The sequence below is a fragment of the Nocardioides flavescens genome (assembly GCF_009823805.1).
In the GTDB taxonomy this organism is placed as follows: domain Bacteria; phylum Actinomycetota; class Actinomycetes; order Propionibacteriales; family Nocardioidaceae; genus Nocardioides; species Nocardioides flavescens.
The window spans coordinates 115343-172416 of record NZ_WUEK01000012.1; the positions used below are offsets into that span (position 1 = coordinate 115343).

At 72.2% G+C, this 57074-nt stretch carries 52 protein-coding genes (2 of these 52 running past the window's edge); 28 read left to right on the forward strand and 24 right to left on the reverse strand.

Annotated features, from left to right (window positions below; genetic code table 11):
* Together GRQ65_RS17835 and GRQ65_RS17840 are read right to left on the reverse strand one after the other, a co-directional pair.
* Window positions 1-461: the start of an MATE family efflux transporter gene (locus GRQ65_RS17835; RefSeq protein WP_202388328.1), read on the reverse strand. 877 nt of this gene lie to the left of the window's left edge; only the first 461 of its 1338 coding nucleotides appear in the window; the start codon lies at window positions 459-461; the stop codon falls past the left edge of the window.
* Window positions 458-805 carry a hypothetical protein gene (locus GRQ65_RS17840; RefSeq protein ID WP_337191842.1) on the reverse strand — a complete coding sequence of 116 codons (348 nt, stop codon included), beginning with the start codon at window positions 803-805 and terminating at the stop codon, window positions 458-460. Before GRQ65_RS17840 ends, GRQ65_RS17835 begins: the two co-directional genes overlap by 4 nt.
* A 42-nt stretch (window positions 806-847) precedes the next feature.
* On the opposite strand from GRQ65_RS17840, the gene GRQ65_RS17845 reads away from it, so the two are divergent.
* Genes GRQ65_RS17845 through GRQ65_RS17855 form a run of 3 tightly spaced genes read left to right on the forward strand, consistent with a single transcriptional unit; the run spans window position 848 to window position 3022 of the window.
* Window positions 848-1870 (forward strand): SDR family NAD(P)-dependent oxidoreductase, encoded by a 1023-nt coding sequence (locus GRQ65_RS17845; RefSeq protein WP_337191843.1) that lies wholly within the window; start codon window positions 848-850, stop codon window positions 1868-1870.
* Window positions 1867-2475, forward strand: a complete 609-nt coding sequence (locus tag GRQ65_RS17850; protein WP_337191844.1) for a nitroreductase family protein — start codon at window positions 1867-1869, stop codon at window positions 2473-2475. Before GRQ65_RS17845 ends, GRQ65_RS17850 begins: the two co-directional genes overlap by 4 nt.
* Before the next feature lie 4 nt (window positions 2476-2479).
* The gene (locus GRQ65_RS17855; protein WP_160879345.1) at window positions 2480-3022 is read left to right on the forward strand and encodes an ACT domain-containing protein; all 543 of its coding nucleotides are present in this window, start codon (window positions 2480-2482) and stop codon (window positions 3020-3022) included.
* Window positions 3023-3030: 8 nt separating this feature from the next.
* Here the strand turns inward: GRQ65_RS17855 and GRQ65_RS17860 are convergent, their stop codons facing one another.
* Genes GRQ65_RS17860 through GRQ65_RS17870 form a run of 3 tightly spaced genes read right to left on the reverse strand, consistent with a single transcriptional unit; the run spans window position 3031 to window position 4606 of the window.
* Window positions 3031-3300, reverse strand: coding sequence for a hypothetical protein (locus GRQ65_RS17860; protein ID WP_160879346.1), 270 nt, complete (start codon window positions 3298-3300; stop codon window positions 3031-3033).
* Window positions 3297-3734 carry an SCO6045 C-terminal-like domain-containing protein gene (locus tag GRQ65_RS17865; RefSeq protein WP_160879347.1) on the reverse strand — a complete coding sequence of 146 codons (438 nt, stop codon included), beginning with the start codon at window positions 3732-3734 and terminating at the stop codon, window positions 3297-3299. The genes GRQ65_RS17860 and GRQ65_RS17865 overlap by 4 nt, the downstream gene beginning before the upstream one ends.
* The gene (locus tag GRQ65_RS17870; RefSeq protein ID WP_237448458.1) at window positions 3731-4606 is read right to left on the reverse strand and encodes an MbnB/TglH/ChrH family RiPP precursor modification enzyme; all 876 of its coding nucleotides are present in this window, start codon (window positions 4604-4606) and stop codon (window positions 3731-3733) included. The genes GRQ65_RS17865 and GRQ65_RS17870 overlap by 4 nt, the downstream gene beginning before the upstream one ends.
* A gap of 67 nt (window positions 4607-4673) precedes the next feature.
* Here GRQ65_RS17870 and GRQ65_RS17875 point away from each other — a divergent pair, with 67 nt between their 5' ends.
* The 3 genes from GRQ65_RS17875 (at window position 4674) to GRQ65_RS17885 (ending at window position 7167) form a co-directional block, all read left to right on the forward strand.
* Window positions 4674-5171: a glutathione peroxidase gene (locus GRQ65_RS17875; RefSeq protein WP_160879349.1), complete on the forward strand. Its 498-nt coding sequence runs from the start codon at window positions 4674-4676 to the stop codon at window positions 5169-5171.
* The gene (locus GRQ65_RS17880) at window positions 5171-5689 is read left to right on the forward strand and encodes an SRPBCC family protein (RefSeq protein ID WP_160879350.1); all 519 of its coding nucleotides are present in this window, start codon (window positions 5171-5173) and stop codon (window positions 5687-5689) included. The genes GRQ65_RS17875 and GRQ65_RS17880 overlap by 1 nt, the downstream gene beginning before the upstream one ends.
* A gap of 74 nt (window positions 5690-5763) precedes the next feature.
* Complete coding sequence (locus GRQ65_RS17885) at window positions 5764-7167, forward strand: NAD-dependent malic enzyme (RefSeq protein ID WP_337191846.1); 1404 nt, start codon at window positions 5764-5766, stop codon at window positions 7165-7167.
* An 83-nt stretch (window positions 7168-7250) separates the two neighbouring features.
* On the opposite strand, the gene GRQ65_RS17890 is transcribed toward GRQ65_RS17885, so the two are convergent.
* A complete protein-coding gene (locus GRQ65_RS17890; protein ID WP_160879351.1) occupies window positions 7251-9266 on the reverse strand; it encodes an MMPL family transporter in 2016 nt (671 codons plus the stop codon).
* A 92-nt stretch (window positions 9267-9358) separates the two neighbouring features.
* Between GRQ65_RS17890 and GRQ65_RS17895 the strand changes: the two genes are divergently transcribed.
* Entirely contained in the window at window positions 9359-9871 is a 513-nt protein-coding gene (locus tag GRQ65_RS17895; RefSeq protein WP_202388330.1) for a MarR family winged helix-turn-helix transcriptional regulator, read from the forward strand.
* Here the strand turns inward: GRQ65_RS17895 and GRQ65_RS17900 are convergent.
* Together GRQ65_RS17900 and ppgK are read right to left on the reverse strand one after the other, a co-directional pair.
* Window positions 9862-10611, reverse strand: coding sequence for a hypothetical protein (locus GRQ65_RS17900; protein ID WP_160879353.1), 750 nt, complete (start codon window positions 10609-10611; stop codon window positions 9862-9864). The two genes, GRQ65_RS17895 and GRQ65_RS17900, sit on opposite strands and share 10 nt — an antisense overlap.
* A 104-nt stretch (window positions 10612-10715) precedes the next feature.
* On the reverse strand, window positions 10716-11477 hold the full coding sequence (gene ppgK, locus GRQ65_RS17905) for a polyphosphate--glucose phosphotransferase (protein WP_337191847.1): 762 nt from the start codon (window positions 11475-11477) through the stop codon (window positions 10716-10718).
* 66 nt (window positions 11478-11543) lie between these two features.
* Between ppgK and GRQ65_RS17910 the strand changes: the two genes are divergently transcribed.
* Both GRQ65_RS17910 and GRQ65_RS17915 read left to right on the forward strand, forming a co-directional pair.
* The gene (locus tag GRQ65_RS17910; RefSeq protein ID WP_160879355.1) at window positions 11544-12530 is read left to right on the forward strand and encodes an ATP-binding cassette domain-containing protein; all 987 of its coding nucleotides are present in this window, start codon (window positions 11544-11546) and stop codon (window positions 12528-12530) included.
* Window positions 12527-13291 (forward strand): ABC transporter permease, encoded by a 765-nt coding sequence (locus GRQ65_RS17915; protein ID WP_160879356.1) that lies wholly within the window; start codon window positions 12527-12529, stop codon window positions 13289-13291. Before GRQ65_RS17910 ends, GRQ65_RS17915 begins: the two co-directional genes overlap by 4 nt.
* 6 nt (window positions 13292-13297) lie before the next feature.
* On the opposite strand, the gene GRQ65_RS17920 is transcribed toward GRQ65_RS17915, so the two are convergent.
* Together GRQ65_RS17920 and GRQ65_RS17925 are read right to left on the reverse strand one after the other, a co-directional pair.
* A complete protein-coding gene (locus GRQ65_RS17920) occupies window positions 13298-15697 on the reverse strand; it encodes a tetratricopeptide repeat protein (protein WP_160879357.1) in 2400 nt (799 codons plus the stop codon).
* Entirely contained in the window at window positions 15694-16821 is a 1128-nt protein-coding gene (locus tag GRQ65_RS17925) for a hypothetical protein (protein ID WP_237448459.1), read from the reverse strand. The genes GRQ65_RS17920 and GRQ65_RS17925 overlap by 4 nt, the downstream gene beginning before the upstream one ends.
* 106 nt (window positions 16822-16927) lie before the next feature.
* Here GRQ65_RS17925 and GRQ65_RS17930 point away from each other — a divergent pair, with 106 nt between their 5' ends.
* From GRQ65_RS17930 to GRQ65_RS17945, 4 genes are all read left to right on the forward strand, one after another.
* Window positions 16928-18553 (forward strand): ABC transporter transmembrane domain-containing protein, encoded by a 1626-nt coding sequence (locus GRQ65_RS17930; protein ID WP_160879359.1) that lies wholly within the window; start codon window positions 16928-16930, stop codon window positions 18551-18553.
* On the forward strand, window positions 18550-20277 hold the full coding sequence (locus GRQ65_RS17935; RefSeq protein WP_160879360.1) for an ABC transporter transmembrane domain-containing protein: 1728 nt from the start codon (window positions 18550-18552) through the stop codon (window positions 20275-20277). The genes GRQ65_RS17930 and GRQ65_RS17935 overlap by 4 nt, the downstream gene beginning before the upstream one ends.
* 79 nt (window positions 20278-20356) lie before the next feature.
* Window positions 20357-21748, forward strand: a complete 1392-nt coding sequence (locus tag GRQ65_RS17940) for a fatty acid desaturase (protein ID WP_160879361.1) — start codon at window positions 20357-20359, stop codon at window positions 21746-21748.
* Between the two features lie 35 nt (window positions 21749-21783).
* On the forward strand, window positions 21784-22359 hold the full coding sequence (locus tag GRQ65_RS17945) for a TetR/AcrR family transcriptional regulator (protein ID WP_337191848.1): 576 nt from the start codon (window positions 21784-21786) through the stop codon (window positions 22357-22359).
* On the opposite strand, the gene GRQ65_RS17950 is transcribed toward GRQ65_RS17945, so the two are convergent.
* From GRQ65_RS17950 to GRQ65_RS17960, 3 genes are read right to left on the reverse strand one after another with little or no spacing between them, the layout of a single operon-like run.
* A complete protein-coding gene (locus GRQ65_RS17950) occupies window positions 22349-23518 on the reverse strand; it encodes an alcohol dehydrogenase catalytic domain-containing protein (RefSeq protein WP_160879362.1) in 1170 nt (389 codons plus the stop codon). The two genes, GRQ65_RS17945 and GRQ65_RS17950, sit on opposite strands and share 11 nt — an antisense overlap.
* On the reverse strand, window positions 23515-23967 hold the full coding sequence (locus GRQ65_RS17955) for a hypothetical protein (RefSeq protein WP_202388300.1): 453 nt from the start codon (window positions 23965-23967) through the stop codon (window positions 23515-23517). Before GRQ65_RS17955 ends, GRQ65_RS17950 begins: the two co-directional genes overlap by 4 nt.
* 43 nt (window positions 23968-24010) lie before the next feature.
* Window positions 24011-25165, reverse strand: coding sequence for a glutathione-independent formaldehyde dehydrogenase (locus GRQ65_RS17960; protein ID WP_160879364.1), 1155 nt, complete (start codon window positions 25163-25165; stop codon window positions 24011-24013).
* A 204-nt stretch (window positions 25166-25369) separates the two neighbouring features.
* On the opposite strand from GRQ65_RS17960, the gene GRQ65_RS17965 reads away from it, so the two are divergent.
* Window positions 25370-26221 carry a LuxR C-terminal-related transcriptional regulator gene (locus tag GRQ65_RS17965; protein WP_160879365.1) on the forward strand — a complete coding sequence of 284 codons (852 nt, stop codon included), beginning with the start codon at window positions 25370-25372 and terminating at the stop codon, window positions 26219-26221.
* A gap of 4 nt (window positions 26222-26225) precedes the next feature.
* On the opposite strand, the gene GRQ65_RS17970 is transcribed toward GRQ65_RS17965, so the two are convergent.
* Window positions 26226-27203: a hypothetical protein gene (locus GRQ65_RS17970; protein ID WP_202388301.1), complete on the reverse strand. Its 978-nt coding sequence runs from the start codon at window positions 27201-27203 to the stop codon at window positions 26226-26228.
* A 70-nt stretch (window positions 27204-27273) separates the two neighbouring features.
* Here GRQ65_RS17970 and GRQ65_RS17975 point away from each other — a divergent pair, with 70 nt between their 5' ends.
* Window positions 27274-28980 carry a DEAD/DEAH box helicase gene (locus GRQ65_RS17975; protein ID WP_337191849.1) on the forward strand — a complete coding sequence of 569 codons (1707 nt, stop codon included), beginning with the start codon at window positions 27274-27276 and terminating at the stop codon, window positions 28978-28980.
* 16 nt (window positions 28981-28996) lie between these two features.
* On the opposite strand, the gene GRQ65_RS17980 is transcribed toward GRQ65_RS17975, so the two are convergent.
* Window positions 28997-29356 (reverse strand): YciI family protein, encoded by a 360-nt coding sequence (locus GRQ65_RS17980; protein WP_160879366.1) that lies wholly within the window; start codon window positions 29354-29356, stop codon window positions 28997-28999.
* A gap of 94 nt (window positions 29357-29450) precedes the next feature.
* Here GRQ65_RS17980 and GRQ65_RS17985 point away from each other — a divergent pair, with 94 nt between their 5' ends.
* A complete protein-coding gene (locus GRQ65_RS17985) occupies window positions 29451-29939 on the forward strand; it encodes a deaminase (RefSeq protein ID WP_202388302.1) in 489 nt (162 codons plus the stop codon).
* 970 nt (window positions 29940-30909) lie between these two features.
* On the opposite strand, the gene GRQ65_RS17990 is transcribed toward GRQ65_RS17985, so the two are convergent.
* The 3 genes from GRQ65_RS17990 to GRQ65_RS18000 all read right to left on the reverse strand — a co-directional run bounded on the left by GRQ65_RS17990 (window position 30910) and on the right by GRQ65_RS18000 (window position 33297).
* Window positions 30910-31623 (reverse strand): HNH endonuclease signature motif containing protein, encoded by a 714-nt coding sequence (locus GRQ65_RS17990; RefSeq protein ID WP_160879368.1) that lies wholly within the window; start codon window positions 31621-31623, stop codon window positions 30910-30912.
* On the reverse strand, window positions 31599-32249 hold the full coding sequence (locus GRQ65_RS17995) for a hypothetical protein (protein ID WP_160879369.1): 651 nt from the start codon (window positions 32247-32249) through the stop codon (window positions 31599-31601). Before GRQ65_RS17995 ends, GRQ65_RS17990 begins: the two co-directional genes overlap by 25 nt.
* Window positions 32250-32415: 166 nt before the next feature.
* A complete protein-coding gene (locus GRQ65_RS18000; protein ID WP_337191850.1) occupies window positions 32416-33297 on the reverse strand; it encodes a GTP-binding protein LepA in 882 nt (293 codons plus the stop codon).
* Window positions 33298-33365: 68 nt separating this feature from the next.
* On the opposite strand from GRQ65_RS18000, the gene GRQ65_RS18005 reads away from it, so the two are divergent.
* Together GRQ65_RS18005 and GRQ65_RS18010 are read left to right on the forward strand one after the other, a co-directional pair.
* Complete coding sequence (locus GRQ65_RS18005) at window positions 33366-34736, forward strand: MFS transporter (protein WP_237448460.1); 1371 nt, start codon at window positions 33366-33368, stop codon at window positions 34734-34736.
* Window positions 34737-34776: 40 nt separating this feature from the next.
* Window positions 34777-35622 (forward strand): methylenetetrahydrofolate reductase, encoded by an 846-nt coding sequence (locus GRQ65_RS18010; protein ID WP_160879371.1) that lies wholly within the window; start codon window positions 34777-34779, stop codon window positions 35620-35622.
* Between the two features lie 32 nt (window positions 35623-35654).
* Here the strand turns inward: GRQ65_RS18010 and GRQ65_RS18015 are convergent, their stop codons facing one another.
* Window positions 35655-36263, reverse strand: coding sequence for a hypothetical protein (locus GRQ65_RS18015; RefSeq protein ID WP_160879372.1), 609 nt, complete (start codon window positions 36261-36263; stop codon window positions 35655-35657).
* A gap of 209 nt (window positions 36264-36472) precedes the next feature.
* Here GRQ65_RS18015 and GRQ65_RS18020 point away from each other — a divergent pair, with 209 nt between their 5' ends.
* The gene (locus GRQ65_RS18020; protein WP_160879373.1) at window positions 36473-39265 is read left to right on the forward strand and encodes an Ig domain-containing protein; all 2793 of its coding nucleotides are present in this window, start codon (window positions 36473-36475) and stop codon (window positions 39263-39265) included.
* Between the two features lie 103 nt (window positions 39266-39368).
* Here the strand turns inward: GRQ65_RS18020 and GRQ65_RS18025 are convergent, their stop codons facing one another.
* From GRQ65_RS18025 to GRQ65_RS18045, 5 genes are all read right to left on the reverse strand, one after another.
* Window positions 39369-39872, reverse strand: a complete 504-nt coding sequence (locus GRQ65_RS18025; protein WP_202388303.1) for a DUF1638 domain-containing protein — start codon at window positions 39870-39872, stop codon at window positions 39369-39371.
* A gap of 103 nt (window positions 39873-39975) precedes the next feature.
* Complete coding sequence (locus GRQ65_RS18030; RefSeq protein ID WP_160879411.1) at window positions 39976-41967, reverse strand: ASKHA domain-containing protein; 1992 nt, start codon at window positions 41965-41967, stop codon at window positions 39976-39978.
* Window positions 41964-42851, reverse strand: coding sequence for a dihydropteroate synthase (locus GRQ65_RS18035; RefSeq protein ID WP_160879375.1), 888 nt, complete (start codon window positions 42849-42851; stop codon window positions 41964-41966). Before GRQ65_RS18035 ends, GRQ65_RS18030 begins: the two co-directional genes overlap by 4 nt.
* The gene (locus GRQ65_RS18040) at window positions 42848-43516 is read right to left on the reverse strand and encodes a corrinoid protein (RefSeq protein ID WP_160879376.1); all 669 of its coding nucleotides are present in this window, start codon (window positions 43514-43516) and stop codon (window positions 42848-42850) included. The genes GRQ65_RS18035 and GRQ65_RS18040 overlap by 4 nt, the downstream gene beginning before the upstream one ends.
* Window positions 43513-44313: an IclR family transcriptional regulator domain-containing protein gene (locus GRQ65_RS18045; protein WP_160879377.1), complete on the reverse strand. Its 801-nt coding sequence runs from the start codon at window positions 44311-44313 to the stop codon at window positions 43513-43515. Before GRQ65_RS18045 ends, GRQ65_RS18040 begins: the two co-directional genes overlap by 4 nt.
* A gap of 97 nt (window positions 44314-44410) precedes the next feature.
* Here GRQ65_RS18045 and GRQ65_RS18050 point away from each other — a divergent pair, with 97 nt between their 5' ends.
* From GRQ65_RS18050 to GRQ65_RS18090, 9 genes are all read left to right on the forward strand, one after another.
* Window positions 44411-45850, forward strand: coding sequence for a trimethylamine methyltransferase family protein (locus GRQ65_RS18050; RefSeq protein WP_160879378.1), 1440 nt, complete (start codon window positions 44411-44413; stop codon window positions 45848-45850).
* Complete coding sequence (gene purU / locus GRQ65_RS18055; RefSeq protein ID WP_160879379.1) at window positions 45850-46737, forward strand: formyltetrahydrofolate deformylase; 888 nt, start codon at window positions 45850-45852, stop codon at window positions 46735-46737. Before GRQ65_RS18050 ends, purU begins: the two co-directional genes overlap by 1 nt.
* A gap of 32 nt (window positions 46738-46769) precedes the next feature.
* Window positions 46770-48221 carry an SGNH/GDSL hydrolase family protein gene (locus tag GRQ65_RS18060; RefSeq protein ID WP_160879380.1) on the forward strand — a complete coding sequence of 484 codons (1452 nt, stop codon included), beginning with the start codon at window positions 46770-46772 and terminating at the stop codon, window positions 48219-48221.
* Between the two features lie 205 nt (window positions 48222-48426).
* The gene (locus tag GRQ65_RS18065) at window positions 48427-49806 is read left to right on the forward strand and encodes a cytochrome P450 (protein ID WP_160879381.1); all 1380 of its coding nucleotides are present in this window, start codon (window positions 48427-48429) and stop codon (window positions 49804-49806) included.
* A 168-nt stretch (window positions 49807-49974) separates the two neighbouring features.
* On the forward strand, window positions 49975-51456 hold the full coding sequence (locus GRQ65_RS18070) for an aldehyde dehydrogenase family protein (RefSeq protein ID WP_160879382.1): 1482 nt from the start codon (window positions 49975-49977) through the stop codon (window positions 51454-51456).
* Window positions 51453-53153: a choline dehydrogenase gene (gene betA / locus GRQ65_RS18075; protein ID WP_160879383.1), complete on the forward strand. Its 1701-nt coding sequence runs from the start codon at window positions 51453-51455 to the stop codon at window positions 53151-53153. The genes GRQ65_RS18070 and betA overlap by 4 nt, the downstream gene beginning before the upstream one ends.
* Window positions 53153-54229 carry a quaternary amine ABC transporter ATP-binding protein gene (locus GRQ65_RS18080; RefSeq protein WP_160879384.1) on the forward strand — a complete coding sequence of 359 codons (1077 nt, stop codon included), beginning with the start codon at window positions 53153-53155 and terminating at the stop codon, window positions 54227-54229. The genes betA and GRQ65_RS18080 overlap by 1 nt, the downstream gene beginning before the upstream one ends.
* Entirely contained in the window at window positions 54226-56283 is a 2058-nt protein-coding gene (locus GRQ65_RS18085; protein ID WP_337191851.1) for an ABC transporter permease, read from the forward strand. The genes GRQ65_RS18080 and GRQ65_RS18085 overlap by 4 nt, the downstream gene beginning before the upstream one ends.
* A 38-nt stretch (window positions 56284-56321) precedes the next feature.
* Window positions 56322-57074 carry the 5' portion of an ABC transporter substrate-binding protein gene (locus GRQ65_RS18090; protein WP_160879385.1) on the forward strand. The gene runs 237 nt beyond the window's last position, so 753 of the gene's 990 nt are visible here — the first part of the coding sequence; the start codon lies at window positions 56322-56324; its stop codon lies off the right edge, out of view.

Consider the following 57074-nt stretch of genomic DNA (forward strand, 5'->3'; position numbering starts at 1 on the left):
AGGCCCCGCAGCACCCCGGTGCTGGCCATGACGACGAGCAGCGGGACGGTGCCGAGCACGGAGATGCGCAGGTAGGTCGTCGCGAGGTCGCCGACCTCCGCGCCGACCCCGAACAGCCCGACGAGCCAGCCGCTCAGCACCACCCCGGCGACGGTCGCGACGAGGCCGATGAGCACGGCCAGCCAGACCCCGTCGACGCCCTGGGCGAGCGCCCCGCGGGTGTCACCGGCCCCGATGCGCCGCGCGACGCTCGCCGTCGTGCCGTAGGCGAGGAACACGCACAGCCCGACCACGGTCTGCATGACGACCGCCGCGATGCCCTGGGCGGCGAGCTCGGGCGTGCCGAGGTGACCGACCACCGCCGCGTCGGAGAGCAGGAAGACCGGCTCGGCGACCAGCGCCAGGAACGCCGGGACACCGAGCCGCCGGATCTCCCGGTCGTGCTCGGTCCAGCGGATCAGCGGACGACCAGCGCGACGCCCACGACGCCCGGGAGCAGGCCGAGCAGCAGCCACGGCGAGAGGACCCGCTGACGGTGGATGACCAGCCCGACGGCGACCGCGATGACGCCGAACGCCGCCGCGATCGCGCAGAGGCCGATCTGGGAGACCCGGTCGTCGGGGGCGAGGAAGTAGGCCGCCACGACGAGGCCGACCGAGAGGTGCAGGATCGTGGTGACCGCGAGCACCGAGACGACCCAGCGCTGCACCCGGCTGAGCTGCGCGTCGTTGACGGGCCGGACCGGGTTGGCCGGGTCCATCAGGTGCCGGCGGCGAGGGGCCGGACGACTCGGGGTGTCCTCCACGCCCCCCAGTCTCCTCCTCGCCGAGCGGGTACCGAAAAGCCCGTGGACGTGATCTCTGCCCGCTCGCGCGTCGGCTCCGTCGTCGACACGCTCCTCGACCGCACCGTGGTGCTCGGCTTCGGCAGCACCGGTGCGGCCGTCCGTCGCCGCCTCGGCGGACCGGTCTGGCCGGCTGACCCGGCCCCCGACGCGCTGGTCGGCGAGCGCGTCCTGGTGACCGGGGCGACCTCCGGCATCGGCGAGGCGATGGGCCGCTCGTTCGCCGACCTCGGGGCGTCGGTGCACCTCCTCGGCCGCAACACCGACAAGCTGGCCGGGGTCGCTGCCGAGCTGCGCCGGGCCGTGCCGAACGCCGAGGTCGTCGAGGAGGTCTGCGACGTCGGCGACCTCGACGCGGTGACGGCGTGGGCCGACGACTTCGCCGCGCGGGTGCCGGCCCTGCACGGGCTCGTCCACAACGCCGGCACGATGACCGCCGAGCGCGAGGAGAGCGCCCAGGGCCACGAGCTGAGCCTGGCCGTGCACGTGCTGGGTCCGCACCTGATGACCTCGCGGTTGCGCGAGCGGCTGGTCGCCGGACCGGCCTCGGTGGTCTGGGTCAGCTCCGGCGGCATGCTCGGCGCGGGTCTGGCGAGCGACCCCGACGCGATCGAGTCCCGCCGCGGCGCGTTCAATGGCGTCCAGGCCTACGCCCGCACCAAGCGGATGCAGGTCGTGCTCGCCGACGCGTGGGCGCACGAGCTCGACGCCACGGGCGTGCGCGTCGAGAGCATGCACCCGGGCTGGGCCGCCACCCCCGGCGTCACCAGCCACCTCCCGGCGTTCGCCCGCATCACCGGACCGGTGCTCCGCGACGCGCGCGAGGGCGCCGACACGGCGGTCTGGCTGGTGGCCACCCGACCCGAGTCGCACAGCCCGCACTTCTGGCACGACCGGGCCCAGCGCACGACGACGCTCGGTTGGCAGCGACCCGAGGACCCCGACGCCGTACGCCGGCTGCTGACCTACGTCACCGGCGCCACCGGCACCGCGCCGTTCCGCGCGCTGGCAGGCTCGACAGCGTGAGCGACCCCATCGATCCCTCCCAGGCACGGTTGGCCGAGCCGATGCGCTCGCGCTGGAGCCCGAGCGTCTTCGACGCGAGCCACGAGCTCGACGACGGCGAGCTCGCGCTGCTGCTCGAGGCCGCCCGGTGGGCGCCGACCTGCGGCAACGCCCAGCCCGCGCAGTTCCTGGTCTGCCGGCGCGGGGACGAGGCGCACCAGGTGCTGGTGCGCCACCTCTCGCGCGGCAACACCGGCTGGGTGCCGCGCGCGTCGGCGGTGCTGCTGGTCGGTGCGCAGATCGCCCCCGACGAGAGCGGCGAGGGTGGCTACAAGCCGTTCCACGCCGACTACGACACCGGCCAGGCCGTCGCGCACCTGACGCTGCAGGCCGTCGCCAGCGGGTTGGTCTCCCACCAGTTCGCGGGCTTCGACCACGACGCCGTCGCCGCCGAGCTCGGCGTGCCCGACCACGTGCGGCTGCTCGCCGGCATCGCGGTGGGCGTGCCCGGCGATCCCGCCGAGGTGTCCGAGCGCGACGCCGAGCGCGAGTCGAAGCCACGCCGGCGCCGACCGCTCGAGCGCACGGCGTACGCCGGCCGCTGGGGCCGGCCCTGGCTAGCCTGACCCCGTGACCACCCTGGTGCTGACCGTCATCGGCGACGACCGACCGGGGCTGGTCTCGGCCCTGTCCGCCCCCATCACCGCGGCGGGCGGCAGCTGGGAGCGCAGCCAGATGGCGCGCCTCGGCGGCAAGTTCGCCGGCATCCTGCTGGTGACGGTGGCCGCCGACCGCGCCGACGCCCTGGCCGCCGAGCTCACCGCCCTCGGCGACGAGCACGGTCTGCAGGTCGTGCTCGAGGGCGCGGGTGCGGCCGAGCAGCCCGAGGAGCCTGAGGAGCCCCAGGAGCAAGGAGCCCCGGTGCGGTTCGGGCTCGAGCTGCTCGGCGACGACCGCCCCGGCATCGTCGCCGAGATCTCCGCCGCGCTCGCCGAGCACGGCGTGAGCATCGAGGAGCTGACCACGGGGGTCCGCGACGCCCCGATGGCCGGCGGCACGATGTTCGAGGCGCGCGCGACGCTCGCCGCTCCGGGCGACGTCGACACCGACGCCCTGCGCAGCCGGCTCGAGGAGCTCGGCGACGAGCTGATGGTCGAGATCAGCCTCGGCTGACCGCTCAGCTAGTTCCCGCCGCCGCAGCCGCCGCCCCCGCAGGACGAGCCGCACGACGAGCCGCACGACGACCCACCGCCCGAGTCGTGGTGACCGCCGCCGTGGTGGGCGCCGGAGTCGGAGCCGCCGGCGAACCAGCCCGCCGAGCCGCCGTCCGACCCACCGCTCCAGCGGGACCGGCGCCGGGCCGGCGTGCGGGTGGCCTGGATGATGCCGAGGAAGAGCAGGATCCCGGTCACCGGGATCGCGATGGCGATGAGGGCGGTGGCGACGTTCATGTCGGACTCCTGTCGGTGGTGGGTTCGCGACGTCGACGCTGGGTGAGGCGCAGGACGGAGTCGCGCAGCCTCACCAGGAGGACGCGCCGGCCGTCGATCCGGATCCACGCCACCCGGCGGGCGCCGTCGTGGACCTCGAGCAGGCGCAGCCCGTCGGGGTCGGTGCGGGCCAGCGAGGCGGCGAAGCCGCGCACGTCGTCGTGGGCGCAGCCCTCGGCCGGGTGCGCTGCGGCCCAGGCGTGGAACCGGTCGCGCCAGCCCGGCAGCTGCGCGAGCTCGGGGGCGACGTGGAGGGCCGCGGCGCTGCGCCGGCGGTGCAGGACCCGCGTCGTCGCGGCGCTGCCGACCGGGTCGAAGCCCGCCGGCACCCGCCCGGCCAGCAGGTCGTCGAGCACCTCGCGCTGACGCCGGGCCAGCGTCTCGCGGGCGGTCACGTCGGCACCCGTCCGGTCGCGCTCGCCAGGGCACCCTCGACCCGGTCGAGCTCGGGACCGACGGTGGCGGGGGAGACGTCGGAGTCGCGCTCGAGCATCACCCCGGGCAGCGGCAGCCGCGCCTCGCCGTACGCCGCGACGAGGGTGGTGAGCAGCGCCAGCACCGGGTCGGGGACGGGGTGGGCGTGGGTGTCGAGGTAGAGCCCGTCCTCCCAGGTGCCGCCGGCGACGTGGACGTAGGAGACCGCCTCGAGCGGGAAGCGGCGCAGCTCGGCGAGCGGGTCGGTGCCGCGGGCGGTCGCGCTGGCGAACAGGTTGGCGACGTCGAGCACCAGTCCGCACCCGGTGCGCTCCACGAGCCCGGTGAGGAACGCCGGCTCGTCGAGCTCGTCCTCGGGCCAGGAGACGAGCGCGGCGACGTTCTCGAGGGCCAGTGGGACCGGCAGCTGGGCCTGCGCCTCGCGCACGTTGTCGACGAGCACGGCCAGCGCGTCACGGGTGCGCGGCGGCGGCAGCAGGTGACCCGCCTCGAGCACGTCGCCGTGGAGTGCGTCGGCGCTCCCGGCCGCCCGCACGAACGCCGCGTGCTCGCTCACCAGCGGGCTGCCCACCGTCCCGGCGACGGCGGCCAGCCGGGCGAGACGTCCGGCGTCGGGGCGCTCGGCGCCGGCGAGCCCGAGCGTGACGCCGTGCGTCACGACCGGCAGCCCGGCGTCGTGCAGGGCGACGACGGCGGCGGGGGGTGCGGTCGGCTCGACGTTCTCGGCGACGACCTCGACGAAGCCGAGCCGACCCGCCCGGGCCCGGTCGGCGAGCAGGCCGGCGACCGGGGTGCGCCACCCCGCGCCGACGCCGGCCACGGCCCTGCTCATGCAGGCAGTGTGCGCCTGCGAGGCCCTGATCACACCCCCGTACCCCCGGACCGGGTACTGCCGTTGCATGTCCGTGACCGAGCCCAGCACTCTCGCCGACTTCCACGCCACCTCGCTCGACGGCCGCGACGTCGACCTCGCCGACTACGCGGGCCGGGTCGTGCTCGTCGTCAACACCGCCTCCCAGTGCGGCTTCACCCCGCAGCTCGAGGGCCTGCAGACGCTGCAGGAGCAGTACGCCGACCAGGGGTTCACGGTGCTCGGCTTCCCGTGCGACCAGTTCGGTCACCAGGAGCCGGGCACCGCCGACGAGATCGGCGCGTTCTGCCAGAAGAACTACGGCGTCGAGTTCCCGATGTTCGCCAAGATCGAGGTCAACGGCGACCACGCGCACCCGCTCTACGACTGGCTGCGATCGCAGAAGGGCGGCCTGCTCGGCAGCAAGATCAAGTGGAACTTCACCAAGTTCCTGATCGGCAGGGACGGGCGGGTCCTCGACCGCTACAGCCCGACGACGAAGCCGGAGAAGATCGCCGGCGACATCGAGAAGGCCCTGCGCGCCTGATGGCGTCGTTCACCGCGGGCAAGCACGCCGAGGCGGTCGTGCGTGCCTCGCAGCAGGAGATCTGGGACGTGCTGCGCGACCCCGACCTGATGGCGCGCTTCACGCCGTTCCTGCAGTCGATCACGGAGACCCGCTCCGGTGAGGGTGGCGGTGAGACCGTCCACTGGGTCTGGCAGATGACCGGACTGGACGTCCCGGGGATCGACCTCAAGCCGCGCTTCACCGAGAAGATGGTCTTCGCCGAGCCCGACCGGATCGACTTCACCCACGACCCGCCCACCGACGCGGGCGCGAAGGCGGAGAAGGCGAGCGTCGAGGGGTGGTACGAGCTCAGCCCGGCCGACGACGTGGAGCCCGGCGCGACCAACCTGGTCATCGACCTGCAGATCACCGTCGACCTGCCCGTGCCCAAGGTGGCCGGCGGGGTCGTGCGCACCGCGATGGCGCGGGTCGTCGACCAGATGGGCGACCGGTTCTCCGCCAACCTGCTGAAGCACCTCGGCACCACGCAGGTCTGAAGCCAGGTCCGACCACAACGACCACAAGGTCTCATTACTTGCCCGTAACGCGGGCGACCCAGGACAGTGGTGCGGTGGCCGTCACTGCGTCGTCGTACTCGATCACCATGCGCCTGCACACGGCGCCCGACCACGGGGTCGTGGGCCAGGTCGCGACCGCGATCTCATCGGCCGGAGGCGTCGTCACGGCGATCGACGTCGTGGACTCGATGGCCGAGCGCCTCGTCCTCGACGTCACCTGCTCGGCCGGGGACGCCGACCACGCCAAGCAGCTCGAGACGGCGGTCGACGCGCTCGACGGCGTCGAGGTCTACAAGGTCAGCGACCGGACGTTCCTGCTGCACATCGGCGGCAAGATCGAGGTCTCCTCGAAGGTGCCGCTGCGCAACCGCGACGACCTGTCGATGGCCTACACCCCCGGCGTCGGGCGGGTCAGCATGGCGCTGGCCGAGAACCCCGACGACGTGCGCCGCCTGACCGTCAAGGGCAACAGCGTCGCCGTCGTGACCGACGGCTCGGCGGTGCTCGGTCTCGGCAACATCGGCCCCGGTGCCGCGATGCCGGTGATGGAGGGCAAGGCGGCCCTGTTCAAGCGGTTCGCCGACATCGACGCCTGGCCGATCTGCCTGGCCAGCCAGGACACCGACGAGATCGTCAAGGCCGTCGAGATGATCGCGCCGGGCTTCGGCGGCATCAACCTCGAGGACATCGCCGCCCCGCGCTGCTTCGAGATCGAGCGCCGGCTGCGCGAGTCGCTCGACATCCCCGTCTTCCACGACGACCAGCACGGCACCGCCATCGTGGTGCTCGCCGCCCTGACCAACGCGCTGCGCGTGGTGCAGAAGGACCTCACCTCGGCCCGCGTCGTCGTCTCCGGCGCCGGCGCCGCCGGCACCGCCATCGTGACGCTGCTGCTGGCCGCGGGGCTGAGCGACGTCGTGGTCGTCGACCGCGAGGGCGCGCTGTGCGAGGGCGACGACAGCCTCTCGCCCGCCCACACCACGCTCGCCTCGCAGACCAACCCCCGCAAGGTCACCGGCGGTCTCCAGGACGTCCTGGTCGGCGCCGACGTCTTCATCGGCGTCAGCGCCCCCGGCATCCTCAAGCCCGAGTGGATCGGCGACATGGCCGAGAAGCCCGTCGTCTTCGCCCTGGCCAACCCCGACCCCGAGGTCGACCCCGGCGAGGCCGAGAAGTACGCCGCCGTCGTCGCCTCGGGCCGCTCGGACTACCCCAACCAGATCAACAACGTGCTGGCCTTCCCCGGCGTCTTCCGCGGTCTGCTCGACGCCCGCGCCCACGAGATCACCATCGACATGCTCCTGCGGGCCGCGACGGCGATCGCGCTGGTCGTCAAGGACGAGGAGCTGAACCCCAACTTCATCATCCCGACGGTGTTCAACATGGACGTCCCGAAGGCCGTGGCCGCCGCCATCCGCGGCACCAACCCGGCCCCCACGGGCAGCGCCGCCGACTGACCTCTCGTCGGGTGGTTTCGAGACACGACTTCGTCGTTCCTCAACCACCGGTGTCGGCCAGCTCCGGTGGTTGAGGAGGCCGGCTACGGCCGTCTCGAAACCACCCGCCGCGGCCACCAGAAGCGGTCGCCCAGCTCCAGCGCGAGCGCCGGCACGACGACGGTGCGCACGAGCAGGGTGTCGAGCAGCACCCCGATGCAGATCACCGTGCCGATCTGGGCGAGCACCACGAGCGGCAGCACGCCGAGCACGAGGAACACCGCCGCGAGCAGGATGCCGGCGCTGGTGATGACGCCACCGGTGGCGGCCAGCGCGCGCAGCATGCCCTCGCGGGTGCCGTGCTCGGCGGCCTCCTCCTTGGCCCTCGTGACCAGGAAGATGTTGTAGTCGACGCCCAGCGCGACCAGGAACAGGAACGCGAACAGCGGCACCTGGCTGTCGATGGCCCCGAAGCCCAGCACGCCGGTGAAGATCCACCACGCCACGCCCAGGGCGGCGGCGTACGTCGCCACGACGGTCGCGACGAGGAGCAGCGGCGCGACGACCGAGCGCAGCAGCACCCCGAGGCCGATCAGCACCAGGCCGAGGATGAGCGGCAGGATCAGCCGCAGGTCGCGTCCGGCCGCCTCCTCGCCGTCGACGGTCTGGGCCTCGGTGCCGGTGACGTGGGTGCCGGGCAGGTCGGCGACGGCGTCGCGGATGCGCTCGACGGTGGTGGTGTTCTCGGCCGAGCCGGACGCGCCGTCCAGCACGACCTGGACGGTGCTGACCCCGCCGCCCGACTCGCCGGGGCGGGCCGAGGCGACACCCGGCAGGTCTCCGACGGCTGCGAGGACCGCGGCCGGGTCGCCCGTCGTGACCACCTGCGTCGGGTCCGAGGTGCCCGCCGGGAACGACTCGCCGAGCCGCTGCGCGGCGGTGATCGCCTGCGGCTCGTCGAGGAACTGCTCGGACTGGTCGAGCCCGAGGTCGACGCGGAACAGCCCGGCGGCCATCGCGACCAGGACGAGCGCGCCGGCGACGACGACGGCGCCGGGGCGGCGGGCGACGCGGGTGCCGATGCGGTGCCAGACGGTGTCGGTCTCGACGATCGGGGTCTGCCCCACGCGGGGAACGCGCGGCCAGAACACCCACCGTCCGCACGCGACCAGGGCCGACGGGAGCACCAGCAGCACCGCGGCCGCGGCGACGACGACGCCGATGGCGCAGGCGAGGCCGAGCCCGCGGGTCGTCGGCGTCAGGGAGAGCAGCAGCGTGAGCAGACCGAGCACGACGGTGGTGGCGCTGCTGAGCACGGCCTCCGCCGTACGCCGGCGGGCGCGGGCCATCGCGGCCCAGCGGTCGTCCTCGTGGCGCAGCTCGTCGCGGTAGCGCGAGATGAGCAGCAGCGCGTAGTCGGTGCCGGCGCCGAAGACCAGCACCGACAGGATGCCGATGGTCGACTCGTCCCAGGCGACGTCGACGGCGGCCATGACCTGCGTGGCGGCGACGCCGGCGAACCGGTCGGCGAGCCCCACGACGGTGAGCGGGACCAGCCACAGGACCGGGCTGCGGTAGGTCACGATGAGCAGGAACGCCACGACGAGCGCCGTCGCGAGCAGCAGGCGCGTGTTGGCGCCGTCGAAGACCGCGGAGAGGTCCGCCGTGATCGCCGCGGGCCCGGTGACCTCGGCGCGCACCCCGTCGGGCGCGTCCGCGGCGAGCCGGTCGCGCAGGTCGGTGACCTCGGAGCTCACCTCGGCCTGGTCGCGCGACGGCACGCTGGTCACGGCCAGCGCCGCGGTGCCGTCGTCGGAGACCGTCGGATCGGCGCCGCCCAGGTCGGCGGCCTGCTGGCGCAGGTCGCTGAGCTGCTCCTCGGTCAGGGTGCCCTCGTCGGCCGTCCACAGCACGAGGGCGACCTCGGTGTCGGACTCGGGCAGCCGGTCGAGCAGCGCCGTGGCCTCAGTGCTGTCCAGGCCGCGCGGCAGGGCATCGGTCGACAGTCGCTCGCGGCTGCCCTCGCCGAGGGCCACCGTGGTGGCGGCGACGGCGACGAGCATCAGCACGGCGACGAGCCAGCTGAGGCGGCGGACGCCGAGGACGGTGGGGGCGGTCATGATGGCTCCTGGGACGTGGGGTGCTCCGACTCGTCAACAGTACCTCATTTGCTTAGCAATCAAACACGTGAGCAGTTAAACTGGTGAGTGACATGACCGACGACGTGCCCGACCTCGACCTGCAGCGCGGTCTCGAGGCCGGCTTCGACCACGAGCGCGTGCCGACCTCGGTCGCGCTCGAGGTGCTGCGCGCCGTCATCGGGGAGTCGGGCCGGGTGCGCCACGCCGTCTCGCGCCGGGCGGGGCTGAGCGAGTCCGAGCTCGACGCCCTGCAGCACCTGATGACGATGCCCGACGGCGCGCACCTCGGACCGGCCGACCTCAGCCGCCTCCTGCACGTCACCAGCGCCGCCGCCACCCAGATCACCGACCGGCTCGTCTCCCGCGGCCACGTCGAGCGCGAGCCCGATCCCGGCGACCGGCGCCGCACCCGGCTGGTCGTCACGCCGTCCGGCCGCGCGGAGGTGATCGGCTACCTGATGCCGATGTTCGAGGGCCTCGGGCGGTGGGACGGCGAGTTCAGCGCCGAGGAGCGGGCCGTGGTGCACCGCTACCTGGTCGGCGTGCGCGAGGTCCTCACCCGGGTCGCCGACGGTCAGGGCTGACCGAGCACCGCCTGCGGTGCGCGCTGGCGCACCAGCTCATCCCAGGCGGCCCGGGCGGTCGCCGGGTCGGGGGCGAAGACCGAGACCGCCCAGGGCAGCCGGGCGTAGCCGCCGGTGATCCGCGACGGCTCCCCGGCGGTGTCGTCCATCAGCAGCCGGCCACCGCGCGCGCCATCGATCTTGGCCAGGTGCTCGGGCCCGGCCTTGGCGACCATCCACTGCGCGAGCTCGGCCGGGTCGACGACCTCGTCGTAGGCGAGGGTGACGCGGCGCCCGTCGACGCGGGCGGTGCACGTCCACGACAGCGTCACGGCGTACGCGCGCCCCTCGGTCGGGGCCGGTCGGCACCGCGACGAGGTCGGGTCGAACGTCGGGAAGACCCACGCGAGCCCGTCCGTCCCGCTGGGGAGAGGGCAGGTCGCCAGGCTGGGGGTGGCCCGGCCGTCCCAGCAGGTGCCCGCCCGTGCGGGCGCGGGATCGGCGGTCGGGGTCTCGGTCGGGGTCTCGGTGGGTGAGGGAGTCGGCGCGGTGGTCGGCGCGGTGGTCGGCGCGGGGCCTGCGGTGGGCAGGCTGTCGCTCGAGGTGGGGCGCAGCCGCTCGTCGGCGGGGCCGCGGGTGTCGCGGTAGACGCCGAGGCCGTAGTAGACCGAGCCGACGATCAGGACGAGCGCGACGGCGACGAGCAGCAGCGCGTCCCAGGTGCGCGGGCGCGCCCGCGGGCGCGCAGGGTCGTTCGACACTTCTTCCCCCCAAGCCGGGACGGAGAGCCCCCCGGCTCTCGTGTGTCCCCTCCGGGTCAGTGTGCCCGCTGCGTCCAGACCCACACCTTCTTGGCGCGTGCGAACTAGCGCGGTGTGGGGTCCAGCCCCTCGCTGGCGTACAGCGCGGCGCCGACGACCCCGGCCTTGTTGAGCAGCGTGGCGGGCACGATCTCGGTGTCGATGTCGACGTGGGGGAGGAACTCGTCGGCCTGCTTGCTGATCCCGCCGCCGACGACGATCAGGTCGGGGGAGAAGAGCTTCTCCAGCGTGCGGTAGTACTTCGTCAGGCGCTTGCCCCAGTGCTTCCAGCTGAGGTCCTCGCGCTCGCGGGCGCTGTTCGCGGCCTTGTGCTCGGCGTTGTGCCCGTCGACCTCGAGGTGGCCGAGCTCGGAGTTGGGCACGAGCACGCCGTCGTAGACCATCGCCGAGCCGATCCCGGTGCCGAGCGTGGTGACGATGACCAGACCGCTGCGGCCCTTGGCCGCGCCGTACCTCGCCTCGGCGAGGCCCGCCGCGTCGGCGTCGTTGACGACGTGGACGGCTCGGCCGGTCGCGTGGCTGAACAACCGGTCGGCGTCGGTGCCGATCCAGGAGTCGTCGATGTTGGCGGCGGAGTGCACGACCCCGTGGCGCACGACGCCCGGCACCGTGACCCCGATGGGGCCGGTTGAGTCGGGGAAGTGCTTGAGGAGATCGACGAACACCTCGGCGACCGCGTCGGGCGTCGCCGGCTGCGGGGTCTTGATCCGCTCGCGCTCGGCCGCGAAGTCGCCGGCGGCCAGGTCGACCGGCGCCCCCTTGATGCCGGTGCCGCCGAAGTCGATGCCGAAGGGATGGTTCGCCACGTCCATGGATTCTGCAGTACCCCACCGATGAGTTCGAGGCGACGGCCGGGTCGGAGCGCCGTGGAGATGATCGAGGCCCGGGGGCTGGTGCAGACTTTCCGCACCGGCCGGGGCAAGGAGAAGAAGGACGTGCACGCGGTGCGCGGGGTGCACCTCGACGTGGGCAAGGGCGAGGTGCTCGGCTTCCTCGGACCCAACGGTGCGGGCAAGACGACGACGCTGCGGATGCTGACGACGCTGCTGAGGCCGACGGCGGGCACGGCCCGGGTCGCGGGGTACGACGTGGCGACGCAACCGGTCGACGTACGCCGCAGCATCGGCTACTGCTCGCAGGTCGGCTCGACGTTCTCGGGTGCCTACGCCGGGGACGAGGTCGTCGACCACGGGATGCTCTACGGGATGTCGCGCCGGGCGGCGGTCGCGAAGGGCCACGAGCTGTTCGAGATGCTGCAGCTCGACGGGCTGTGGAAGCGGATGCCCAAGAACATGTCGGGCGGGCAGAAGCGGCGCCTCGACGTCGCGATGGCGCTGGTGCACTCCCCGGGTCTGGTCTTCCTCGACGAGCCGACGACGGGCCTGGACCCGCAGGCGCGGGCCAACCTGTGGAGCCACATCGAGGCGCTGCGCTCCGAGCAGGGGGTGACGGTCTTCCTCACGACGCACTACCTCGACGAGGCCGACGCGCTCGCCGACCGGATCGTCATCATCGACCGGGGCGAGATCGTCGCGAGCGACACCGCCGACGAGCTCAAGGCCAGCGTCGCCGGCGATCTGGTCGCCCTCGAGGTCGCCTCCGACGACCAGGTCAGTCCCGCACGGGAGCGGCTGGCCCGGCTCAGCGACGACGTCGAGGTCGCCGGGCGGCGCGTCTCGGGACGCGTGGCCCGCGCCGGCAAGGCCGTGCCGGGGCTGCTGCGCGAGCTGGAGGGCGCCTGCGTCTCACTCGAGTCCATCGAGGTCGTGCGGCCCACCCTCGACGACGTGTTCCTGACCCTCACCGGGCGCTCGCTGCGCGACGCCGACGCCCCCTCCCTCGAAGGAGAGAAGCAGTGACCCGCTACCTGCGCGAGTGCTCGGTGGTGTTCCGCCGCCAGCTGCGGATGAACCTGCGCAACCCCGCCTGGGTGCTGATCGGCATCCTGCAGCCGGTGCTCTACCTGCTGCTGTTCGGACCGCTGCTCAAACCCCTGGTCGGCTCCTTCGGCGTCGGCACCGACAACGCCTACACCTTCCTCGTGCCGGGCCTGCTGGTGCAGCTGGGGATGTTCGGGGCGTTCTTCGCCGGCTTCTCGCTCATCGCGGAGTGGCGTGAGGGCGTCATCGAGGCCGAGCGGGTGACGCCGGCCGCGCGCTCGGCGCTGCTGGTCGGCCGCCTGTGGCGCGACGTGCTGCAGCTCTTCGTCCAGGCGATGATCCTCGTCGGCCTCGGGTACGCCGTCGGCATGCGCGGCTCGGTGGGCGGCGTCGTGCTCGGCGTGCTGATCACCCTGCTCGTCGGTGGGGCCTGCGCCGCGGCGTCCAACGCGCTCGCGCTGGTCTCGAAGAGCGAGGACGTGATGGCCCCCGTGGTCAACATCGTGATGATGCCGGTGCTGCTGCTCAGCGGCATCCTGCTGCCGATGACGATCGGCGCGGCCTGGCTGCAGACCGTCAGCGACTTCATGCCGTTCCGTTACGTCGTCGACGCGGTCCGTGACGGCTTCGCCGGCGACGTCGCCAGCTCCGCGGTCGCCTGGGGCACGCTGTGGGCCGTCGCGCTCTTCGCCCTCGCGATGTGGTGGGGGGCGTCGGTGTTCAGGAGGGAGAACGCCTGATCCGCATCAGCCGAGGAGCCGCTTGACTGCAGCAGTGTCGGGATGATCGGGACCCAGGACCACTTCGAGTCCGGCCACAGCACGCGTTGCGAGTCGGCGTGATGTGTCGTCGGCTCCTGCCGCTCGGTGGGCCCGGGCAAGACTCGAAAGGGTGAAGAGGGAGTCAGGGTGCTGGGTGCCGAGGACCTGAGATTGGGTCTCCAAGATTGATGACAAGAGGGCTAGCGCTTCCTCGTGCTGCCCTGTGACACCTAGGCTGATCGCCAGATTGGTACGGGTCATCAAGTAGTTCGGGTGTTCCGGACCGAGCACCCGGAATTGGGCGTCGGACACTTCTCGAAGAAGAGGGATCGCTGCCGCGCGCTCATTTCGGGAGGCGAGTACGACGGCGAGGTTGGCCTTGGATTGAAGCGTGGACGGGTGTTCGTCACCTCGGACTTCTGCCAAGCCGCGTGCCGCCTCTTCGGCGGTCGCAAGCGCCTCTTCGAACCGGCCCAGCGTCAGGTAGGTGGTGCTCAGGTTAAGCAGTGCAGCGAGAGTGTCCGAAGATCCCCGTCCGAGGAGTTCGGTCATAGCTGCGACAACGCTCTCCTTCAATTCACAGGCCTCTTCATCTCGGCCGAGACTTGAGTAGGTCGCTGCCAGGTTGCTCCGCGCGGTCAAGGTTTCTGGATGGTTGGCGCCTTGCAGCATTGTGCGTTCTTCGAGGACCCATTCCTCGAGCTCCAGCGCGAGTTCGAATCGCCCCGCCTCCCACGCGGTGATCGCCACATCCGCTCGGGTGCCCACAGCCGCCAGCCCATCGGAGTCGACGAGCCCTGTCAGTGCCTCGTCGAAACGCCACGCCCGAGCCAACCAGCGAACAAGCTGCAACCGCGCGAGGTCCGTACCCGTTGATGTCGCGAGTTCTCCCGCCCGTGCAATCCAAGGGTCCATCGCTGGATGACGAACACGGCCCAGCTCCGTGGCGGCCAGCTGATGCACTATCAGGCGAATTGAGGTCACCGGCAGGGTTGAGGGCAGGGCCTCGACGGCGGAGCGCACAGGTGCAGGGAGGCAGAGGAATGCGGAGGGGTCGCCTTCCGTCAGCCGTGACAGCGACAGGTCAACTTCATCCAGCAAGGCGACCGAGGGAGCCCTGGTCTTCGGCAGGCGACTGAGAGAACGTGTTACCGAGACTACGGAATCCTCGAATTGAGCCGCGATGGCCAGCTCGATGTACTTCGTCTCTGACCCATGCGCTGAGCCCAAGCCAAGCTCGTCCGGGTCGAACCAGTGCTTGAGGAAGTCGACGACGACCCGCAGCGGCTCTCCTCGGGTCTCCTTGATCTGGAAGGCCAGTCGGGCGAGCGGCTCGGCGAGCTCGTAGAAGGTCAGCCGCTTGTCGACCTTGCCCTCCAGCAGAGGCGACGTGACGGGAGCGGCCCAGCCGCGGTCGACCAGCTCGTTGATTGTCTTGCCGAGGCTGCGCTGGTCGACGCCGAGGCGTCCGGCGAGCTCCTTGACGCTGATGGGGCGGTCGAGCGCGGCGAGTTCGGCGACGGCCACGCGTTGGCGGGGTGAGAGGCGGGCCAGCCGCTCCTGGTAGTACGGCGTGAGGTCGTCGAACCGGGTCAGCAGGAGGTCGACCAGCTCGTTCAGCCCGCTGATGGACAGCGAGGACGCGAGGGCCGACCACATCCGCGGCTGGCCTCCGGCGAGGTGCTCGATCGCGCGGAGCCGGGCTTTGGCCTCGTCGGTCCCGAGGTACCGCTCCAGGTCCGCCTGACCGGTAGCCGCGGCGATCGCCCTGAGCATCGACCCGGCGTCGTCGACACCGAACGGCTCGAGACGGCTGGTGGTGAAGAAGCCGTAGAACGGGCGGGACTGGTCGGAGAGGTTCCGGTCGATCGCCGTGGTCGTGGCGATCATCAGCAGTGCTCGTGAGTCCTGCAGGAGATGGCGCAGGCGTTGTTGCCCGTCGTTGCCGATCGAGTCCAAGATCCAGTCGAGGTTCTCCGTGAACACCACGATAGGGCCGTCGTTCGTGGCCGCCTGAGTGAGGACACCCTCGAGAGTGGCTGCGTCCCCGTCTGACGGGAGACCAGCGGCTGAAGCCACCGCTGCCAACAGGTGGCGGTAACCGATGATCGACCACGGGTCCTCGGGAAGCCACGCGAGCTGAAGGCTGCGCCCTGCGGCGCGAAGGGCCTCGGCGCGGTGGTACGCGAGCGCGACGAGGTGGGTCTTGCCGGCACCACGCGGGCCGACCAGCAAGGTGTGGTTGCGACCCGTCCCCTCAGAGGCTTCGCGGATGCGATCCACGACCGCGGTGAGGAGCCGGTCTCGGCCGACGAAGAGCCGCTCCAACAGCTCCGGCGACATGAGCGACGGGGTGTAGCGCGAGATGCCCGCTCCCGGGGTCACGCGAGCCCCCGGCGCACGACCCAGATCTGGCGGAGCACGTCGTAGCGCCACCGCAACCCCTCCGAGGTGCGGGCGAGGTAGTGGTCGTCCACGAGGTCGTCGACGACAGCTCGGTGGGCGGGAGAAAGACCCTTCTCGGGCACTGGGGCATCTGCGACGGCGGCCCGGTCGAGCAGTTCCCCGGCATGGGCGGCCCGCTCGTCGTACAGGTCGAGGCGGGTGACCAGGTGCGTCACCGCCCGGCTCGCGTCTCGGTCGTGCACGAAGTCGTCGAACGCTGTCTGTACGTCGTCGGGCGTGAGGTCCCCCCGTCCGGTCTCCTCGAGCCGGTGGGCTAGCGCATGGATCAGGAAGGGGATGTTGCCGGCGGTCCGTGCGAGCAGCGCAGCGACCTCAGGCGTCGCCGGGCGGTCGATACCGAGCGCGAGGCGGTGCGCGAGTTCGAGCGCGTCCTGGTCAGAGAACGGTCCCAGCGGCAGGTTGACGAGGTCGTTCAGGACACCCTCTGTGATGCCACAGCGGCGCAGGACGTGGTGGAAGCCGATGGACCCGCACACGATCCAGCGGAGGCTCGCGTGCTCGCGCCGGGCACTGCGCAGGGCCTGGAGCAGTCGGCTCGCCGCATCCGAACCCTCCTCGCTCGCGATGTTGTCGATGGCGATCGGGACCTCGTCCATCGCCACCACGAGGAGCTGACCCTCGGCGAGCGCACCGGCAACCGACGCCGCCATGATCTCCAGCAGTTGGGTCGGGCTGCGGTGCGAGACCGCGGGCTTCACCGTCACCGGGCCCGCGCTGAGCTCCAGTCCGTCGAAGAAGGCTCCGAGAGCCTCCTTGCCGCGCCGCGACCGGGATGCGAACCCACGCATCGACCGGACGGTGCGCAGCAGGAACTCCTCCGACGTCCGAACGCCCTCATAGTCGACCTTCGCAGCGACGAGTCCCTCGCCCGGATCGCTGCAGAACTTGTCGAGCCACACCGTCTTGCCCATCCGGCGTGGGTCGGTGAGCGACAGGTTGTTGCCTCGACGAAGGTCACGCCGCGCCGCCTCGGTCGTGGCTCGCCGGCCCACCGCGTGACGCGGATCAATCGTCGACCCGGGTTGAGGAGGGATCGGCTGCACGGTTGCTCCGTTCGTCGTACGTCGAATTTCACGTACAAATGTACGGGAGGTTCGACGTACGTCAACCGATGCGTTCCCTGCGTTCAAGTAAGGCTACCCTCACTCGGTGCTGACGGACCGAGGACTGCTGCTGCGAGCGACGCGGCGGCAGGGGAGGTGGCTGGCCGGATCGCTCGGGCTGATCACGCTGTGGCAGGTCTGCGAGGCGCTGGTGCCGGTGGCCATCGGCATCACCGTGGACCGCGCGGTGGCGACCGGCGACGTGAGCGAGCTGGTGTGGTGCGCGGTGGGGATCTGCGTGTTGTTCGCGGTGCTGAGCTACAGCTACCGCTTCGGCGCGCGGCTGGGGTTCCGCGGCGTGCAGGAGGAGACCCACGCGCTGCGCACCGAGGTGACGGCGGCGGTCCTGCGTCCCGAGGGGCTGCGCAGCGACCGGTTGGCCGGGGACCTGCTGACGGTGACCACGGCCGACGCCGAGGCGGTCGGGGCGTTCATCCGCCACGTCACCGCGACGGTGGCCGCGCTCGTCGGTCTGCTGGTCGCCGGCGTCGCGCTGGCCCGCATCGACGGCGTGATCGCGGTCGTCGTGCTCGTCGGCGTGCCGGCCATCCTGGCCGTGAGCCAGCTGCTGGCCCCCGCGCTGGCGCGCCGCAGCAGCGCCCGCCAGGAGGCGCTGGGTCGTACGGCGGGGCTCGCCTCCGACCTGCTGCGCGGCCTGCGCCCGCTGAAGGGGCTGCACGCCGAGGACGCCGCGATGGCGAGGTTCCGCGCGGTGAGCCAGGAGGCGGGCCGCACGGCGGTCGTCGCCGGGCGCTGGGAGGGGGTGCTCGACGGGGTGAGCGTCGCGCTCAGCGGGCTCTTCCTCGCCGCGATCGCGCTGCTGGCCGGGTGGCGCGCCCTCGACGGCGAGCTCGGGATCGGCGAGCTCGTGGCCGTGCTCGGCCTCGCGCAGTTCGTGGCCGAGCCGATGGCGCTGATCGCCTTCATGATCGGCCAGGTCGCCCGGTCGCGGGCGTCGGCCGCGCGCATCGCCGAGGTGCTCGGCGCGCCGGCCCTGGTCGTCGAGCCGGCTGAGCCGGCCGCGGCCGAGGAGGTCGTCTTCGACCGGGTCACCCACGACGGGCTGAGCGACCTGAGCTTCCGGGCCGGGCGCGGCGACCTCGTCGCCCTCGCGGTCGAGGAACCGGGCGACGCGGGCACCGTGCTCGCGCTCCTGCGCGGCGAGGCGCGGCCCGACGCGGGCACGGTCGGGCTCGGCGCGGTCGTCGTGCCGCACCACGTCGACCTGTTCGAGGGCACGCTGCGCGACAACGTCGACCCGTTCGGAGCGCTGGACGAGGAGCGGCTCGCCGCGGTCCTGGCCGCGTCGGCCGCCGACGACGTCGCGGGACACCTGGCCGGGGGTCTCGACGAGCCGCTCGGCCCCGACGCCCGCACGCTGTCCGGCGGGCAGCGCCAGCGGCTCGCCCTGGCCCGGGCGCTGGCCGCCGACCCAGCCGCGCTCGTGCTCCACGACCCCACGTCCTCGGTCGACGCGGTCACCGAGGACCACGTCGCGGCGTCCCTGCGCGAGCTGCGCCGCGACCGCGCCACCGTCGTCGTCTCCTCCAGCCCGGCCCTGCTCGCTCGCGCCGACCTCGTCGTGCACGTCCGGGCGGGCGGTGGCGTCGCGACCGGCACCCACGCCGAGCTCACCCGCGACCCGGCGTACGCCGCGGCGGTGCTGCGGTGACCCCCACCACGAGCCCGGGCGCGAGTGACCACCTCCTCCCCGTCGCGACCCCGGCCGAGGCCCGCACCGAGCTCCGGCGCCTGGTCCGCCGGCGCCGCGGGGTGCTGGGCGCGGCGGCGGCGGCGTTCCTCGTCCAGGGGCTGGCCGGCCTGGCCGCGCCGTACCTCCTCGGCCGCATCGTCGACGTCGTCACCGGCGGCGGCGAGCGCTCGGAGGTCGTCTGGCCCGTCGTCGCGATCGCGGTCGCCGCGGTCGTCGGAGGGCTCGCGACGGTCGCCTCGGTCGCCCTGCTGGCCCGCGGCGTCGAGCCGGGCCTGGCGGAGCTGCGCGAGGAGGTGCTCGACCGCGGCGTCCACCTCGACCACGCCGAGATCGAGCGCACCGGCACCGGCGACCTGATGGCCCGCGTCGGCGACGACGTGCGCGCCGTCTCGGACTCGATCGGCGAGGTGGTGCCGCTGGTGATCGCCTCCGCGGTCGCGGTGCTGCTCACCACGGTCGGGCTGTTCGCGATCGACTGGCGCCTCGGGCTCGCGGGCCTGACCACCGTGCCGTCGTACGTGCTGGGGCTGCGGTGGTACCTCCCTCGCTCCGGGCCCTACTACGCCCGCGAGCGTGAGGCCAACGGCGTGCGCGCCGGCGCGGTGCTCACCGCGGTCCAGGCCCAGGCCACCCTGCGCGCCCACGGCTGGGGCGGGCGGCAGCAGGAGCGCGTGCGCGAGGCGTCGTGGGCCTCGGCGCAGATCGCGATCGACGTGTGGCACATGCTGCTGCGCTTCTTCGCCCGCAACAACCGAGCCGAGGCGATCGGGCTGATCGCGCTGCTCGGCACCGGTTTCTTCCTGGTGCGCGCCGACGAGGTGAGCGTCGGGGCGGTGACGGCGGCGGCGCTGCTGTTCCACCGGCTCTTCAACCCGATCGGCGCGCTGATGGGCCTCTTCGACGAGGTGCAGTCGGCCGCGGCGTCGTTCGTGCGGCTCGTCGGGATGGTCCAGCTCGCGCCCGTACGCCGCCACCGCACCCCGGCGCACGACGCCGCGCTCTGTCTCGACGGCGTGTCGTACGCCTACGTCGCCGGTCGGCCGGTGCTGCGCGACGTCGACCTCGTGGTCGCACCCGGCGAGCGGGTCGCCCTGGTCGGTGCCTCTGGGGCAGGCAAGTCGACGCTCGGCGTGATCGCCGCGGGCCTCGTCGAGCCGACGACGGGACGCGTCACCAGCGACGGCGTGCCGCTGCTGGTCACCCAGGAGGTGCACACCTACGTCGGCACCGTGCGCGACAACCTGACGCTCGGGGCGCGCTCGGCCGTCCCGGACGAGGTCGTGCGCGACGCGCTGCGTCGGACTGCCGCCGAACGCTGGGTCGAGCTGCTGCCGGACGGTCTCGACACCGTCGTGGGCGACGGCGGCCACCCGCTCACCGCGGCCCAGGCCCAGCAGCTGGCGCTGGCCCGGGTCGTGGTCCTCGACCCGCGGGTCGTCGTCCTCGACGAGGCGACGGCCGAGGCCGGCTCGGCCGGGGCCCGGGACCTCGAGGTCGCGGCGCTGGCCGTCACCGAGGGCCGCGCGGCGCTGGTCATCGCCCACCGCCTCACGCAGGCGCAGACCGCGGACCGGGTCGTCGTGCTCGAGGACGGCGCGGTGCTGGAGGAGGGCAGTCACGCCGGGCTGCTGGCCCGCGACGGGCGCTACGCCGCGCTGTGGTCGGCCTGGGCGGCCCACTGACGCACTTGACATCGCGGACCCTCTTGTCAAACCGCTTTACAGATGTGATGGTTCTGTAAACCGCGACGAGAGGGGACCGATGGACGCCGTACCCCACAGCACCGTGCCGGCCGGCTCGACGGAGCAGTGGCGCGACCCGAAGCGCTACCTGTGGCTGATCGGCCTGGTCGTGCCGAGCCTCTTCCTCGTCGCGTGGGCCGGGTGGGCGCTCACCGGCGTCGGGGCCTGGTGGTGGATCGGGCCCGTCGTGATCCTCGTGATCGTCCCGGCGATCGACCTCGTCACCGGTCTCGACCGCTCCAACCCGCCCGACGACGTCATCGAGGCGCTCGAGGCCGACCGCTACTACCGCTGGATCACCTACGCGTTCCTGCCGGTGCAGTACGTCGGCTTCGTGGCGTCGATGTGGCTGATCGCGCGCGCCGACCTCTCGACGCTCGACCGGGTCGGCCTCGCGCTGACCATCGGGTGCATCGGCGGCATCGGCATCAACACCGCCCACGAGCTCGGCCACAAGAAGGAGTCGCACGAGCGCTGGCTCAGCAAGATCGCGCTGGCCCAGAGCTTCTACGGCCACTTCTACAGCGAGCACAACCGCGGTCACCACGTCCGCGTCGCGACCCCCGAGGACCCGGCGTCGTCGCGGATGGGGGAGTCGCTCTACGCGTTCTGGCCGCGCACCGTGATCGGCTCGCTCAAGAGCGCCTGGCGCATCGAGAAGCGCCGCTACGCGCGGCGCGGCCAGCACCCGTTCCGGCCCGGCAATGACGTGCTCAACGCCTGGCTGATGTCGCTCGTGCTCTGGGCCGCGATGCTCGTCTGGCTCGGACCCGCCATCGCGCCGTACCTCCTGCTCCAGGCGGTCGTCGGCTTCTCGCTGCTGGAGGTCGTCAACTACCTCGAGCACTACGGCATGCTGCGCGGCAAGGTCGGGGTCGGTGAGCGCGAGCGCTACGAGCGCGTCGACCCCCGGCACTCGTGGAACTCCAACAACATCGCCACCAACGTGCTGCTCTACCACCTGCAGCGCCACAGCGACCACCACGCGCACCCCACCCGGCGCTACCAGACGCTGCGCGACTTCGAGGAGAGCCCGACGCTGCCGACCGGGTACGCCGGGATGATCCTGCTCGCCCTCGTCCCGCCGCTGTGGCGGCGCGTCATGGACCCCCGCGTGCTCGCCCACGTCGACGGCGACCTGAGCCGGGTCAACCTGCAGGGTCGACGACCGGTGGTCGGGGAGGTCGTGCAACGACCGTCTCGGAACCACGCTTCCGACGAGCCGCTCGCCGCGTGCTGCCCCGGCTGCGGCTACACCTACGACGTCGTGACCGGCGACGAGCACGAGGGGTTCGCGGCCGGCACGCCGTGGAGCGCCGTCCCCGACACGTGGTGCTGCCCCGACTGCGGGGTCCGCGACAAGCGCGACTTCGTGCCGCTGCCGGCCGACGCGACGCGAGCCACCGCCTGAGGCGCCCCCGCGCCCCGGCGGCTACCGTCGACCAGGTGACCGTGCAGCAGCTCCCCACCCTGCGCGTGCGCCTGGTCGACGCCGCCGTCTCGCTGACCGTCGAGCACGGCTGGTCCCACGTCACGATGGCCCGTCTCGCCGAGGCCGTCGGCGTGAGTCGGCAGACCGTCTACAACGAGGTCGGCGGCAAGCCCGCCCTCGCCGAGGCGATGGTCCAGCGCGAGCTCGAACGGTTCCTCACCCTCGTCTCGGCCGCCTTCGACGCCCACCCCGCCGACCTGGTCGCCGGCGTCCGCGACGCCGCCCGCGCCGTCCTCGAGAACGCCGAGCGCAACCCGCTCCTGCGCGCCGTCGCGTCCGCGACCCACGGCGCCGACACCGAGTTCCTGCCGCTCCTCACCACGCACGCCGAGTCGCTGCTCGTCACGGCCAAGGCCGTCGTCGTCGACCGCGTCGCGGCGTACCCCACCACCCTCGACGCCCGCCGGCTCGACGCTGCCGTCGATGTCGTCGTCCGGGTCGTGCTCAGCCATGTCATGCAGCCGTCGGCCGCCCCCGGGAGGACGGCCGACGACATCGCCTGGATCGCCGGGCGAGTGCTCACGGCCTGAAGACCGCACGCACGCAGCCGTCCTCCTTCTCCTTGAACATCCGGTAGCCCTTCGCCCCGTCGTCCAGCGACATGACGTGCGTGGCGAGGTGCTCGGTGCGCACCTCGTCGCGGCTCATCCGCTCGAGGATCTCGGGGATGTAGCGGTGCCCGTGCTGCTGCGCGCCGCGCAGCGTCAGCCCCTTGTTCATCACCGCCCCGAGCGGGAACTTGTCGACCACGCCCCCGAAGACGCCGAGGGTGAAGACCGACCCGCCCTTGCGACAGGCGTAGATCGCCTCGCGGACGGCGGTGGGGCGGTCGGTCTGCAGCCGCAGCTGCTGCTTGACCTGGTCGTAGACGTGCGCGGGCCCTGGGCTGTGGGCCTCCATGCCGACCGCCTCGATGCAGACGTCGGGGCCGCGGCCGCCCGTCCGTTCGCGCAGCTCCGCCGGAACGTCGACCTCCTCGTAGTCGAGCGTCTCGGCGCCGATGTGGGTGCGCACCTGCTCGAGCCGGTTCTCGAACCGGTCGACCACGACGACCTGCTCGGCCCCCATCAGCATCGCGGCACGCGCCGCCATCTGCCCGACGCCGCCCGCGCCCCAGACGGCCACGGTGTCGCCGGGCTGCACCCCGGCCAGGTCGGCCCCGGTCCACCCCGTCGGGGCGGCGTCCGAGGCGAACAGCGCGCGCTCGTCGGAGACCCCCTCGGGGACGGGGAAGGCTCCCTGGTCGGCGTACGGCACCCGGATGTAGCGGGCGTGGCTGCCCGCCCAGCCGCCCATGGCGTGGGAGTAGCCGTAGCAGCCGCCGATCGCCTGACCCCACAGCGCCTCGGTGATGCCGGGGTTGGGGTTGCCGTTGTCGCACAGGGAGAACAGGCCCTGGCGGCAGTACCAGCACTGGCCGCAGCTGGTGAACGACACCACGACCACCCGGTCGCCGACCTGGTGGCGGGTCACGTCGGGGCCGGTCTCCACGATCGTGCCCATGAACTCGTGGCCGAGCACGTCCCCAGCGCGCATGGCGGGGATGTAGCCCCCGACGAGGTGCAGGTCGGAGCCGCAGGTGGCGCTCAGCCCGACCTCGACGATGGCGTCGTGGCCGTTGAGGATCGTCGGCTCGGGGACGTCCTCGACGCCGATGTCGTTGACGCCGCGCCAGGTCACCGCCTTCACAGCACACCTCCCTCGGGGGCCTTGCGGGTCCAGGCCTCGAGCAGCGTGCCGCCCGGGGTCGGGGTGCGCTCGCCGTGCGGGGCCGGGTCGACCGCCAGGACCTCGCCGACCTCGACGAGCTGCTTGGCCCGACGCAGCGCGGAGCGGACCTCGGCCTGGGGGTCGTTGCCGCTCAGCCGGCGCGGTGCGTTGGCTCGGGCAGACCGGTCGCGCAGCCGCGCGGCGAGCTCCACGCCCTTGTCGGCGGGCGCGGGCCGGACCCGGACCTCGATGCGGTCGCCGAGCTCCACGAGGGGTCCGGGCGGCGCGTTCTCGTCGAGGCGGTCCGGCTCGCAGAACACGGTGACGACCAGCCAGCCCGAGGCCGCGTGGTGACCGCCGGCGGGCTGGGCGGAGGCGGGGTCGAGCGTCGAGCGCACCTGCTGCACGAGGGTGCTGCCGACGCGCACGACTCGGGAGGCGACGTCGCCGCGATGTGAGGTGCCGGCCACGTCACACCGCCGTCGTCTCGGGGTGGAGGACGACCTTGGTCCACCCGTCGTCACGGTTGTCGAAGTGCTCGTACGCGCTCGGCGCCTCGTCCAGCGGGAGCTCGTGGCTCACGATGAACGACGGCTCCGCCTTCCCGCCGGCGATCAGGTCGCGCAGCTGACGGTTGTACTTCTTCACCGGGGCCTGGCCGCTGCCGATGTGCTGGCCTTTGAACCAGAACATCCCGTAGTCGAGCGCCACCTTGCCCTGCTTCGCGAGCTCGTCGGCGGCGCCGGGGTCCTGGGGCACGAAGACGCCGACGTTGCCGATCCGGCCGGTGAACCGGACGGAGGCGATCAACCGGTTCATCGTCAGGTTCGCCTGCTCCTCGCCGTCAGGCTCGTGGGCCTGGTAACCGACGCACTCGCAGCCGTTGTCCGCGCCGAGACCGAGCGTCTCGTCGAGGACCACCTGCACGGGGTCGACCTGCGAGTCGTCGATGGCGATGGCACCGATGGACTCGGCCAGGCGAAGCCGGTCGGGGTGGCGGTCGATGACCATCACCTTGCTGGCGCCGCGGATCGTGGCCGACAGCGCGGCCATGAGCCCGACCGGTCCGGCGCCGTAGATGACCGTCTGGTCGCCCGGCTGGACACCGGCGAGCTCGGTGGCGTGGTAACCGGTCGGGAAGATGTCGGCCAGCATCACGTAGTCGCTCTGCCGTTCCGCGGCGTCCTCACCGAGGCGGAGGCAGTTGAAGTCGCCCCACGGCACGCGCAGGAACTCCGCCTGGCCACCGGCCCACGGGCCCATGTCGGCGAAGCCGTACGCCGCCCCGGCCATCGCCGGCTCGGGCTGGGCGGTCAGGCAGTAGTTGGTCAGTTGGCGCTCGCAGTTCTTGCAGTGACCGCAGGCGACGTTGAACGGCAGGACGACGTAGTCACCCACGCGCACCTTGTCGACGCCCGACCCGACCTCGACGACCTGGCCGAGGTTCTCGTGGCCGAACCAGCGGCCCGGCTCGAAGTCGGTGCGGCCCTCGTACATGTGGAGGTCCGACCCGCAGATGTTGGTCGAGGTGATGCGCACGACCACGTCGGTCGGGCTCTCGATGCGCGCGTCCGGCACGTCCTTGACGCTGACCTGCCGCGGTCCGTCGTACACGACTGCTCTCATGCTCTCCTCCTCGAGTGGATGGGTCCTCCCAGTCCAGGGGACGAGCCCCGTCGCGGGGTATCGGCAGTTCTGCCGATGCCTGCGGACCAGGGCACCGGGCAGGAGCCGGCCGGGCGCGGGGTGAGGCGTGGTCTTCGTCGGTCCGGGTACGTGCGGGCCAGCACAGGCGTCCCTGCCTGCGACGTGAGGTGAGGCGACGTGGTCGTGACCGCTGGACCCCCGGTGCGCGAGATGCTCGACATCGCCGCGTCGGCCGTCCCGCTGCTGGAGCGTGCTCGCGGGTTCGTGGCGAGTGTGGACCGCTGGGTGCTCGCCGAGGCTGTGTGGATGACGTTGAACGACCCGCGGTGGCAGGTCTACGCGACCGTCGGGCGGCCTCCCGAGTCCACGGGTCTCGCGCTCCCGCTCGTCGATCCCGAGGGGTCGAGGGTCGGCACGCTGGGCCTGCTCCTGCCCCGGGCCGCTCCCGCCTCCGAGCTGCTGCGCAAACAGCTCTCGCGGGTGGCCCCCGTGATCGCTCGTGGTGTGTCCCCGACGTGGTCGGTGCTGGCCACGGCCCGGCTGGTCCCCGATGCTGCGGCCGGTGCCGTCCTGTTCGAGAACGGCGACCTGCACCTCCTGCCCGGCCTCCACGACCACCCGCTGCTGGTCCCGGGAGGGGTGGTCGTCCAGCTCGCCCGCGCGACGCTGCAAGGCGGGCAGGTCTACCGCACCTTCCTCTGGCCGACCGGCGTCGGGTCGGGCGAGACGCGCCACGCGCGAGTCACGGTGATCGCGGCGAGCGACCTGCCCCCGGCGGTGCTGGGCATCGCGATGGTGACGCCGGACGCGGAGTGCCACGGCCTCACCCCCCGTGAGCTCGAGGTGCTCGGTCTCGTCGTGACCGGCCGGTCCAACCAGCAGATCTCGAGCCGGCTCGCGATCGGCCCGCGTACCGTCGCGACCCACGTCGAGCACATCCTGCACAAGCTGGGGACACCGACGCGGACGCAGGCGGCCGTGCTGGCCGAGCGTGAGGGTTGCTACGTCCCGCCCGTGCGTGCGCGCACCCGCTGACGCATCAGCGGTCGTCGTCGTCCGCGTCGGGTTCGAGCCGGTTGCGGCGCTCCTCCTCGCGCTTGGAGTACGCCGCCGCGCGGACCGCCTCGTCGGACTCCAGTCCTGACCCGAGGCCGCCTCCGACCGTGGCGGCCGAGGCCACGAACCACGCGAGCACCGCCAGGTCGCCGTACCCGTAGGACGACCCGGCCGTGCTGCCCACCACCGACGGGTCCAGCACGAAGAGCGCCCACAGCAGGTTGATCAGGTAGAGCACCAGGTAGCAGATGAGCACCCCCACCAGGAGGGTTGCCAGCGTCGAGGCGTTGTAGAGGCGCGAGCGGTGCCGGGCCGCCGCGGTGTCGTCGTCCGGGCGGTCCCACAGTTCGGCGTCGACCACGAGCCACCCCACCACGAGTCCGACCGAGACCACGCTGGCGACGACCAGGCGCCACCACGACAGCGAGTCGGCGAGCACCCAGACGGTCGAGTTCACCGTCGCCACCGCACCGGTGGCCAGCGCGGCGACCAGGGCGGACTTCAACCCGGGGACCAGCAGCCAGGGACGGTTCGCCAGCACCATGCCGGTCAGCACCCGCGCCCTGCCCCGGGCCCCCGCCACGCTCACCCGCCCGTCGTCGGGCGAGTCCTCGTCGGTCATCGACCGGACCACCGAGCCCACGGCACGCCGGGCGCGCGCGTGCCGGCGCACGCCGCCGAGGGCGGGGAGCGACACCACCGCGACGCGCCGCGCCGTGTCGGTGTCGACGAGCAGGTGACCGCCCTCCTCGTCGTGCAGTGGCAGCTCGGTCAGGCCCACGACGAGGTCCCACCCCTCGTCGCGCCGCCGGTCCTCGAGCCGCTCCACTGCGGTGCGCACGTCCTCGGAGCCGGTGGTGAACGGCTCGCTGACGACGTCGACGTCCCAAGAGCCCTCGTCGTCGGCGTGCAGGTCGGCGAGGTGCCGCGCGACCTCCGTCGGCGCGTGCGGGTCCGCCACGAGTCCTACCCTGATGTCGCTCACGCGGCCGGGTGCCCAGGCCGCGTGCGGGCATGCCTAGGGTCTGGCGGTGGCCCGCCGACGTTCAGCACCCGCCCGCCGTCGCGGCTCGGGGGCCTCGGCGCGGCCGCTGCCGGAGGCCGGGCCGGGCGAGCGGCTGTGGGTCCTCGACGTGCCGTACGGCGTGCAGGTGGACGGCGCGAGCTGGCACCCGGCGGTGCGGACGCACCTGCACGTCGGCCGGTCGCTGCCGGCGCACCTCGCGCCGTACGCGCCGGGGCCGCACACGCTGGGTCGGTTCGTCGAACGGCAGCTCAATCCCGACGAGCCACCACCGGCGCCGGTGATGGGCGAGGAGCTCGAACCGCGGCGGCTGCAGTTCGAGGCGGCGGACGCGATCGCGGAGCGGGCGGCGGCGGGCGCGCGGATGTTCCTGCTGGCCGACGAGCCGGGGGTGGGCAAGACGATCAGTGCGGTGCTCGGCGCGAGCGCGGTCGCCGACCTGCGCGGGGCGCGGCGGGTGCTCGTGGTGGCCGATCGGCCGGCGGCCATCACGATCGGGCACTGGTGCCGCACGATCACCGCTCTGGGTGACGACGGACTCGAGTGGGTCGTCATCACCTGGGACCGGCTCGACAAGGTCGCCGACCACACCTGGGGCGTGGTGATCGCCGACGAGGCGCACGCGCTGCGCCGCACCTCCACCAAGCGCTGGAAGCAGTGGGTCGAGGTCTCGGGCCACGCCCGGCCCCACGACGCGGCGCCGTTCGTCATCGCGACGACCGCCACGCCCGGTCACACCCCGTTGGAGCTGCCCTACCTCGCGCCGGCGTACGCGCAGGTGCTCGGCGAGCCGGTCCGCGAGTGGACGTCGACGAAGGACGCTGGGGCGTCGTTCGCCTCCGCGCTCGAACGGCACGGCGTCGGCGTCGAGCGCGGTCGCTACGGGGCGACGTGGACCACCGATCCGGAGCGCCGGGCCGAGGACCTCGCGGCGGTGCGCGGCTGGCTCGCGGACTCCGAGCCGCCCGCGATGCTGCACCGGGCGGCGCCATGGGGACCAGTGCCGATCTCGGGGATGCCGGTGACTCTGAGCCCGGCCGAGCGGGCGGCGTACGACGCGGAGTGGGGCGAGTTCTGCCGCGAGATGGAGATCGCGCGGCGCGGACGCAGCGTGGCGAAGGGACGGGCGGCACTGCTGCGGTTCCGGCAGAAGGCCGGGCTGATCCGGGTCGACTCGACCGTCGCGTGGATCGCGCAGCAGGTGCAGGCCGAGCGCCAGGTCGCCTGCTCGGTGGAGTTCGTGACCACGGCCGCCGACCCGATCGTCGACCGGCTGCGCGACGCGGGACTGGGGGTGGCGACGATCTACGGGCGCGACCGGTTCGACGTCGAGGCCGAGCGGCTGCGGTTCCAGACCGGCGAGGCGCCGGTGTGCGTCTTCACCACCGTCGCCTCGATCAGCCTGCACGCCGGCGAGACCCTCGCCGACGGGCGTCAGGCGAGCACGGAGCCGCGGGTCGGTGTCTTCCACCAGGCGCGGTTCTCCGGCATCGCCGGTCGCCAGGTCACCGGTCGCACCCACCGCGACCACCAGGTCTCGCCGTGGCACATCGCCTACGCCGAGGGCACGGTCGAGGAGCAGGTCGGCCGGGTCATGGTCGAGCGGATCGCCGCAGCCTCCGACACCGTCGGCAGCGACACCGCGGGGCTGGTCGACGTCGCCGCGCTGCTCGGCGCGGACTGGCTGCCTGCGGCGGCGCTGACCGAGGGCTGACCTCCTTCGGGAGCGGTCAGCCGCGCAGCGTGCCGCCCTTGAACCGGCGCACCTCCTGCGGCCATCCGCACCCCTCGGCCACCCGCCCGGCCCAGTAGCGCGCGGTCTCGTCGTCGGGCACGTCGACGATCGTCATGCCGCCCAGCCACTCCCGGCTGCGCCCGTACGGCCCGTCGGCGACGACCAGCTCGCCACCGGTGGCGTCGGCGTGCGCCGCCTCGTCGAGCTCCTCGACGAGTCCGCCGGCGAACACCAGGACGCCCTGCGCCTGCATGTCGCGCACCACCGCCGTCGACGGCTCGACGCGGCCGGCGTACCACTCCTCCTCGTGGTCGCCGACCCACTGCTGGTTGAAGAAGATGAGGTACTGCGTCATCGGGGTGCTCCTGTCGTCGGTCTGCCCTCGTGACGACCTGCGAAGTCGCCCGGACTCATCGTCGGCCGAGCGCCACGTGGGGCACCGGGTGGAGGTGACCACCCCTGATCCCGCCCTGTCCGCCCGCACCATCGAGCTCGCGCTCGACAACGTCGCCCAGGGGGGCAAGCCGTTCGCCTGCATCGTCGTCAGTGCCGAGGACGGCGACGTGCTCGTCGAGGCGACCAACCAGGTCGCGCAGAGCGGCGACAAGTCCGCGCACGCGGAGATCGTGGCGATCCGGGAACTGGCGAGTCGAGGGCGCGAGGACCTCTCGGGCTGCATCGCCTACGTGACGGCGTACCCCTGCCCGATGTGTCTGGGCGCCCTCTACTACGCCGAACCCGACCTCGTCGTCTACGCCGCGTCGCGCGAGGAGGAGGGCGAGCACTACGAGGACGGCGGACGCTACATGCGGCTGCTGACCTTCTACGACGAGTACGCCAAGCCGGTCGAGGAGCGGTCGCTGCCCGCGGTGCGCGGCGAGGTCGACGACCCGACGGTGCCGTTCCGGACGTGGACGGCCGAGCACGGCGACGAGTGATCCGCTCCGCGCGTCGAAGTACCAGGTTGCAAAGGCAGGCGCCGTCCGAGCCGAGCTACGGCTGCCACGCCGACTCAGTCGAACGAGACGTCCGGTGTTGTCGAGACAGGCGTGTAGTCAAAGATCAACGTGGCCGTGAATGCTGGCGCTGGTACCGCTTGTCCCGACGAGTTGAAACACAGTACGCGCCACTCGATAGGAGACGGTGAGACTGTTCTGTTGATGACTCCTAAGTCATCGCGGAACCCACCTGAGAGGCCCTTTTGTGCAAGGTCGTCCGCGCCGGCAACTGCGACCGCAATGTAGGAATAGCCAGTACATGTGCTTGCAAAATTCGCCGAGGCTTGAAAGTCAAGGGCCCGGACCAGACTGCCTGCGGGGATAGTGTCCGAGCTGGTGCCAGACAACGCGGCCGAACCGCCCCCTGAGAAGTCGAACTGGGCTACGACCGGTCGTGGTGTCTGCGACACAGGCCCGGGAGGGCCGGAAGGGCCGGGTACGCCTTGAGGTCCCTGGGGTCCTTGCGCTCCTTGTGGACCGACGCCAGCGACTTGCAATTCGCCAGCTCGAAAGTCCCCGACTAGTAGCGAACCGTCTCTGATGTCCGCTGACGTGATGCTGTTGTTCTTGATGTCTTTCCCCGTAATCAACCGGGCGGCACCGGCGCCGGTTGGCGTGAAGACGCCAACTCCGATGAGGGAGGCGATCGCAATTGCGAACAACTGATTCCGCGACTTCATGAGACGGGCCACGAGACGTGACCTCCCGTCGTGTGGGTTGAGGGGCATCAAGGACCTCCCGCATCCAAGTTTGCGGAAGCGGTTCCGAGCGAGCGTAGTCGACCAGACGTGGAAAAGATGGACCGAAAGCCAACCTAATCGGGCAACCGTAATGGGAACGGTCTCTACAACGCGGCCCCCAACCAGTTCAATCGAACTTCGGTTTCGCACTCGAGTATCTCCGCGCTTCATCACAGGTGATGGGCGGGCTGGGTCCCTTCGCGGGTGCGGGTAAAGCGCTGGCCGTAGCGGTCGGTCCAGTCGTACTCGCCTGCTCCGGCGGGCCCGCGGGGCTGGTAGTGCCAGCCGGCGTGGGTCTTGAGGCGGTGGTGGTGTCGGCACAGCGGGGTCAGGTTGCAGGGGCAGGTCGCGCCTTCTGGGAAGGGCACGCGGTGGTCGAGGTCGCAGGACCGGGTGGGGCGGGTGCAGTAGGGGAACACGCACGTGGGGTCCTGCAGCTCGACCTGCACGCGCTGGTGCGGGCGCGGGTCGTGCTGCGTCGTCGCCCGGGCGTCGTGCGTGTGGGCGCCGCGGGCGCTCTCGCACCGTGCGCAGCCAGTGCAGTGGTGCACCGGCGTTATGGTGAGACGCAGGTCGTCGCGGCCGGCCCAGGTCGCGACCGTCTGGGTCAGGTGCGGTCGACCGGTGTGGTCGAGGGTGACGGGGTCGAGGCCGAGAAGGTTGGCCTCGGTGAGGTGGAGGTAGGCGAACACCTCACGGGCCGCGGGCACCTTCGCGTCGGTGGCCTCGAGGAGCGCCTGGGCGCGGGCTGGGTCGGCGATGATCCCGACGGCCATGGAGCGGCGTACGTCGAGCGACTCAATCGACCCGTCGCGCTTCAGGGCGGCGGCGAGGCGACCGATGGTGGTGTCGAACGCTGTCAGGTCGGCGTGGTCGGCCCGCACGACGTACTCCGACAGCCCATCGCATCGACCGGTGAGGCAGCGCGGGCGTAGCGCTCCTCGGCGGCCTCCATCGCCTCCAGTTCGACCTGTTCGGCGTGCCGTTGCAGCATCACGGTGTCGATGAGGTGGTCAATGCCGGTGACGCCGACCGAGTGCGCCTTGGGTGCGATGTTGTAGTCGACGAGGGCGACGACGTCGTCGGCGAGGCCGAGGACGCGTTGCGCGATCCGGCGTCCTCGCCACACGGCGACCTGCCCGGACCGGATCCGGGCCCAGGTCAGCGGGAGGCGGAGCTCGAGGGTGAGCACGTCGCGCAGCAGGTCCGCCCCGGCTGCGGTGGTGAGGCCTTGGGCGGCGGCGAAGGAGGCGGCGGCGTCCCAGCGCAGCTCGGGCAGGGCGTACCACTCCACCTCCTCCGCGGACGCGGTCACCTCGTCCATCCCGAGCGGCGCGAGCGGGTCGTAGCCCTCCAGCCTGCTCGAGGCCGGGGCGATGGTGTGGGCGTGGGCCCAGGCCGAGGCCAGCTCGACCAGCTCCACCTCGGCCGCTGTCCGCTTCGCGGTCGCGGCCCGCATGCGCTGCAGCAGCACCGCCGTGGGGGCGGGGGCGAGCGGGGCGGTGGTCATGACCCAAGTGTATTCGAACACATGTTCGAACAACAGTGCGGATCCACAGATGGCGAGTGGTTTCGAGACGGGACTTCGTCCCTCCTCAACCACCGACACGCGAGTGGTTTCGAGACGGTTGCTGCGCAACCTCCTCAACCAGCGTGAGCCCGGTCAGCGGGGAGGTTCAGCGGTGGAGGTGCGGGAGGTGGGCGCGGGCCTTGGCGAGGTCGACGGCCTCGCGGAGGGCGGTGGTGACGTAGTCGGGGACGCGGAGGCCGCGGCGGCGGGCCCAGAGGAGCTCGCGCTCGACGCGGGAGATCTGCTCGGCGAAGTCGGAGGCGGCGTCGGCGATGCCGAGGGTGGCCATGACGTCGCCGAAGTCGGCCTTCTGAGCAGCGTCGTTGGCGCCGACGGGCGAGAAGCTGATGCGGCGCATCAGCCGCACCATCCACCGCTGCCACCCGGTGAGCTCGTCCCACAGGGCGCGCGCGGAGAGCTGGTAGAAGGCGTAGTGGCCGGGCTCCTGGCGCTTGATCTGGCCGATGATGGTGGTGGCGACGGCGTCCTCGCCCATCTCGGTCGTGCCCTGGTGCAGCAGGTTGTAGGCGACGACCGCGGAGCGCTCGGTGGCCATGCCGGTGAGGTAGTAGAGCATCCGGCAGACGTCCTGGAACGACGGCAGGTGGGCCATGGTGCCCAGGATGCGGAGCTTGGCGCCGATCGAGTCGGTGTCGGGTGCGGCGGGGGAGCGGCCGAGCTCGACCTGGAGCTTGTCGAGGATCAAGCCGTGCTGGATCTCCTGCGGCTGCCAGACGTCGGCGTAGAAGTGCCGGTCGACCTCGGGCGGGTCCGGCAGCATCGTGGTGATCTCGAGGACGTTGCGGTCGACCTCGAGCTCGACACGCGCCATGTAGTCGAGGACGTGGCCGAAGCGGCGCTCGAACTCCCGGGGCCGGTGCACCGTGAAGTCGACGGAGTCGAGGGGGATCGGCGGGTGGTCGTGACCCATCTGGTCGACGTACTCGACGAGACGGCGCGTGCGCGATGACAAGGCTGAGTCAGGCACCCGATGACCGTACCGTTCTGTGCGTGGACTGTGAGGACACCTCTCATTCGGCGCCGCCGGGTGTGCGGATGGGCACACCGACAGGTCGCGCGGTCGTCGCCGCGGCGACGCTGGGCTCAGGGATGGCGCTGCTCGACGGCACCGTCGTCAACGTCGCGCTGCGCACGATCGGCGAGGAGCTCGACGCGAGCCTGGCCCAGCTGCAGTGGATCACCAACGGCTACCTGCTCTCGCTCGCCAGCCTGATCCTGCTCGGGGGGTCGCTGGGCGACCGGTTCGGGCGCCGCCGCGTCTTCGTCGTCGGCACGGTGTGGTTCGCGGCGGCGAGCGTGCTCTGCGGCCTCGCGCCCGACCCGGAGGTGCTGATCCTCGCCCGGGTGCTCCAGGGCATCGGGGGCGCGCTGCTCACCCCGGGCAGCCTGGCGATGATCCAGGGCGCATTCGTGCAGGAGGACCGCGCGCCGGCGATCGGCGCCTGGTCGGGGCTCGGCAGCATCGCCGCGGCGATCGGGCCGTTCGTCGGCGGGGCGCTGATCGACTACGCGAGCTGGCGCTGGATCTTCCTCATCAACGCGCCCCTCGCCGTCGTCACGGTGCTGATCGCCGTCCGCGCCGTCCCCGAGACCCGCGACCCGCGCGCGTCGAGCCACTTCGACGTGCCGGGGGCCGCGCTCGCGGCGCTGGCGCTCGGCGCGACGACGTACGCCCTCATCGAGGCGAGCTGGCTCGCCGCCGGGCTCGGTGTGGTCGCGGGGTTCGGGTTCGTCGTCGTGGAGTCGCGCACGCGCGAGCCGATGCTGGCGCTCGGCGTCTTCCGCGACCGCACCTTCAGCGCCTCCAACGTCATGACGCTGCTGGTCTACGGCGCCCTCGGCGCAATCAGCTTCTTCGTCACCCTCCAGCTCCAGACGGTGACGGGGTACGGCGCGCTCGCGGCGGGGGCGGCCTTCGTGCCGATGACGGTGCTGATGCTGTGCTTCGCCGCGGCCGGCGGTCGGCTCGGCCAGCGCATCGGCCCGCGCATCCCGATGACGGTCGGCCCCTTGATCATGGCCGGCGGGGTCCTGCTCCTGCTGCGCATCGACGACCAGCGCGACTACCTGCTCGACGTGCTGCCCGGGGTGACGGTCTTCGGCGTCGGCCTGGTGCTCATGGTCGCGCCGCTCACGGCGACGGTGCTCGCCGCGGCCCCCGACGAGCACGCGGGCATCGCGAGCGGCGTCAACAACGCCGTCGCCCGCGCGGGGTCGCTGCTCGCGGTCGCCGCGCTGCCCGTGGCGGTGGGCCTCTCAGGCGAGGAGTACGCCGACCCGCGGTCCTTCGACGCGGCGTTCGGCACCGCGATGGTGGCGTGCGCGGTGCTGCTCGCGGTGGGCGGTGCGGTGTCGTGGCTGAGCATCCGCAACTCGGTCCTCGACGGGGGCCCCGAGCCTCACTAGGCTGACGCCGTCCGGTGCGCATCACGAAACGAGATGCACCATGCGCTACAAGACCTCATCCGTCGCCACGGTCGTCCGGCTGCTCGAGCACGCGCGCTACGAGGTGCTGCCGACCCCCTCGATCGAGGAGAAGGTGCTCGCGCACGTCGGCAAGGACGTGCCGCTCACCGTCACCGCCTCACCCGGCAAGGGGCTCGAGGCGACGCTCGAGCTCACCGAGCGGCTGACCGTGCACGGCTACACCGCCGTGCCCCACCTCGCGGCCAGGATGGTGCGCGACCGCGCCGAGCTGAGCGACATCGCGCAGCGGCTGACCGCCCAGGGCATCGAGGCGGTCTTCGTGCCCGGTGGCGACGCCGACCCGCCCGGCGACTACCCCGACGCGCTCTCGCTGCTCGAGGAGATCGCCGCCCTCGGCTCGCCGTTCAGCCACGTCGGCATCGCGGGTTACCCCGAGTCGCACCCCACCATCAGCGACGATCTCACGGTGCAGTCGATGTGGGACAAGCGCCGCTACGCCACCCACGTCGTCAGCAACCTCACCTTCGACCCCGACGTCCTCGTCGCGTGGGTCGCCCGGATGCGCGGGCGCGGCGTGCGGCTGCCGCTGCTGCTCGGCATCCCCGGCCCCGTCGAGCGCACCAAGCTGCTCTCGATGGCCACCAAGATCGGCGTCGGGGAGTCGACGAAGTTCCTGGCCAAGAACAAGGGCCTCTTCGCCCGCCTCGCCGCACCCGGCGGGTTCACCGGCGAGCGGTTCCTCGAGAAGGTCGCGCCCCGCCTCGCGGCCCCCGAGATGCAGGTCGAGGGCCTCCACGTCTTCACGTTCAACCAGGTCGAGGCCACCACCGCCTGGCGCCGGGACCTGCTGGACCAGCTGAACTGACGACGCCGGCCTCATCGCCCCCAGGTCGTGGTCTACGGGCACACGAAGGCGTCCTGAGATCCGACGGTGCCGCTGAATGCGTCCAGAGGCGTTCCGAAGCTAGGGAGGGTGCGGGTGAAGTACGGCCTAATGGTCATGCCAGATTCGCCGCTGAACTCATCCGTGTAAGGGAATCGGTCTACCTGCATGCGGAGGGTGACCTTCTTCTTCGACGTGCCGCCCCAGCACGGGTAGCCCGCTTCGGCTCCGGCCGCATCACCCGCGGAGACCTTCGAACCCGGTCTCTTCCCGGCGTACCGGATCACTGCGTAGATCTCGGCGTTCTGCTGCACCTCGTCGAGGTCGTTGACGACGATGGACAGCCCACGGGCGTACTTCCGGGGGACCTGGAACGTGACCTTGCCGCCGACCACCGTCAGGTCTGGGCCCGCCCAGTAGCCCGACTCGCGGACGTATCGCGGGCCCAGCAGGCATCCCTCGCAGTCGGCGACTTTGATGGTGACGTTGATCTTGGACGACCTCGATGCGGGCACGGCGTCCGCGACCGGCGAGGTGGCAGCGCTGATGCCTGCGAGAGCGACGGACACTGCGGCGATGGCTCGGAGACGCAACATGCGAGGAGTGAAGCTGGTGAGGGACACCTGGTCAACGTCCGATCTCAGCTGATCGATCGATCAGCACGCGTGGCGGTACGCCGCGCCTTGCGGCACGCCCCTCCCCGGAGTCGCTCCAGCACCCGCGAAATCACCGCCGCGGGACGGTCACGGCACGCTGCCCGCGGCGTACGTTTCCGCGGCCGGTGCCGCTCTGGCCCGCGCGTCACCACGCTCCACGGGGGATCGAACTCGCCATGCCATCACGTCGTCCTCGGGCCCTCGCGGGCCTGCTCTCGGCCGCGCTCGCCGCGGCCTCCATCGCGTTCGTGGGTGGTGCGGCGCCGGCCGCTGCCGCGGACGCGCCCTGCACCAAGAACGCCGCCGGTGACTGCGTCGTCGTCCTCAGGCCGAGCGGCGACTCCACCCGGACCTTCGTGGTGCCGACAGGCGTCACGTCCCTGACCGCGGACGTCTGGGGTGCTGGGGGGTCCTGGATCAAGGACGGCGCCTTCAACGTGCGGGGCGGGTACGGCGGCCGGGTCAAGGCGTCGTTCGGCGTCGTCCCCGGCGAGACGGTCTACGTCCTGCCCGGCCTGCGAGGCCCTGACCGCACCTCCGGGCGGAGCACGACGGGCGGCGGGGGGTCCTTCGTGTTCTACGGCGAGGGCACCGAGATCGCGGCCGGCGGGGGTGGCGGCGCCTACCGCAGGACCGAGTCCGACACGGGCTACACCGGCGGGGCCGGGGGCGGCGTCGGTGCCGGGAAGGGCGCTACCGACGGTGGCGGCGTCGACGGCCCCGGCGGAGCCGCAGCTTCCGCGGACGCTCCCGGTGGCCGCGGCTCCGGCCCGGCTCGCCGGACCGCCGGCGGCATCGTCCCGGGTGCGGGGGAGTGGAGTGACTACGGCTCCGGCGGTGACGGCTGGTTCGGCGGCGGGGCAACGACCGAGTCCGGAGCCGGCGGTGGCGGCTCGGGTCACCTGGCGGGTGCGACGCTGATCGAGTCGACGGCCGGGTTCAACTCCAGCGACGGCTCCGTGACGCTCACCTGGACGGCCGGTCCGGCCGTGACGACGTCGACGCTCCCGAACGCGACCTACGGCTCGACGTACTCCGCCCAGCTGGCCGCGAGCGGCGGTACGGCGCCGAACACCTGGTCGCTGGTGAGCGGACCCTCGTGGCTCTCGCTGTCGAGCGACGGCGAGCTCAGCGGAGTGCCGACCTCGGCGACGACTGGTCAGACCGTCTCGGTGAAGGCCGTCGACGCCCAAGGCGTGTCCACCGCCACCTCCTACCTTCAGCTCGTCGTCGACAAGGCGAAGCCGGCGCTCAGCTTCACCTCGACGCCGCCCGACCCGGCGAAGGTCGGGGGTTCCTACACCCCGGCCGTGACTTCCTCGATGGCGTCGACGAGCCGGATCATCCTCTCGACCACCGGCTCGGGCTGCTCGTGGAACGACGCGCAGCAGGCCGTCGTGCTCGCAAAGGTCGGCGTCTGCACGGTGAGGGCGTTCCAGCCCGAGGGGCCGGACACGACCAGTGCAGCGGCCGAGCAAATCTTCTCGGTCGCCAAGGGCGCGCAGACGATCACCTTCACCTCGACGCCGCCGTCCGCGGCCCGGATCGGCGGCTCCTACACGCCGACGGCGACCAGCCCCGCCGGCACGGTGTCGTTCACGGCCTCGGGGGCCTGTGCGAAGCAGCTGGGTGACGTCGAGATGACGTCGACCGGCACCTGCACGGTGAGTGCCGACCAGGCGGGCAGCGACGACTACGACGCGGCCCCGACCGCCACCCAGACCTTCACGGTCGGCAAGGCGCTGCAGACGGTGAGCATCGACTCTGCAGCACCGACCACTGCTCAGGTCGCCGGTGCGTCGTACACCGTGTCGATCAAGACGTCGACCGAGAACCCCGTGAGCGTCGTGGTGGACCCCTCGACGACCAACGCCGCGTGCTCGGTGAGCAGTCGCACGGTGACCTTCCAGCACGCCGGCACCTGTGCGCTGCAGGCCGTGGCGGCGGGCTCGGCCCGCTACGAGCAGGCGACGAGCCCGGTGCAGAGCTTCACGGTTGCCAAGGGCTCCTTCAGCCCCGACTGGACGGTCCCGAACGGCCTCGTCGTCGGTGACAGCTGGGTGCCGCAGGTCATCGGCGTGCCCGCCGGTGCGGGCGCGCCGACCGTCGTCGTCGACTCCAAGGCGTCCGACGGCGCCTGCGTCGTCTCGCCGACCGCCGCTGGCACGGTGGTGATGCGCCACGCGGGCCGGTGCGTGGTCCGGGTCGACTACGCCCCGTCGGCTGACTGGAACGCCAGCACCGCCGGGCCCATCTCCTTCACCGTCGGCAAGGCCGCGCAGACGATCACCTGGGCCGGGGCTCCCACGAGCGGTGGGGTGGGTGACGTCGTCGCCCTCAGCGCGAGCAGCAGCTCGGGGCTGCCCGTGGCGTATGCCGCCGAGGGTGGGTGCTCGGTCTCCGGGACGTCGCTCTCGCTGACCCGCGCGGGCGACTGCGTGGTGACCGCGACCCAGGCCGGCGACGGCGACTTCACCGCGGCGCCCTCGGTCCGGCGTACGGTCGCGGTCTCGGCGGCCCCGGTCGCTGCGGCACCGGCGGTGCGGGACCCGACGATCACCGCGACGGTGACGAGCCGGACGCCGGTGAGCGCCTCGGGGTGGTACCGCAGCGCGGTCACGGTGACCTTCGCCTGCACCACGGGGTCGGCTGCCCTGGAGGCAGCCTGCCCGGAGCCGGTCCGAATCGGTCGGGCCAGCACGGCTCGGGTGCTCACCCGGACCGTCACCGCCCTCGACGGCGGCAAGGCCACGGTCACGGTCGGTCCGCTCAACGTCGACCGGGTCGCGCCGAAGGTCAGCATCGTCCAGCGTGGCGGGCGTGCGCCGGTCTGCCGGGCCACCGACCGGCGCTCGGGCGTGGCGTCGTGCACGCTGCGCACGATCACCACGGCTCGGGGCGTGGTGCTGGTCGCGAAGGCGGTCGACCGCGCCGGCAACCGCGCCGTACGGCGGGTGCGGGTGGGCTGACGACGGAGTGGTTTCGAGACGGCCGTAGCCGGCCTCCTCAACCAGCGGGAACGGTGGTTGAGGAAGGACGACGTCCTGTCTCGAAACCACGGCCGGCCGACCCTCAGGCCAGCAGGGCCTCCAGCGCCCGCTCGAGGCGACCGTCGCCGGTCTCGACGACGGTGAGCGGCAGCGCCATCCGGGCGGCCGCGGCCTCGGCGCGGGCGCGGAGGTCGTCGGTCGGCTCCTGGGCGAGCCACACCACGCGGGTGTAGTGGCGGAAGTAGTCCTCCGCGAGCTCGGGCCAGCGGTCGAGCCCGAGCTCGCGGACGACGGTCCGCTCGAAGGAGCGGACCAGGAAGTCGGTGAACAGGTAGGTCCCCGGCTCGTCGTCGAGGTACGCCGCGAGCCGGGACTCGCCCGCGAACAGGTCGTAGCAGTGCAACCCGGGCAGCATCCGGATCCCCAGCTCGGCGCAGACCGCGTCGAGCGCGCCGTAGGTGCCGCAGTCGGCGTAGGCCACGGCGACGCGCTCGTGGGTCAGCAGCAGGGCGGTGGCCAGCCCGCGGACCTCGTCGGCGATCAGGTGGGGCTGGTTGTGCAGCAGCGGCGGGAGCGGGTGGACCACGACGGGCCAGCCGCGGCGCGCCACCACGTCGGCCGCGGGCTGGGCGAGGGCGCCGCAGGCGACGAGGGCGAGCGGGTTTCGAGACGGTTGCTGCGCAACCTCCTCAACCGCCGTTGAACGACAGCTGCTCGACGAAGCGGTCGTTGAACTCGGGGCGGTCGGAGAGCTCGACATAGGTCACCTCCTCGAGGAGCGCCTGGGCGCCGGCGCGCTCGCGGACCGACAGCAGCGCCATCTTGGCGCCCTCGCCGGCGACGTTGCCGGCGGCGACGATGCGCAGCACGGGCAGCTTCGGCACCAGACCGATGCGGACGGCGGAGGCGGCCGAGAGGTAGCTGCCGAACGAGCCCGCCAGCAGCACCTGGGCGATGTCACCGTGCTCGAGCCCGAGCTCCTCGAGCAGCAGGGTCCAGCCGGTGGAGATGGCGGCCTTGGCGAACTGCAGCTCGCGCACGTCGCGCTGCGAGAGCACCACGCACTCGGCGGGGTCGGCGCCGGGCGTCGGGCGATGGAGCACGAAGACGCGCTCCTGGCCGATCATCGTGAGCCGGTCGTGCAGCGCCGGTGCGATCTCCTTCGCGTCGGCCTCGGGCACGAACCGGCCGCTCGCGTCGAGCAGCCCCACCTTGACCAGCTCGGCAACCGCGTCGACGAGGCCGGAGCCGCACAGGCCGCGGGGCTCGACGTCGCCGATGACGCCGAGCTCGACGGTGTCCCCGAGCCTGATCGTCTCGATGGCGCCGTCGGCGGCGCGCATGCCGCAGCGGATGGCACCGCCCTCGAACGCCGGCCCGGCGGGTGCGGCGGTGGAGACGATGCGGTCGCCGTCGCTGAGCACGATCTCGCAGTTGGTGCCGACGTCGATGAACAGCCGCGTCCGCTTGTCGCGGTCCATGCCGGAGGCGAGCATCCCCGCGACGATGTCGCCGCCGACATAGGCGCCGAGCGCGGGGAAGAAGACGGCACGAGCTCGCGGGTGCACGCCGAGGTGCAGGTCCTCGGCCAGCACGGACGGCGGCAGCGCGGTCGTCATGACGAACGGCGCGACGCCGAGCGGCTCGGGGTCGATGCCGAGCACGAGCGCGGTCATCGTGGCGTTGCCGGCGATCGCCACCTCGTAGACCGCGTGCGGGTCGACGCCGGCCTCGGCGCACACCTGGGCGGCGAGCTCGGCGAGGGTCTCGCAGGCCGCGGTCTGCAGGCGTCCGAGGGCGTCGGGGTCCATCATCGTGGCGCTGATCCGGCTGATGACGTCGCCACCGAACGGCTGCTGGCGGTTGAGCATCGAGGCCACCGCGACCGGGGTGCCGGTCACGAGGTCCAGCAGCGTGGCGACGACGGTGGTGGTGCCGAGGTCGAAGGCGATCGCGCAGCGGGTGGCCGTGGTGTCGCCGGGCTCGACGTCGACGAGCTCCTCGTCGACGATCACCGCGGTCACCTTGAAGTCGCCCTCGCGGAGCACCTTGGGCAGCCGGCGCAGCGCGTGCAGGTCGGGGCGCGGCTCGAGGTCGGTGATCGCGGCGAGGAGCCGGTCGAGGTCGGTCGCCTGGTCCTCGAGCGTCGGCTCCTCGAGCTCGACGTAGCGCTTCTGCACCGCCGGGCGCAGGATCACCTGACGCCCGACGCCGACCGTCGCGGCCTTCGGGCGGGTCGTCAGCGGCGGGACGAGCACCTCGAGGTCGCGGGTCGCCTGCACCAGGCAGGCCAGGCGCCACCCCGACTCGAGCTCGCTCGCGCTGAAGGTGCGCGCGTCGTGCCGGGTGATCGGGCTCGACCCGCTCACCTGCACCTTGCACTTGTGGCAGGTGCCGTGGCCGCCGCAGGTCGAGTCGATGGCGATGCCGTTCCACGACGCCGAGTCGAAGACGGTGACGCCCGGAGGCACCCGCACCCGCCGCTCGGTGCTCGACTCCTGTCCCGGCGCCGCTCCGGGGCTCCGGTCCAGCACCGTGAAGGCGAGCTCCACCCGCCCGGTGCCGTCGTGGGGCACCGGGTCGGCGGTCGGGCTGGCCGGGGGTACGACGAGCCCCTCGCGACGCAGGTCGTCGGGGTCCACGTCGGGCAGCGCGTCCGGCAGCTCCTCGGGCGGGGTCATGCCGTGGCGGCCGCCTTCGCCCGGTGCGCCGAGATCCACGCCATGCCCCACTCGTCGTGGTTCATGAACACGTCGGCGGCCTTGACCGCCTCGACGATCTGCGGGCTGCGGGCGTCCATGATCGCGCAGGTCAGCCCCTGGGTCATCGCCATCGGCAGCCACGCCGCACCGAGGGTGTGGCGGTCGGGCATGCCGAAGGAGGTGTTGGAGGCGCCGCAGGTCATGTTGAGGCCGTGCTCGTCGCGGATGCGGCGCATCGTCTCCATCGTCACCAGCGCGGTGGAGGTGTCGGCGCCGATCGGCATGGCCAGCGGGTCGATGACGATGTCGGCCTTGGCGATGCCGTACTCCTCGGTCGCCACCCGCACGATCTTCTCGGTGAGCGCGAGGCGCTTGTCGGCCTCCATCGGGATCTCGTCGGCGTCGTTGGGCAGCGCGATCACCGCGGCGTCGTACTTCTTGACGAGGGGGAGGATCGCCTCCATCCGGTCGTCCTCGGCGGTGATCGAGTTGACCAGGGCGCGGCCCTGGTAGACCGACAGCCCGGCCTCGAGCGCCTCGACCACGGAGGAGTCGATGCAGATCGGCAGGTCGGTCAGCGACTGCACGAGCTGGATCGCCTTGGCGAGCAGGTCGGGCTCGTCGGTCAGCGGGACGCCCATGTTGACGTCGAGGACGTCGGCGCCGCCCTCGACCTGGGCCTTCACGTCGCGCTCGATCGCCGACATGTCGCCCGCGCGCAGCTGCTCCTGGAAGATGCGGCGCCCGGTCGGGTTGATCCGCTCGCCGATGAGGCAGAAGCGCTGGTCGTGGCCGATCGTCACCTCCTTGGAGGGCGAGCGCAGGACGGTGTGGAGCGGCTCGCCGTCGTACGCCGCGCTCACGCGGGCACCTTGGCGCGCTTCTGCTCGATGAGGTCCTTGGCGCGCTTGACGCAGGCCGAGGCGTCGGCGGCGTAGCCGTCGGCACCGACCGCGTCGGCGTACTCCTGGGTCACCGGCGCGCCGCCGACCATGACGATCACCTGGTCGCGCAGGCCGGCCTTCTCGAGGGCGTTCATGTTGGCCTTGAACATCGGCATCGTGGTGGTGAGGAACGCCGAGAAGCCGACGATGTCGGGCTTGTGCTCCTCGATGGCGGCGATGAACTTCTCCGGCGCGACCTGCACACCGAGGTCGATCACCTCGAAGCCCGCGCCCTCGAGCATGATGTTGACGAGGTTCTTGCCGATGTCGTGCACGTCGCCCTTGACCGTGCCCATGAGGAACGTGCCGACGGTCTCGACGCCGGTCTCGGCCAGCAGCGGGCGCAGCCGCTCCATCGCGCCGGCCATCGCGCGCCCGGCGATCAGCATCTCGGGCACGAAGAAGTCACCGCGCTCGAAGCGCGCGCCGACCTCCTCGAGCGAGGGGATGAGCGCCTCGAAGAGCAGCGACTGCGGCTCCATGCCCGCCGCCAGCCCCTCCTCGGTGAGCTCGAGGACGCGGGGGGCGTTGCCGACCAGCGTCTCGTCGTACAGGCCCTTCAGGATCTCGTTCGGATCGCTCATGCCACGCCCTCCTCGGCGCTGTGGGTGCTGTGCTCGTGGGCAGGTGCTGCGTGGCCGCGCAGCAGCCCGGAGAGCTGCGCCGCCTGGCCGGCGAGGTGCCGGCCGAGCTGGGTGAGCCGGCCCTCGAGCCGGCTGGTGGGGCCCGAGATGCCGAGGGCGGCGACCACGTCTCCCCGGGCGTCGCGGACGGGTACGGCGAGACCGGTCAGGCCGTCCTCGAGCTCGTCGACGGTGCGGGCGTAGCCCCGGCGGCGGGCTCGCGCGCCGTCGCGGCGCAGCTCGGCGGGGTCGGTGATCGTGGCGTCGGTGAGCCGCTCCAGGGTGTCCGGCACCGGCAGCGCGCCCCAGGCGTGGAACACCTTGCCGAGCGCGGAGGAGTGGTCGGGCACGACCACCTCGCTCCAGTCGCGGCTGCCGAGCAGGTAGCGGGAGTCGACCTGGGCGACCTGCACGGTCGTGCCGTTGCGGACCACGGCGAGGTGGACGGTCTCGCCGGTCTCCTCGCCGACCGCGGCCATGACCGGCCCGGCCAGGCGCACGAGCTCCTCCCACGGGTCGTGCCGCGCGGCGTACAGCCAGAAGAGCGAGCCGGCGACGTAGGACCCGTCGGCGTCGCGCTCGAGCAGGCCGCCGCGCTCGAGGGCCGCGAGCATCCGGCTGGTCGTCGACTTCGCGAGCCCGGAGGCCTCCTGCAGGTCGCCGAAGGTGAGCGGCGCGTCGGCGGCCACCACGGCGCCCACCAGCGCGGCGGCGCGGTCCAGCGCCTGGGTGCCGCTGCCGCTGCTCGCCTGGGGCACAGCCACTCCTCGGCCCGGGAAGACCGGGAGGTCTTCCGTCGGAGTTCCATGATGTGGAACTGTGGTTCCACCGTCGTGAGGTTAGGCAGGAGAGCCGATGTTCCGCAACCAGATGCCACGCTACGAAGTCCTCTCCGAGGACGCGATGGCCACGCTCGACACCGGCTGGCGCCGGCTGATGACGGAGATCGGCGTCGAGTTCATGGACGACCGGGCCCTCGCGCTGTTCCGCGAGGCGGGGCAGAAGGTCGAGGACAACAAGGTCTTCCTCGATCCCGACTTCGTCCTCGAGCAGGTCGCCAAGGCACCCTCGGAGTTCGACATCCAAGCGCGCAACCCTGCCAACTCCGTGCACATCGGCGGCGACTCGATGGCCTTCGGCGCCGTCTACGGCCCGCCGTTCGTGCGCGAGGGCGACGTGCGTCGCGACGGCACGATGGAGGACTTCAAGAACTTCGCGCGCCTCGCGCAGAGCTTCGGCGCCCTCGACTCCGCCGGCGGCGTGGTCAACGAGCCCAACGACACCCCGCTCGACAGTCGCCACCTCGACATGACGCTGGCGCTGCAGACGCTGACCGACAAGATCTACATGGGCAACGTCGTCTCCGGGGTCAACGCCGCCGACACCATCGCGATGACCGAGATCCTCTTCGGCTCCCTTGAGGCGATCGAGCAGACCCCGGCGACCATCTCGCTCATCAACTGCAACAGCCCGCTGCGCTGGGACGACCGGATGCTCGAGGCGCAGTTCGAGTACACCTCCGCCAACCAGCCCGTCGTGCTGACGCCGTTCATCCTCATGGGCGCGATGTCGCCGGTGACGATCCCCGCGGCGCTCGTGCAGCAGATCACCGAGGCGCTCTCGGGCATCGCGCTCTCGCAGCTGATCCGCCCGGGTGCGCCCGTCGTCTTCGGCTCGTTCCTGTCCAACATCGACATGCAGTCCGGCTCGCCGACGTTCGGCACCCCGGAGAGCGGGCTCGGCCTGCTGTGCACCGGCCAGATCGCCCGCCACTTCGACCTGCCGTTCCGCACCGGTGGCGGCCTCACCTCCTCGCAGGTGCCCGACGCGCAGGCGGGCTACGAGGCGCTGATGACCCTCATGCCGACGTTCCTCGCCGGCGCCAACTGGGTGATGCACGCCGCGGGCTGGCTCGAGGGCGGCCTCGTGGCGGGCTTCGAGAAGTTCATCATCGACATCGAGCTCGTCCAGATGCTGCAGCACGAGTTCACCCCGCTGGAGATCGACGAGGACTCGATGGCCTTCGGTGCGCACGAGGAGGTGGGTCACGGGGGACACTTCCTCGGTGCGATGCACACGATGGAACGTTTCCGGACCTGCTTCTACCGACCGCTGCTCTCCTCCTCGGAGAACTACGAGCGCTGGATGCGCAACGGAGCCAAGGACACGGCGGCTCGCGCGTCGGAGATCTGGAAGAAGAGGCTCGAGGAGTACGTCGAGCCCGAGCTCGACCCCGCTGTGCGCGAGGAGCTGGAGGCCTACGTGAACCGCCGCCGCACGGAGCTGGGCGACTGATGCCCACCACCACCGTGGCCGCCGCCTCCGAGGTGCGCGGTGACTTCGTCCTGACGATCGTCTGCCCGGACCGTCCCGGCATCGTCCACGCCGTCACCGGCTGGCTGCTCCAGCACCACGGCAACATCCTGGAGAGCCAGCAGTTCGACGACGCCCGAGCCGGCAAGTTCTTCATGCGCATCGACTTCGAGGTCCACGAGCCGGTCGACGCCGAGGACCTGCGCGCCGACTTCGCCGGTGCCGTGGCCCGCGACTTCGACATGCAGTTCGAGCTGTGGGACGCCGCGGCGCCGTACCGCACGCTGATCATGGTCAGCAAGCAGCTGCACTGCCTCAACGACCTGCTGTTCCGCAAGTCCACCGGCGAGCTCCAGATCGACGTGCCGGTCGTGGTCTCCAACCACCGCGACGCCGAGCCGCTGGTGCGCTCCTACGGCATCGACTTCCAGCACGTGCCGGTCACGCCCGACACCAAGGAGGACGCCGAGCGCACCCTGATGGGGCTGGTCGACGACCTCGGCATCCACCTCGTCGTGCTGGCGCGCTACATGCAGATCCTCTCCGACCCGCTGTGCCGCCAGCTGTCCGGTCGCGCCATCAACATCCACCACTCGTTCCTGCCGTCGTTCAAGGGCGCCAAGCCCTACCACGCGGCGTTCGACCGGGGGGTCAAGCTGGTCGGCGCCACGGCACACTACGTCACCGCCGACCTCGACGAGGGCCCGATCATCGAGCAGGACGTCACCCGCGCCGACCACACCTACACCGCCGAGCAGCTCGTCGTGGCCGGTCGCGACGTCGAGGCGGCCGTGCTGTCGCGAGCCGTGCGCTGGCACTCCCAGACCCGGGTGCTCGAGCACGACGGACGGACGGTGGTCTTCCGCTAGCGCGTCCCCAGCACCGGGCGTACGGTCACGGAGTGACCGCCCTCACACGTCGTCCTGTCGCGGTCGTCGCGGCGCTGGCCCTGCTCGGCGTCGGACTGCTGGTGCCGCCCGCGGGCGCCGCTCCGGCCCCGGCCCGCGTGGGCGGAGCGCTCGACGTACTGGTCCTCGGCGACTCCTACTCGGCGGGCAACGGCGCCACCGACGAGCAGGGCGACCCGCAGACGTTCGGGCCGACCGACTGCTTCCGCAGCCGGGTCGCGTGGGGCGAGAAGTACGCCGCGTCGCTGCGCGCCGCCGGTCAGCCCGTCGACCTCGCCAACCACGCCTGCAGCGGAGGCGTCACCGCCGACGTGACCACGCCGCGGGCCATGGACACCAGCACCCGGGTGGTCGCCACGCCCGCCGGCGTGACCACCAACGCCCAGGCCGACGCCGCGCTGGCCCGCACCGACCCCTGCAACACCCGGCAGTTCCCGACCGAGGAGTTCTGGACCTACCGCGCCACGCTCGTGGTGCCCGGCGCGCTCACGACGTACGACTGCACGCGCACGCTGCTGCCCCAGGCCGACTTCGTCTCGCCCGAGACCGACCTGGTGCTCTTCACGCTCGGCGGCAACGACGCCGGCTTCACCACCATCGTCACCAGCTGCTTCGTGCCGGTGGTGCGCACCGCCGCGTCGTGCCGCACCGCCGTCGAGTCGGCCCGGGCGCTGCTCCCCACGCTGCAGCAGCGGCTGCTCGCCGACATTGCGGCCATCCGGGCCCGCGGCCTGCGCGAGGACGCGAAGATCGTGCAGCTCGGCTACCCCTGGCTGCAGCTCGACAACGGCTTCGAGCTGAACGACCCCACCGGCACCTACGCCGCCGGCGACGAGGTGCGCAGCCTCGTCACCCAGGGCAACGCCGCCATCGCGGCGGTCGTGCCGACGGCCAACGCCGGCCACCCCGGCCAGATGAGCTTCCTCGACGGGGTGCCGCAGGCCTTCAGCGGTCACGAGCCCGACGCCACCACTCCCGTGGGGAACCCCGACCGGTGGGTCCTGCAGGTGGGCGACGGCACCAACACGTCGTTCTGGTACCACCCCAACCGCTTCGGTCAGACGGCGTACGCCGGTCTGCTCGCCGCGCGCGGTGCCTTCGGGGCGACCCCCGGCTCGGCCGCGGGGACGACCGCGGTCACGGCGAAGCTCAAGGTCCGGCTCACCCCCCGGCGGCTCGCCGGTCGCCCGGAGCGCGGCGACCGCGTCCGGCTGCGCGTCAAGGTGCGGCTCAGCGACGGCACCCGCCCGCGCGGGAAGGTCGTCGTCCGCGGGCTGCCTGGGCGCGCCCGGCTGGCGAAGGTGAAGGTGCGCGGCAAGGACCGCGGTGTCGTCCGCGCCGTCCTGCGGCTGCGCGACCCGAAGGTCCGCAAGGTCCGCATCTCCTACGTCGACCGCACCGGCGTCCGCGTCACCGTCATCCGGGTCGTCCGCGCCCGCCGCTGACGCCTCCCGGTGGTCGAGGAGGCGCGCTGGCGCCGTCGTCTCGGTGGTTGAGGAGGTCGCGCTGGCGACCGTCTCGAAACCACGTCACCGCGACAGGTGGTTTCGAGACAGGACTTCGTCCTTCCTCAACCACCGAGGTCGGACAGGACTTCGTCCTTCCTCAACCACCGGCATGGCCAGCCCGCGTCGCCGATAGCGTGCCCGCATGGCTTCTGCGACGGCGCCCGGGCGCCCGGTACCCCGGCTGCGCGGGCACTGGCTGCTGGGGTCGATGGCGGCGGTGCAGGCGGACTTCCTCGGGGCGATGCTGCAGGCGCACCGCGACCTGGGTCCCGTCGTACGCGTCGACGTCGGGCCGCCCGGGTGGCGCGAGACGATCTACAGCGTGTCCTCGCCGGAGCTCGCGAGCGAGCTGCTCGCGGCGCCGGAGCGGTGGACCAAGGACGAGCCGGGCTACCGCGAGCTGAAGCGGATGGGCGACGGCCTGCTCACCAGCGAGGGCCTCCGGTGGCGGCGGCAGCGGCGGATGCTCGCGCCGCTGCTGACGCCGAGGCGGATCGGGGCGAGCTACGTGCCGGTGATCGTCGAGGAGGCCGAGCGGGTCGGGGCCCGGTGGCGTCAGGCCGCGGAGGCCGGGGAGCGGGTCGACGCGAGCGCGGAGATGCTCGAGCTGACCTCGCGCACGATCGGGCGCATCCTCTTCGGCGCGCAGATGGACCCGGCGGTGCCGCAGATCATGCGCTGGACCGACGTCAACGACGAGATGATGCGCCGCACCGTCTCGCCGCACCCGCTGCCGCTGTGGATCCCGACCCCGGCCAACCGCCGCTTCCGCCGCGGGCTGCGCGAGATGCGTGCGGTGGTCGACGGCGTGGTCGCGCAGCGCCGTGCCCAGGGCTCGGCCGCCACCGACGACATGCTCGACCTGATCCTCGGCGCGCGCGACAAAGACGGCACCCGGCTCAGCGACGAGGAGGTCACCGACCAGGCGCTGGTCTTCCTCACCGCCGGTCACGACACCACGGCCACCACGCTCGCCTGCGCGCTGGCCGAGCTGGCCCGCCACCCCGAGCTGCAGCAGGACGTGCGCGACGAGCTCGACCGCGAGCTCGGCGGCCGGCGCGCCACGGCCGAGGACCTGCCGCGGCTCGCCGTCACGGGCCGGTTCGTGCGCGAGGCGATGCGGCTCTGGCCGGCCTCGCACAGCCTGGGTCGCGCGCCGGTCGAGGACGAGGTGCTGGGCGGCTACCGCATCCCGGCCGGCAGCAGCGTCATCGTCTTCTCCTACGCCCTGCACCGCGAGGCCGACGTGTGGGAGGACCCCGACACCTTCGACCCGTCGCGCTTCGACGTCACCGACCCCGACGTCGTACGCCGCCAGCGAGCGGCCTGGATGGTCCTCGGCTCGGGACCCCACTCGTGCGTGGGCGCCAACCTGACCACCATCGAGACGGTGCTGGTGCTCGCGACGATCCTCCAGCACGTCGAGCTCACCACCGACACGACCGCCGAGGCCGGGCCCCTGCCCGTCCACGCGGCCATCACGCTCAAGCCGACGGGGGAGTACCTCCTGTCCCCACGGTGACATCGAGGTGACCCCGTGACGATCCCGAGTCGGCCAGGTCACGGCGACGTCAACATGTGGTCAACTACTCCGTGACCTCTTGACGCCGCACGCCGGAAGGAAGAGTCTCCCGGCAAGACCTTTGCGATCCGCAACAGGTTGCAGCAGACGCAACAACGGAGGCAGCGGGTGCCGGAGCTGTTCATCGACGGGTCGTGGGTCGCCGCGCGTGCCGGAGGGCGCCGCGAGATCCGGTGCCCGGCCGACGGCAGCCTGGTGGCCGAGGTCGACGAGGCCGGCGCCGAGGACACCGACGCGGCGATCGCCGCCGCGCGCCGGGCGTTCGACGACGGCGCGTGGTCGGGCACGAGCGCGCGCGAGCGCGGCGACCTGCTGCTCGCGACCGCGGAGCTGATGGAGCGCCACGCCGACGAGATCGCCGAGGCCGAGAGCCAGGACACCGGCAAGCGCTTCGTCGAGAGCCAGTACGACGTCGCCGACGTCGTGAGCGTCTTCCGCCACTACGGGCGGATCGCGGCCGAGGAGGCCGGGCGCATGGTCGACACCGGCAACCCCGACGTGGTGAGCCGCATCGTCCACGAGCCGGTCGGCGTCTGCGGGCTGATCGCCCCGTGGAACTACCCGCTGCTGCAGGCCAGCTGGAAGGTCGCGCCGTGCCTGGCCGCGGGCAGCACCCTCGTCCTCAAGCCGAGCGAGCTCACCCCGCACACGAGCATCCTGATGATGCGGCTGCTGGCCGAGGCCGGGCTGCCCGCCGGCGTCGGCAACCTCGTGCTCGGCCCGGGCCCCGAGGTCGGGGCGCCGCTCGCCGAGGACCCCCGCGTCGACCTGGTCAGCTTCACCGGCAGCCTCGCCGTGGGACGCCGGCTGATGGCCGCGGCCGCCGGCACGGTCAAGAAGGTCGCCCTCGAGCTCGGCGGCAAGAACCCCAACGTCGTCTTCGCCGACGCCGACCTCGACGTCGCGCTCGACTACGCGCTCACCGCTGTCTTCCTGCACTCGGGCCAGGTCTGCAGCGCCGGCGCCCGGCTCGTGGTCGAGGAGAGCATCCACGACGAGTTCGTCGACCGCCTGGTCGAGCGGGCCGCGACGATCCGCCTCGGCGGACCGCACGACGAGCAGGCCGAGACCGGGCCGCTCATCAGCGCCGCCCACCGCGACAAGGTGACGGCGTACGTCGAGCAGGGGGTCCGCGAGGGCGCCGTGCTGCGCCTGGGCGGCAACGCGCCCGACGACCCGGCACTGGCCGACGGCTTCTACTTCTCCCCGACCGTGCTCGACGGCTGCGACACCTCGATGAGCGTGACCCAGGAGGAGTCGTTCGGGCCGGTGCTGACCGTCGAGACGTTCGCTGGCGAGGACGACGCGGTGCGCATCGCCAACGACTCGGTCTACGGCCTGGCCGGCGCCGTGTGGACCCAGGACGCCGGCAAGGCGCAGCGGGTCGCGGCGCGGCTGCGCATGGGCACGGTGTGGATCAACGACTACCACCCCTACGTCGCCCAGGCCGAGTGGGGCGGCTACAAGCAGTCCGGCACCGGCCGCGAGCTCGGGCTCGCCGGGCTGGAGGAGTACCGCGAGACCAAGCACGTGTGGCACAACATCCGCCCGAGCGAGCAACGGTGGTTCCAGGGAGGGGCGGGAGCATGAGCAAGCGTTACGACTACGTCATCGTCGGGGGCGGCTCGGCCGGCTCGGCGCTCGCCAACCGGCTCTCGGCCGACCCGGGCACCAGCGTGCTGGTGCTGGAGGCGGGGCACAGCGACTGGCGCATCGACCCGTTCGTGCACATGCCGGCGGCGCTGCCGTTCCCGATCGGCAGCCGGCTCTACGACTGGCGCTACGAGACCGACCCCGAGCCGCACATGAACGGCCGGCGCATCTTCCACGCCCGCGGCAAGGTGCTCGGCGGCAGCTCGAGCATCAACGGGATGATCTTCCAGCGCGGCAACCCGCTCGACTACGAGCGCTGGGCCGCCGAGCCGGGGATGAAGGAGTGGGACTACGCCCACTGCCTGCCCTACTTCAAGAAGATGGAGAACTGTCTCGCCGGCGCCGACCAGTGGCGCGGCGGCGACGGCCCGCTCAAGCTCGAGCGCGGCCCGGCAGAGAACCCGCTCTTCTCGGCGTTCTTCGCCGCGACCCAGGAGGCGGGCTACCACCTCACCGACGACGTCAACGGCTACCGCCAGGAGGGGTTCGCGCGCTTCGACCGCAACGTCTACCGCGGTCGCCGGCTCTCGGCCGCCCGCGCGTACCTCCACCCGGTGCGCAAGCGCACCAACCTCACGGTCGAGACCCTCGCGATGGCCACCAAGGTGCGGTTCGAGGGCAAGCGCGCGGTGGGTGTCGACTACCTGCGCGGCGGGCGGCTGCAGCGCAGCGTGGACGCCGGCGAGGTGATCCTGTGCGGCGGGGCGATCAACACCCCGCAGCTGCTGCAGCTGTCCGGCGTCGGGCCCGAGTCGCTGCTGCGCCAGCACGGCATCGACGTCGTGCACCACAGCCCCGGCGTCGGCGAGAACCTCCAAGACCACCTCGAGGTCTACGTGCAGTACGCCAGCAAGCAGCCGGTCTCGATCGCCGACGGGCTGAAGTGGCACAAGCGCCCGGGCATCGCCTACCAGTGGCTCTTCCACCGCCGCGGGCTCGGCGCGACCAACCACTTCGAGGGCGGCGGCTTCGCGCGCAGCAACGACCTCGTCGACTACCCCAACCTGATGTTCCACTTCCTGCCCGTCGCGATCCGCTACGACGGCAGCAGCCCCACCGAGGGCCACGGCTACCAGGTCCACATCGGCCCGATGTACGCCGACACGCGCGGCCACGTGCGGATCCGGAGCACCGACCCCAAGGTCCACCCCAGCCTGCAGTTCAACTACCTCTCCACCGAGACCGACCGCCGCGAGTGGGTCGAGGCGATCCGGGTGGCCCGCGACATCCTCAACCAGCCGGCGTTCGCGCCGTACAACGACGGCGAGCTCTCGCCGGGTCGCCAGGTCGAGACCGACGAGCAGATCCTCGACTGGGTCCGCGACGACGCCGAGACCGCGCTGCACCCCTCGTGCACGGCGGCGATGGGGGTCGAGGAGATGTCGGTCGTCGACCCCGGCTCGATGCGGGTCCACGGCACCGAGGGGCTGCGGGTCGTCGACGCCTCGGTCTTCCCGTTCGTCACCAACGGCAACATCTACGCCCCCGTGATGATGGTCGCCGAGAAGGCCGCCGACCTGATCGCCGGCAACACCCCGCTGCCGCCGTCCGAGGCGCCGTTCTACCGCTACCGCGACGGCAGCCCCCTCTACCCGCCCGGAGACCCACGCAACGAGTCCACCGAGGAGTCCTGATGTCGACAGCGACCACCGAGACGGCGGCTCCGGCCGCCGCCCCGAGCGCCGACGCGGCGCTGTCCGTGCGCCACGTCTGGAAGATCTTCGGCAAGGGCGCCGACCGGATCGTCGGCACGCCCGACGCGGAGCTCTCGCGGGCCGAGCTGAAGGAGCGCACCGGCTGCGTCGTCGGCGTCAAGGACGTGTCCTTCGACGTCGCGCCCGGTGAGGTCTTCGTGGTCATGGGGCTCTCGGGCTCCGGCAAGTCCACGCTGGTGCGCTGCCTGACCCGGCTGATCGAGCCGACCGCGGGCGAGATCGTCATCGACGGCCACGACATCGTGAAGGCCGGCGAGAGCGAGCTGCGCGAGCTGCGCCGCACCCACACCTCGATGGTCTTCCAGCACTTCGGGCTGCTGCCGCACCGCCAGGTGCTCGACAACGTCGCCTACGGCCTCGAGATCCGCGGGGTCTCGAAGAAGGAACGCCGCGCGAAGGCGAGCGAGATCGTCGAGCTCGTCGGGCTCAAGGGGTTCGAGAGGTCCTACCCCGACCAGCTCTCGGGCGGCATGCAGCAGCGGGTCGGGCTGGCCCGCGCCTTGGCCGGCGACCCGAAGATGCTGCTCTTCGACGAGCCGTTCTCCGCGCTCGACCCGCTGATCCGCCGCGACATGCAGACCGAGGTGATCCGGCTCCACCACGAGCTGGAGAAGACGATGGTCTTCATCACCCACGACCTGCAGGAGGCGCTCAAGCTCGGCGACCGCATCATGATCCTGCGCGACGGCGAGATCGTGCAGATCGGCACCCCCGACGAGGTCGTCGGCGCCCCGGCCGACGACTACGTCCGCGACTTCGTCTCCGACGTGCCCCGCTCGCACGTGCTCACGCTCAAGTGGGTGATGCGCCACGACACCACCGGTCTCACCGACTCCTGCCACGTCGTGCGCCAGGACCAGGTCGTGCGCGACGCCGCCAAGGCGGTGCTGGCCGCGCCGTGCTGCTGCCGGGTGGTCGACGGCGACCGCACCGTGGGCATGGTCGACGACGAGGACATCCTGCGCGTGGTGGTGGCCGAGGAGGCCCCGGCGTGACCACGCTCGCGGAGCGGCCCCCGGTCCGCGAGGTCGAGGAGGACCGCAGCGGCGTCTGGGCGAGCAGGTGGGCCTGGGCCGTGGTCGTGCTCGCGGCGTGGGTCGTCGTGTGGCGCTTCACCGACGGCGTCGACACCCTCGCCCGACCGGTGCGCGAGAGCACCCCGCTCTTCGACCGGCTCAGCGACTTCCGCGACGCCGTGCTGGCCAGCCGCGACACCAACCCCGTCGTGCAGGCGACGTACGCCGTCGGGCAGTGGTGCGTCGACGCCACCGACTGGCTCTCGCGGATGGTCTCGGTGCCCGACTTCCCGCGCCCGGTGCCCCAGGTCGGCTGGCTCGGCGTGCTCGCCGCCGCGACCTGGATCGGCTACGCCGTGGCCAACCTGCGCATCGCGGTGCTCGTCGCGGCGTCTTTCGCGACCTTCGGCGTCCTCGGCTACTGGTCGGACGCGATGGACCTGCTCGTCATCACCTTCGTCGCCGTCCTGCTGGCGGTGCTGATCGGCCTGCCGCTGGCGGTCTACTACGGCACCGGAGGCCGGGTCGGCGTCGGGCTGATGACCTCGCTGCTCGACCTGCTGCAGACGATGCCGACCTTCGTCTACCTCGGCCCGATCGTGCTGTTCTTCGGCATCGGCTCGTCGGCCGCCGTCGTCTGCACGCTGGCCTACGCGCTGCCGCCGATCATCCGCATCGCCGGCCACGGCATCCGCAACGTCTCGCCGACCACCATCGAGGCGACCGACTCCTCGGGCCAGACCGCCCGGCAGCGGCTCCTCAAGGTGCAGCTGCCGATGGCGCGGGCGACCATCGTGGTCGGGCTCAACCAGACGATCATGGCCGCGCTGTCGATGGCCACGCTGGCGGCGTACGTCGACGGGCCCGGGCTCGGCAAGCCGGTCCTGCGGGCGCTCACCCGCAACGACGTCGGCGGGGCGTTCGTGCCCGGCATGCTCATCGTGCTCATGGCGGTGATGCTCGACCGCACCACCACCGCCGCGAGCCGGCGCGCCGAGATCGCGGCGCGCGGCGGGGACGACCCCCGGCTGCGGCGCATCCTGCTCGGCGGCGGCCTCGTCGGGGTGCTCGTCGCGGTGTGGCTCTCGCGTCAGCAGCTGTGGGCCGCGGAGTTCCCCGAGAGCGACCTCGGCGGCCGGATCGCCGACGGGGTCGACAGCGCCTTCGGGTGGATCACCTCGACGTTCGACGGCCTCACCGGGGCGGTCAAGGACACCGTCTCGACGGTGCTGCTCAACCCGCTGCAGTCGCTGCTGGCGGACTCGCCGTGGTACGTCACCGGGCTCGCGCTGCTCGCCATCGCCTACGTCGTCGGCCGGCGCCGCGGCCTCGTCAGCGCGGCGATCTGCCTGACCCTGATCGTGCTGCTCGACCTGTGGCACAGCGCGATGCTGACGCTGACGATGGTGCTGGTAGCGACCCTGCTCGTGATGGTCCTGGCGCTGGTCTTCGGGGTCTGGATGGCGCGCAGCCGCGCCGTCGACCTGGTGCTGCGACCCGTGCTCGACGCCGGCCAGACCATCCCGCCGTTCGTCTACCTCATCCCGGTGCTCGCGCTCTTCGACCCGACCCGGTTCACCGCCATCGTCGCCTCCGTCGTCTACGCCGCGCCGGTCGCGATCAAGCTGGTCGCCGACGGCATCTCGGCGGTCTCGCCGAGCACGCTGGAGGCCTCGCGCTCGACCGGGTGCACGACCTGGCAGGAGATCTTCAAGGTCCAGCTGCCGATGGCGCGCAACTCGCTCGTCCTCGCGACCAACCAGGGACTGCTCTACGTGCTCTCCATGGTCGTCATCGGTGGCCTCGTCGGGGCCGGTGCGCTGGGCTACGACGTCGTGCTCGGCTTCTCCCGCTCCGAGGAGTGGGGCAAGGGCGCCGCCGCCGGGCTCACCATCGTGCTGCTCGGCGTGCTCATCGACCGGGTCTGCCGCGCCGCGGCCGACGTACCGAAGGACACCACGGGTGCCCGCACCCGCACCCTGCTGCGCTCGAAGGTGCCCGTCGCCGGCTCGCCGAAGAGCGGCCTCATCTGACCTCCCCAAGCCCGTCGTCCCAACCTCGAGGAGAACCCATGACGAACCACAGGAAGCGCGGGGCCCGGCTCGCGTCCGTCTCGGCGGTCGCCGTGCTCACGCTCGCCGCGTGCGGGAGCGGCGGCTCCATCAGCGAGGAGACCGCAGCCAACGAGGAGAAGGCCGCCGCCGGTGGCGAGTGCGGTGAGGTCAACATGGCCGTCAACCCGTGGGTCGGCTACGAGGCCGACGCCTACGTCTACGGCGCCGTCGCCGAGTCGCTCGGCTGCACGATGAACTACAAGGACCTCAAGGAGGACGTCTCCTGGCAGGGCTTCGGCACCGGTGAGGTCGACATCGTCATGGAGGACTGGGGTCACCCCGACCTGGAGGACAAGTTCTTCGCCGAGAAGGGCGACGGCTCCGCGATGGAGGTCGGCCCGATCGGCAACGTCGGCGTCATCGGCTGGTTCGTGCCGCCGTGGCTCGCCAAGGAGCACCCCGACATCCTCGACTGGAACAACCTCAACAAGTATGCCCAGGACTTCGCCACCTCGGAGTCCGGCGGCAAGGGGCAGTTCCTCGGCGCCGACCCGTCGTACGTGCAGTTCGACGAGGCGATCGTGAGCAACCTCGGCCTCGACTTCAAGGTCGTCTTCTCCGGCTCGGAGGCCGCCAGCATCACGGCGTTCCAGAAGGCCGAGGAGAACAAGGAGTTCCTCATCGGCTACTTCTACGAGCCGCAGTGGCTCTTCGCCGACATCGACCTCCAGCGCGTCGCGCTCCCGGAGTACACCGACGGCTGCCAGGAC

What these genes read in the sequence shown, in the direction of transcription:
- GRQ65_RS17960 (WP_160879364.1), bottom strand. Translation starts at nt 25,165, where the DNA reads ATGAGAGCAGTCGTGTACGACGGACCGCGGCAGGTCAGCGTCAAGGAC.
- GRQ65_RS18050 (WP_160879378.1), top strand. Translation starts at nt 44,411, where the DNA reads ATGTTCCGCAACCAGATGCCACGCTACGAAGTCCTCTCCGAGGACGCG.
- GRQ65_RS18020 (WP_160879373.1), top strand. Translation starts at nt 36,473, where the DNA reads ATGCCATCACGTCGTCCTCGGGCCCTCGCGGGCCTGCTCTCGGCCGCG.
- GRQ65_RS17890 (WP_160879351.1), bottom strand. Translation starts at nt 9,266, where the DNA reads ATGACCGCCCCCACCGTCCTCGGCGTCCGCCGCCTCAGCTGGCTCGTC.
- GRQ65_RS17910 (WP_160879355.1), top strand. Translation starts at nt 11,544, where the DNA reads ATGATCGAGGCCCGGGGGCTGGTGCAGACTTTCCGCACCGGCCGGGGC.
- betA (WP_160879383.1), top strand. Translation starts at nt 51,453, where the DNA reads ATGAGCAAGCGTTACGACTACGTCATCGTCGGGGGCGGCTCGGCCGGC.
- GRQ65_RS17860 (WP_160879346.1), bottom strand. Translation starts at nt 3,300, where the DNA reads ATGAACGTCGCCACCGCCCTCATCGCCATCGCGATCCCGGTGACCGGG.
- GRQ65_RS17995 (WP_160879369.1), bottom strand. Translation starts at nt 32,249, where the DNA reads ATGACCACCGCCCCGCTCGCCCCCGCCCCCACGGCGGTGCTGCTGCAG.
- GRQ65_RS18065 (WP_160879381.1), top strand. Translation starts at nt 48,427, where the DNA reads ATGGCTTCTGCGACGGCGCCCGGGCGCCCGGTACCCCGGCTGCGCGGG.
- GRQ65_RS17895 (WP_202388330.1), top strand. Translation starts at nt 9,359, where the DNA reads ATGACCGACGACGTGCCCGACCTCGACCTGCAGCGCGGTCTCGAGGCC.
- GRQ65_RS18030 (WP_160879411.1), bottom strand. Translation starts at nt 41,967, where the DNA reads ATGACCCCGCCCGAGGAGCTGCCGGACGCGCTGCCCGACGTGGACCCC.
- GRQ65_RS18080 (WP_160879384.1), top strand. Translation starts at nt 53,153, where the DNA reads ATGTCGACAGCGACCACCGAGACGGCGGCTCCGGCCGCCGCCCCGAGC.
- GRQ65_RS17880 (WP_160879350.1), top strand. Translation starts at nt 5,171, where the DNA reads ATGGCGTCGTTCACCGCGGGCAAGCACGCCGAGGCGGTCGTGCGTGCC.
- GRQ65_RS17980 (WP_160879366.1), bottom strand. Translation starts at nt 29,356, where the DNA reads ATGACGCAGTACCTCATCTTCTTCAACCAGCAGTGGGTCGGCGACCAC.
- GRQ65_RS18010 (WP_160879371.1), top strand. Translation starts at nt 34,777, where the DNA reads ATGCGCTACAAGACCTCATCCGTCGCCACGGTCGTCCGGCTGCTCGAG.
- GRQ65_RS18040 (WP_160879376.1), bottom strand. Translation starts at nt 43,516, where the DNA reads ATGAGCGATCCGAACGAGATCCTGAAGGGCCTGTACGACGAGACGCTG.
- purU (WP_160879379.1), top strand. Translation starts at nt 45,850, where the DNA reads ATGCCCACCACCACCGTGGCCGCCGCCTCCGAGGTGCGCGGTGACTTC.
- GRQ65_RS17870 (WP_237448458.1), bottom strand. Translation starts at nt 4,606, where the DNA reads ATGAGCAGGGCCGTGGCCGGCGTCGGCGCGGGGTGGCGCACCCCGGTC.
- GRQ65_RS18005 (WP_237448460.1), top strand. Translation starts at nt 33,366, where the DNA reads ATGGGCACACCGACAGGTCGCGCGGTCGTCGCCGCGGCGACGCTGGGC.
- GRQ65_RS17875 (WP_160879349.1), top strand. Translation starts at nt 4,674, where the DNA reads ATGTCCGTGACCGAGCCCAGCACTCTCGCCGACTTCCACGCCACCTCG.
- GRQ65_RS17940 (WP_160879361.1), top strand. Translation starts at nt 20,357, where the DNA reads ATGGACGCCGTACCCCACAGCACCGTGCCGGCCGGCTCGACGGAGCAG.